This window comes from Planomonospora antibiotica, from assembly GCF_014647955.1.
In the GTDB taxonomy this organism is placed as follows: Bacteria; Actinomycetota; Actinomycetes; order Streptosporangiales; family Streptosporangiaceae; genus Planomonospora; species Planomonospora parontospora.
Genome location: NZ_BMQE01000051.1, coordinates 1 through 47,637, shown reverse-complemented (window position 1 = coordinate 47,637; position 47,637 = coordinate 1). Strand labels below are relative to the sequence as shown.

Annotated in this window: 38 protein-coding genes and 1 pseudogene; 22 read left to right on the top strand and 17 right to left on the bottom strand. The window is 73.8% G+C overall.

The window, feature by feature from the left end; translation table 11 throughout:
- Positions 1-146 precede the first annotated feature (146 nt).
- The 4 genes from IEZ06_RS30430 to IEZ06_RS30415 all read right to left on the bottom strand — a co-directional run bounded on the left by IEZ06_RS30430 (position 147) and on the right by IEZ06_RS30415 (position 2,799).
- Positions 147-1,103, bottom strand: coding sequence for an ABC-2 membrane transporter-related protein (locus tag IEZ06_RS30430; RefSeq protein WP_189240126.1), 957 nt, complete (start codon positions 1,101-1,103; stop codon positions 147-149).
- Positions 1,100-1,954 carry an ABC transporter ATP-binding protein gene (locus tag IEZ06_RS30425; protein ID WP_189240125.1) on the bottom strand — a complete coding sequence of 285 codons (855 nt, stop codon included), beginning with the start codon at positions 1,952-1,954 and terminating at the stop codon, positions 1,100-1,102. Before IEZ06_RS30425 ends, IEZ06_RS30430 begins: the two co-directional genes overlap by 4 nt.
- Positions 1,951-2,343 (bottom strand): GntR family transcriptional regulator, encoded by a 393-nt coding sequence (locus IEZ06_RS30420; protein ID WP_189240124.1) that lies wholly within the window; start codon positions 2,341-2,343, stop codon positions 1,951-1,953. The genes IEZ06_RS30425 and IEZ06_RS30420 overlap by 4 nt, the downstream gene beginning before the upstream one ends.
- A gap of 81 nt (positions 2,344-2,424) precedes the next feature.
- Positions 2,425-2,799, bottom strand: a complete 375-nt coding sequence (locus IEZ06_RS30415) for a DUF4406 domain-containing protein (protein WP_189240123.1) — start codon at positions 2,797-2,799, stop codon at positions 2,425-2,427.
- Positions 2,800-2,848: 49 nt separating this feature from the next.
- Here IEZ06_RS30415 and IEZ06_RS30410 point away from each other — a divergent pair, with 49 nt between their 5' ends.
- Positions 2,849-3,598: a DeoR/GlpR family DNA-binding transcription regulator gene (locus IEZ06_RS30410; RefSeq protein WP_189240122.1), complete on the top strand. Its 750-nt coding sequence runs from the start codon at positions 2,849-2,851 to the stop codon at positions 3,596-3,598.
- A 77-nt stretch (positions 3,599-3,675) separates the two neighbouring features.
- Here the strand turns inward: IEZ06_RS30410 and IEZ06_RS30405 are convergent, their stop codons facing one another.
- Positions 3,676-4,521 carry a helix-turn-helix domain-containing protein gene (locus IEZ06_RS30405; RefSeq protein ID WP_203872254.1) on the bottom strand — a complete coding sequence of 282 codons (846 nt, stop codon included), beginning with the start codon at positions 4,519-4,521 and terminating at the stop codon, positions 3,676-3,678.
- A gap of 102 nt (positions 4,522-4,623) precedes the next feature.
- On the opposite strand from IEZ06_RS30405, the gene IEZ06_RS30400 reads away from it, so the two are divergent.
- Positions 4,624-5,337 (top strand): SDR family oxidoreductase, encoded by a 714-nt coding sequence (locus IEZ06_RS30400; protein WP_203872255.1) that lies wholly within the window; start codon positions 4,624-4,626, stop codon positions 5,335-5,337.
- Here the strand turns inward: IEZ06_RS30400 and IEZ06_RS30395 are convergent.
- Positions 5,330-6,046: a uridine kinase family protein gene (locus tag IEZ06_RS30395; protein WP_229798923.1), complete on the bottom strand. Its 717-nt coding sequence runs from the start codon at positions 6,044-6,046 to the stop codon at positions 5,330-5,332. The genes IEZ06_RS30400 and IEZ06_RS30395 overlap by 8 nt on opposite strands.
- Before the next feature lie 275 nt (positions 6,047-6,321).
- Between IEZ06_RS30395 and IEZ06_RS30390 the strand changes: the two genes are divergently transcribed.
- Entirely contained in the window at positions 6,322-7,479 is a 1,158-nt protein-coding gene (locus IEZ06_RS30390) for a CaiB/BaiF CoA transferase family protein (protein ID WP_189240121.1), read from the top strand.
- On the top strand, positions 7,476-8,969 hold the full coding sequence (locus IEZ06_RS30385; RefSeq protein ID WP_229798921.1) for a carboxyl transferase domain-containing protein: 1,494 nt from the start codon (positions 7,476-7,478) through the stop codon (positions 8,967-8,969). Before IEZ06_RS30390 ends, IEZ06_RS30385 begins: the two co-directional genes overlap by 4 nt.
- Positions 8,970-8,993: 24 nt before the next feature.
- Here IEZ06_RS30385 and IEZ06_RS30380 read toward each other — a convergent pair whose 3' ends face one another.
- The 4 genes from IEZ06_RS30380 to IEZ06_RS30365 are packed head-to-tail and all read right to left on the bottom strand — an operon-like array spanning position 8,994 to position 11,701.
- Positions 8,994-9,425 carry a UCP033725 family protein gene (locus IEZ06_RS30380; protein ID WP_189240120.1) on the bottom strand — a complete coding sequence of 144 codons (432 nt, stop codon included), beginning with the start codon at positions 9,423-9,425 and terminating at the stop codon, positions 8,994-8,996.
- A complete protein-coding gene (locus IEZ06_RS30375) occupies positions 9,422-9,886 on the bottom strand; it encodes a hypothetical protein (RefSeq protein ID WP_229798919.1) in 465 nt (154 codons plus the stop codon). Before IEZ06_RS30375 ends, IEZ06_RS30380 begins: the two co-directional genes overlap by 4 nt.
- A gap of 10 nt (positions 9,887-9,896) precedes the next feature.
- Positions 9,897-10,751, bottom strand: coding sequence for a carbon-nitrogen hydrolase family protein (locus IEZ06_RS30370; protein WP_189240119.1), 855 nt, complete (start codon positions 10,749-10,751; stop codon positions 9,897-9,899).
- A complete protein-coding gene (locus IEZ06_RS30365) occupies positions 10,748-11,701 on the bottom strand; it encodes a DUF418 domain-containing protein (RefSeq protein ID WP_229798917.1) in 954 nt (317 codons plus the stop codon). Before IEZ06_RS30365 ends, IEZ06_RS30370 begins: the two co-directional genes overlap by 4 nt.
- 96 nt (positions 11,702-11,797) lie before the next feature.
- On the opposite strand from IEZ06_RS30365, the gene IEZ06_RS30360 reads away from it, so the two are divergent.
- From IEZ06_RS30360 to IEZ06_RS30350, 4 genes and pseudogenes are all read left to right on the top strand, one after another.
- On the top strand, positions 11,798-12,166 hold the full coding sequence (locus IEZ06_RS30360; protein WP_189240118.1) for a type II toxin-antitoxin system RelE/ParE family toxin: 369 nt from the start codon (positions 11,798-11,800) through the stop codon (positions 12,164-12,166).
- Positions 12,163-12,498: a helix-turn-helix domain-containing protein gene (locus IEZ06_RS30355; protein ID WP_229798915.1), complete on the top strand. Its 336-nt coding sequence runs from the start codon at positions 12,163-12,165 to the stop codon at positions 12,496-12,498. Before IEZ06_RS30360 ends, IEZ06_RS30355 begins: the two co-directional genes overlap by 4 nt.
- Before the next feature lie 188 nt (positions 12,499-12,686).
- Positions 12,687-12,941, top strand: coding sequence for a transposase (locus IEZ06_RS36830; protein ID WP_203872256.1), 255 nt, complete (start codon positions 12,687-12,689; stop codon positions 12,939-12,941).
- Between the two features lie 15 nt (positions 12,942-12,956).
- Positions 12,957-13,571: pseudogene (locus tag IEZ06_RS30350) on the top strand (IS5 family transposase); the annotation flags it as partial.
- A 50-nt stretch (positions 13,572-13,621) separates the two neighbouring features.
- On the opposite strand, the gene lepB reads toward IEZ06_RS30350, so the two are convergent.
- On the bottom strand, positions 13,622-14,224 hold the full coding sequence (gene lepB / locus IEZ06_RS30345) for a signal peptidase I (RefSeq protein ID WP_189240117.1): 603 nt from the start codon (positions 14,222-14,224) through the stop codon (positions 13,622-13,624).
- Positions 14,225-14,270: 46 nt separating this feature from the next.
- Positions 14,271-15,272, bottom strand: coding sequence for a LacI family DNA-binding transcriptional regulator (locus IEZ06_RS30340; protein ID WP_189240116.1), 1,002 nt, complete (start codon positions 15,270-15,272; stop codon positions 14,271-14,273).
- A 277-nt stretch (positions 15,273-15,549) separates the two neighbouring features.
- On the opposite strand from IEZ06_RS30340, the gene IEZ06_RS30335 reads away from it, so the two are divergent.
- The 4 genes from IEZ06_RS30335 (at position 15,550) to IEZ06_RS30320 (ending at position 20,178) form a co-directional block, all read left to right on the top strand.
- The gene (locus IEZ06_RS30335; RefSeq protein ID WP_229798913.1) at positions 15,550-16,833 is read left to right on the top strand and encodes an ABC transporter substrate-binding protein; all 1,284 of its coding nucleotides are present in this window, start codon (positions 15,550-15,552) and stop codon (positions 16,831-16,833) included.
- A 148-nt stretch (positions 16,834-16,981) separates the two neighbouring features.
- Positions 16,982-17,908, top strand: coding sequence for a carbohydrate ABC transporter permease (locus IEZ06_RS30330; protein ID WP_189240115.1), 927 nt, complete (start codon positions 16,982-16,984; stop codon positions 17,906-17,908).
- A 3-nt stretch (positions 17,909-17,911) separates the two neighbouring features.
- Positions 17,912-18,805 carry a carbohydrate ABC transporter permease gene (locus tag IEZ06_RS30325; RefSeq protein WP_189240114.1) on the top strand — a complete coding sequence of 298 codons (894 nt, stop codon included), beginning with the start codon at positions 17,912-17,914 and terminating at the stop codon, positions 18,803-18,805.
- Complete coding sequence (locus tag IEZ06_RS30320; protein WP_189240113.1) at positions 18,802-20,178, top strand: GH1 family beta-glucosidase; 1,377 nt, start codon at positions 18,802-18,804, stop codon at positions 20,176-20,178. Before IEZ06_RS30325 ends, IEZ06_RS30320 begins: the two co-directional genes overlap by 4 nt.
- A gap of 62 nt (positions 20,179-20,240) precedes the next feature.
- Here IEZ06_RS30320 and IEZ06_RS30315 read toward each other — a convergent pair whose 3' ends face one another.
- Positions 20,241-21,074: an SWIM zinc finger family protein gene (locus tag IEZ06_RS30315; RefSeq protein WP_189240112.1), complete on the bottom strand. Its 834-nt coding sequence runs from the start codon at positions 21,072-21,074 to the stop codon at positions 20,241-20,243.
- Entirely contained in the window at positions 21,071-24,262 is a 3,192-nt protein-coding gene (locus IEZ06_RS30310; RefSeq protein ID WP_203872257.1) for a DEAD/DEAH box helicase, read from the bottom strand. The genes IEZ06_RS30315 and IEZ06_RS30310 overlap by 4 nt, the downstream gene beginning before the upstream one ends.
- 213 nt (positions 24,263-24,475) lie before the next feature.
- Here IEZ06_RS30310 and IEZ06_RS30305 point away from each other — a divergent pair, with 213 nt between their 5' ends.
- The 3 genes from IEZ06_RS30305 (at position 24,476) to IEZ06_RS30295 (ending at position 29,730) form a co-directional block, all read left to right on the top strand.
- The gene (locus IEZ06_RS30305) at positions 24,476-25,639 is read left to right on the top strand and encodes a pyridoxal phosphate-dependent aminotransferase (protein ID WP_189240111.1); all 1,164 of its coding nucleotides are present in this window, start codon (positions 24,476-24,478) and stop codon (positions 25,637-25,639) included.
- 302 nt (positions 25,640-25,941) lie between these two features.
- Positions 25,942-28,614: a helix-turn-helix transcriptional regulator gene (locus tag IEZ06_RS30300; RefSeq protein WP_203872258.1), complete on the top strand. Its 2,673-nt coding sequence runs from the start codon at positions 25,942-25,944 to the stop codon at positions 28,612-28,614.
- 216 nt (positions 28,615-28,830) lie between these two features.
- A complete protein-coding gene (locus IEZ06_RS30295) occupies positions 28,831-29,730 on the top strand; it encodes an AfsR/SARP family transcriptional regulator (protein ID WP_189240110.1) in 900 nt (299 codons plus the stop codon).
- Between the two features lie 58 nt (positions 29,731-29,788).
- On the opposite strand, the gene IEZ06_RS30290 is transcribed toward IEZ06_RS30295, so the two are convergent.
- Positions 29,789-30,319 (bottom strand): MauE/DoxX family redox-associated membrane protein, encoded by a 531-nt coding sequence (locus tag IEZ06_RS30290; RefSeq protein WP_189240109.1) that lies wholly within the window; start codon positions 30,317-30,319, stop codon positions 29,789-29,791.
- Positions 30,320-30,506: 187 nt separating this feature from the next.
- On the opposite strand from IEZ06_RS30290, the gene IEZ06_RS30285 reads away from it, so the two are divergent.
- Both IEZ06_RS30285 and IEZ06_RS30280 read left to right on the top strand, forming a co-directional pair.
- On the top strand, positions 30,507-31,640 hold the full coding sequence (locus IEZ06_RS30285; protein ID WP_189240108.1) for a GRAS family protein: 1,134 nt from the start codon (positions 30,507-30,509) through the stop codon (positions 31,638-31,640).
- 177 nt (positions 31,641-31,817) lie between these two features.
- Positions 31,818-32,072, top strand: coding sequence for a WGxxGxxG family protein (locus IEZ06_RS30280; RefSeq protein ID WP_189240107.1), 255 nt, complete (start codon positions 31,818-31,820; stop codon positions 32,070-32,072).
- Positions 32,073-32,237: 165 nt separating this feature from the next.
- Here the strand turns inward: IEZ06_RS30280 and IEZ06_RS30275 are convergent, their stop codons facing one another.
- Complete coding sequence (locus tag IEZ06_RS30275) at positions 32,238-33,803, bottom strand: MDR family MFS transporter (protein WP_189240106.1); 1,566 nt, start codon at positions 33,801-33,803, stop codon at positions 32,238-32,240.
- A gap of 82 nt (positions 33,804-33,885) precedes the next feature.
- Here IEZ06_RS30275 and IEZ06_RS30270 point away from each other — a divergent pair, with 82 nt between their 5' ends.
- Positions 33,886-34,446 carry a TetR/AcrR family transcriptional regulator gene (locus IEZ06_RS30270; RefSeq protein WP_189240105.1) on the top strand — a complete coding sequence of 187 codons (561 nt, stop codon included), beginning with the start codon at positions 33,886-33,888 and terminating at the stop codon, positions 34,444-34,446.
- A gap of 61 nt (positions 34,447-34,507) precedes the next feature.
- On the opposite strand, the gene IEZ06_RS30265 is transcribed toward IEZ06_RS30270, so the two are convergent.
- Positions 34,508-34,828, bottom strand: coding sequence for a cation transporter dimerization domain-containing protein (locus tag IEZ06_RS30265; RefSeq protein ID WP_189240104.1), 321 nt, complete (start codon positions 34,826-34,828; stop codon positions 34,508-34,510).
- 150 nt (positions 34,829-34,978) lie between these two features.
- On the opposite strand from IEZ06_RS30265, the gene IEZ06_RS30260 reads away from it, so the two are divergent.
- The 4 genes from IEZ06_RS30260 to IEZ06_RS30245 form a co-directional block, all read left to right on the top strand.
- On the top strand, positions 34,979-36,931 hold the full coding sequence (locus tag IEZ06_RS30260) for a fatty acyl-AMP ligase (RefSeq protein WP_189240103.1): 1,953 nt from the start codon (positions 34,979-34,981) through the stop codon (positions 36,929-36,931).
- A 2-nt stretch (positions 36,932-36,933) separates the two neighbouring features.
- A complete protein-coding gene (locus IEZ06_RS30255; RefSeq protein WP_189240102.1) occupies positions 36,934-37,203 on the top strand; it encodes an acyl carrier protein in 270 nt (89 codons plus the stop codon).
- A complete protein-coding gene (locus tag IEZ06_RS30250) occupies positions 37,203-39,731 on the top strand; it encodes an MMPL family transporter (protein WP_189240101.1) in 2,529 nt (842 codons plus the stop codon). Before IEZ06_RS30255 ends, IEZ06_RS30250 begins: the two co-directional genes overlap by 1 nt.
- Positions 39,732-39,912: 181 nt before the next feature.
- On the top strand, positions 39,913-47,637 hold a 7,725-nt coding region (locus IEZ06_RS30245), incomplete at its 3' end, for a non-ribosomal peptide synthetase (protein WP_189240100.1).

Here is a 47,637-nt window from a genome sequence, read left to right as displayed (position 1 = left end):
CTCCTCATCGCGTAGGGGAACGGATTGGAATCCCCCTCCTTCAGGAGGGGGAGGACGTCAATTCCACTCCCCCGTAGGGGGCGGCAACGTCACCGTACCCGTGCGGGTGCGTCCGACGGCATCGATTTCCGGCGGAGCTTGACGGCCTACACCCTGCGCCGGAGCGTGCGGTGGACGGTCAGGCCGGCGAACGCCAGGGAGGCGGCGGTCAGGAGGGCGGCCTCGGTCCACTGGAAGCGCCAGAACCGCGACGGCGGGTGGAAGTAGACCGCGTAGCGGTAGCCCTCGCCGAACAGGCACCGCTCGTACGCCTCCTGGTTCCGGCTGCTCCGCCCGGCGTCCGGCCGGCGGGGGCAGACCCCGGCGGGTGGTTCCGCGAGCTCCCTCCCCGCCGGGTCGATCCAGGCCCCGCTCACCAGCCGGGCGTCGGGATCGGCGAGGAAGGTGGCGTCCGACAGCACGGTCCGCGCCGGTTCGGCGTAGTGATCGCTCAGGCCGAACAGGGTGAACATGGTCACCGTGATCCCCGCGACGACCAGCGCCATCGCCGGGAGGGTGCGCCGCAGCAGCGCCCCGGCCGCGGTGCCCAGCATGAAGGCGTACAGCCACCACGCGGCCGGGGCCACCCCGACCATGTTGAAGACGCCGATGTTGCCGAACAGGTCGTTCCGTTGGAAGACCGGCCGCCAGAGACTGACCATCACCGACAGCGCCAGCCCCGCGGCGGCCGCCAGGGCGCCGAGCACGGCGAGCTTGACGGCCAGCCAGCGGCGGACGGAGACCGACTGGGTCCAGACCAGCCTGTGCGTGCCGCGCTCGTACTCGCGGCCCAGCAGCGGCGCGCCCCAGAACGCGCCGATCAGCGCGGGGGCGATGATCGGCATCCAGCCGAAGACGGTGTAGACGGCGTCGTAGCGGTCGGCGAGCGCCGTCGCCAGGTCCCAGCAGGCGGGGGCGGAACCCGGGCAGCCGGGCGGCGCGTGGCCGGAGATGTGGAGCTCCGCTTCCACCGCCGAGCCGAGCAGGAGCAGGCCGAGCGCGGCCAGCAGGGCGGCGGTGACGAGGATCTGCGCCCGGTGCTGGCGCCAGGTCAGCCAGATCACGCTCTCACCGCCGCGGGGGCGGGCAGCGCGGCAGCCTCCGGGCTGCGCAGGTAGGCCATCACCAGCTCCTCCAGGTCGGCCGGGCGGGCGCTCCAGCGCGGGTCGGGCACCGGCGCGCCCCGTACCAGCAGCCGGACCTGCCTGCCGGTGCGGCTCGCCTCCACCACCCGCGCCCGGCCGGCCGGGCCGTCGGCGAGACCGGCCGGGCCGGTCAGCACCACGTGCTCGGTGAGCAGGTCGTCGATGTCACCGCTGACCTGCACCCGGCCGCCGTTGAGCACGACCAGCCAGTCGCAGCCCTCCCGCAGGTCGGCGATGACGTGCGAGGAGATCAGGACCGTCAGCGGGCGGTCGGCGACCTCGACCATGAGCGCCCGCATGACGTCATGCCGGGCCAGCGGGTCGAGGTTGGCGAGCGGTTCGTCCAGCACCAGCAGGTCGGGGCGCCTGGCCAGTGCGACGGTGAGTGCGACCTGTGCCTGCTGCCCGCCGGAGAGCCCGGAGACCCTGCGGTTCAGCGGGATGCCGAGCCCGGCCAGCCGGGCGGCGGCGTAGGAGTCGTCCCAGCCGGGGTTCAGCCGCCGCCCGAAGGCGAGCGTCTCGGCGACCGTGAAGGAGTCGTACAGCGGTTTGTCCTGGGCCATGAAGGCGACCTCGCCCGCGATGTCGACCGTCCCGGTGGTCGGGGTGAGCAGTCCGACGGCCGTGTGCATCAGCGTGGTCTTGCCCGCGCCGTTGGGGCCCACCAGGGCGGCGACCCGGCCGGGCGGTACGGCCAGCGAGCAGTCGCGCAGCACCCAGCCGCGCCGGCGGCGCACGCCCAGGCCGGTCGCCTGAAGTGCGGGGGTCATGCCGTCTCCTCCCTCGGGGATCCGGCGAGTGCCAAGGCGAAGAGCGTCTCCATGTCGTCCCGGTCGAGACCGGCCGCGCGGGCCTGCCGTACCCACTCGTCCAGGCTCCGGCGCAGGGCGGTGTGCCCGGCCAGCCGGGCGCCGCCGATCGAGCGGCGGACGAAGGTGCCCAGTCCGGGCCTGCCTTCCACGAGACCCTCGCGCTCCAGCTCGCGGTAGGCCTTGAGCACCGTGTTCGGATTGATGGCGAGGGCGTCGACCACCTCCCGGGCGGTGGGCAGCCGGTCGCCCGGCCGCAGCGTGCCCAGTCGGAGGGCCTGTCTGACCTGCTGTGCGAGCTGGAGGTAGGTCGCCATCCCCGACCCCCGGTCGAGGTGGAACTCGATCACCGTAATCCACCCTTTCACTAATCGATTAGTGAAAGGGTGGATTACGGTGATCGAGGAAGTCAAGTCATGGCCGGAGAGCGGTCAGTCGCACTCCTCGATGGACCGGTAGCCGGGGACGTCCTCGAGCCGGTGGTAGACGGGCAGGCCGCGCTCCCGGGCGATCCGGACGTCCTGGTCGGCGCCGGTGGACTCGCCGGGCAGCCGCAGCACCGCGTCGCAGTGCCGCAGTAGGCGTTCCGCGGTGGGGTACATGATCTGCTCGGCCACCGGGTCGGCCGGTCCGGTGCCGCCGGCGCCGCGCAGCACGGGGAGCGCGACCCACTCGCCGATCATGGGGACGTGACCGCTGCGGAAGATCGGCCACGCCGCCTCCTCCAGCCGGGCCAGGTTGCTGGCCATCAGGTCCGGGTCGTCGTCGGTGCCCGAGCGGTACGGGCCTGCGATCAGAATGAGCATGGCGTCGACCATATCGTGCAATAATCGGAAAAAACAAGGAGAAACGTGCATGCTTGCCGCTCAACGTCGTGACCTGCTGCTCGAACGCCTGCACAGGGACGGCCGCATCGTCGCCAAGGACCTCGCCGCCGAACTCGGCATGTCCGAGGACAGCATCCGCCGCGACCTGCGCGACCTCGCCGCGGCGGGCCTGTGCCAGCGCGTGTACGGCGGCGCGCTGCCCGCGTCGCCCGCGACGGCCGACTACGCCGCACGCCAGGACGTCCAGGTGTCCGGCAAGCGGCGGGTGGCGGCCGCCGCGGCCGCGCTGGTCGAGCCGGGCAGCACGGTGATCATCGACGGCGGCACGACCGCCCTGGCCGTCGTGCACGCGCTCCCCCCCGACCTGCGGGCCACCGTCGTGACGCACAGCCCGACCGTGGCGAGCGCGCTGGCCGGCCACCGGGACGTGGAGGTCTACCTGATCGGCGGGCGGCTGTTCAAGCACTCGATGGTCGCCTGCGGCGCCGCCGCGATGGAGGCCGCGCGGGGACTGAACGCCGACCTCTTCCTGCTCGGCGTGACCGGAGTCCATCCCGAGGCGGGGCTGACCACCGGTGACGCCGACGAGGCCGCGATGAAACGCGCCCTGGCGCGCCGGGCCGCCGACACCTACGTGCTGGCGAGCTCGGAGAAGATCGGCGCGGCCTCCCGGTTCGCCGTGCTGCCCCTGGCCGAGATCGCCGGAGTGGTCACCGACGCGAGCGCGGACGATCCGACGGTGCGGGCGCTGGACGCGCCGGTCCTCCACGCCCTGTAGCGGCTCACCCGGGGGCGTCCGTCGAGCCGTCGCCGTCGTACTCGCGGAGAGCTTCGACCAGACGGTCGTCCCGGCGGTCAGCGGCGCCCGTGGGCGCCCGTGTCTCCGGCGGCCATGGCCAGCAGCACCAGGGCGTCATGCTCGGCGGTGCCGGGTGCCGCCTGGTAGACCAGCATCCGCTGGTCGCCGCCGGCGGTGACCAGCACCTCGTTGGACAAGGTGAGCGAGCCGATCACCGGGTGCCGGAACGCGGTCTCGCCGCCGCGCTTGACCGCGACCTCGTGCCGGCGCCACAGCTCGGCGAACTCACCGCTGGCCGAGGAGAGCTCGGCGACCAGCGCGGCGGCCGGCTCCGGGGCGGTCAGCTCGGCCGTGTGCAGATGCGCGACGCCGTTGCGGGCCACCCGGTCCCAGTCGGCGAAGACCGTCTTCGCGGCCGGGTGCAGGAAGGTGTACCGGATCGCGTTGCGCCGTCCGGGCGGCCAGTCGCCGAGCCCGGACATCAGCGCCAAGCCCTCCGGGTTGGCGGCCAGCACGTCGTTGACCTCGCTGAGCACGTACGCCGGGCTGGGCCGGACCGACTCCAGCAGCAGCCGCAGGCCGGAGCGGACCGGCTGCGGGTCGGCGGCGCGGCGGCGCGGCGTCCGTCCGGCGGCGCGGTCGGCGAGGGCGAGCAGGTGGGCGTGCTCATCGTCGGTGAGCCGCAGGACCCTGGCCAGTGCGTCCAGCACCGAGTCGCTGGGCGCGGTCTCGCGGCCCTGCTCGATCCGGGTGTAGTAGTCCACGCTCACCCCGGCCAACGCGGCCAGTTCCTCCCGGCGCAGTCCGGGGGTGCGGCGGGCGCGCGGCCCCGCGGGCAGCCCGACGTCGGCCGGGCCGATCCGCCCGCGCCGGATCCGGAGGAACTCCGCCATCGCGTTCATGCCTCCGAGTGTGCCACCGGGCGGTCCGCTCCTGGGTGGCCGTGCCGCACCCAGGTACCGCGCGGCCTTCCCGGCTCCCGGGGAGCGGCGGAGACTCGGGGCATGACCAACGTAATGATCATCGGTGGCGGATCCGGGATGGGTCTGGCCCTGGCCCGGACCGTGCTCGCCGACGGGATGGACGTGACGATCGTCGGCCGGTCCGCGGACCGGCTCGCGGCGGCCCGGACGGAGCTGGAGCGGACCGGGCGGGGGCGGGTGGACACGGTGCCGGCGGACATCGGCCGGGAGGAGGACGTGGCCGGGCTGTTCGCCCGGGGGAAGCGGGTGGACCATGTGGTGGTCACCGCGGTGGACGCGACCGGGGCGTACGGCCGGACCGCCGACCTGGCCACGGCGACCGCCAGGAGCGTCGTGGACACCAAGCTGCTCGGTGCCTGGCTGGTCGGCAAGCACGGCGCCGGGCGGGTCACCGGGTCGATCACGTACACCTCGGGCATCAACGCCTACCGGCCGAACGGGTCGAACACGATCGTGGCCGCGGTCAACGGGGCGCTCGCCTCACTGGCGTACGGGCTGGCGGTCGAGCTGGCGCCCGTGCGGGTGAACGTGGTCTCCCCCGGGTGGGTGGACACCCCCGTCTGGGACCAGCTCGGCATGGACAAGCAGGCGGCGTTCGCCGAGCTGGCCGGGCGGCTCCCCGCGCGGCGCATCGGCACTCCCGATGACATCGCCCAGGCATTCGTGTCGGTGATGCGCAACGGGTTCATCACCGGGACGGTGCTGCACGTCGACGGCGGCCACCGCCTCACCTGAACGGGCGAGGCCGCCGCCCGGGCGTCCGTCGATGTCCCCGGCCTTCCGGGCGCCGCTGCGCGCCTCGCGGGCCGCGACCGGACGCGGGATCATCCGGGTCCCCGGGGGGCCTCTCCGCAGGGGCTTCGGCGGGTGCGGCGACCGCGGCGAACTCCCCCGGGACCGCCGCGCCGTCGACCAGCAGGTCGGCGCGTTCGCGGGTCCGGTCGGCGGCGAACCACTCGTCCTCGGCGCGCATCCAGGCCCGCCACTGCGGCTCCAGGTGCGCGCCGTCCCGGGCCAGGGCGCGGGCCAGCCGCAGCTCGCGCGGCGCCTCCACCCACACCGCGTAGGCGACCGGGGCCGTACGGCGGGCCGTGCTCACGCCCTCCAGCACCAGGACGGGCGCGACCGGCACGTCCACCCGCTCGGCGAACACGCCCCGCGCCCAGTCGTAGCGGCGGTAGCCGCCGGCCCGGCCCGCCGCCAGCGGGCCGAGCACCTGGTCCTCGACGTGCCCGAACCAGGCGTCCGGCGGCTCGTCCCACGGCACCGGGAAGTCGTCGCTGTGCACCACCTGGGCGTCCAGAGCGCGGGCGAGCCGCCCGGCGAAGGTGGTCTTCCCCGAGCCGCCGGGCCCGTCCACCGCGACGATCCGCACCGGCCCGCACGACGGCGGCAGCGCCCCGACCATCGCGGCCAGGTCCGGGAAGGAGATCGTCGCCGCCATCCCCCCATCGTGCCACCCGGCCGCGCGGGACCCGTCGGCCGGGAGCGGCGGGGACCATGCGGCCCGGCCGGGTAAGGACGGCGGGGCGGGGAGACGGCGGGGAGCGTGCCGCCCGGCCGGGCGAGGACGGCGGGGCCGGGGGCGGCGGGGGAGGAGACACGGAGGTTACTCACGGGTATCGTTCCGCACGGGGAGCTCGCACGCCCGCCGTGCGCCCCCGTGCCTTTCCGGGCCCTGTTCGGCTAGGATCGGCGACTCTCACCCGGAGGTCGATCTTGCAGGGAGCCTTTGGCGACATCGTCGTCCTGGACCTGTCCCGCGCGCTGGCCGGGCCGCACGCCGCGCAGATGCTCGGCGACCTGGGCGCCAGAGTGATCAAGGTGGAGCACCCCGGCGGGGGCGACGAGTCACGGGGCTGGGGCCCGCCCTTCGTCGGCCCCGAGGGCGACATCTCCACCTACTTCCTGGCCGCCAACCGCAACAAGCTCTCGATCGCGCTCGACCTCAAGTCCGCCGAGGGCCGGGACCTGGTCGAGCGCCTGGTACGGCAGAGCGACGTGCTGGTCGAGAACTTCCGGACCGGCGTCCTGGACCGGCTGGGCTTCTCCGTCGAGCGACTGCACGAGCTCAACCCCCGCCTGGTCGTCCTGTCGATCACCGGGTTCGGCCACGACGGCCCCGAGGGCGGCCGGCCCGGTTACGACCAGATCGCCCAGGGCGAGGCCGGGCTGATGAGCCTCACCGGCCCGTCGTCCGCCGAGCCGTACCGGGTGGGCGCCTCCATCGCCGATCTGCTCGCCGGCATCCACGGCGCCTACGGCGTGGCCGCCGCCCTGTACGAGCGGGAGCGCACCGGCCGGGGGAAGGTCGTGCGGACCTCGCTGCTGGCCGCGGTGACCGGCGTGCACTCCTACCACGGCACCGCCTGGACGGTCGGCGGCCAGGTGCCCGGGGCGGGCGGCAACCACCACGCCTCGATCGCCCCCTACGGCGCGTTCCGCTGCGCCGACGGCATGGTCCAGATCGCGGCGGCCAACGAGGGGCAGTGGCGGAAGGTCGCCGCCCTGCTGGGCATCGATCCGGAGGACCCGCGGTACGCCACGAACCGGGAGCGGTTCACGCACCGCGACGAGCTGATCGCCGACATGGAGAAGGCGCTCGCCGCCCGCGACCGCGCCCACTGGCTGGCCGCGCTCGGCGGGGCCGGCGTGCCCGCCGGGGCGATCCGCTCCATCGACGAGGTCTACGCCTGGGAGCAGACGCGCTCCCAGGGGCTCGTCGTGACGGTGGACCACCCGGTGCTCGGCCCGGTCGAGCTGCCCGGCCCCCCGCTCCGCTTCGACGGCGAGCCGCCCCGCGAGCACACCGCCCCGCCCGCCCTCGGCCAGCACGGTGAAGAGGTGCTCGCCTGGCTCGAGGAGCGGGAGAGGTGAGGCCGGACCGGCCGGACGTGCGGGCCCTGATCGCGGCCGTCCTCGACCCCGGCACGTGGCGGTCGTGGGACTCCCCGCCCGCCGACCCCGCGGAGCCGGGGTCCGACTACGCGGCGGAGCTGGCGGCGGCGCGGGCCCGCTCAGGGTACGACGAGTCGGTCGTCACCGGGGAGGGCCTGCTCGACGGGCGCAGGGTCGCGGTCGTCGCGTGCGAGTTCTCCTTCCTGGCCGGGTCGATCGGGCTGGCCGCGGCCGAGCGGCTCACCGCCGCGGTCGAGCGCGCCACCGCCGAGCGGCTCCCGCTGCTGGCCGCCCCGGCCTCCGGGGGAACCCGGATGCAGGAGGGCGCGCTCGCCTTCACCCAGATGGTGAAGATCACCGCCGCGGTGGCCGCGCACCGCGCCGCGGGCCTGCCGTACGTCGTCTACCTGCGCCACCCCACCACCGGTGGGGTGTTCGCCTCCTGGGGCTCCCTCGGGCACGTCACCGCGGCCGAGCCGGGCGCGCTGATCGGCTTCCTGGGACCCCGGGTCTTCGAGTCGCTGCACGGCTACCCCTTCCCCGAGGGGGTCCAGGTCGCCGAGAACCTCTTCGCGCACGGCCTGGTCGACGCCGTCGTCTCCGCCGAGGACGCCCGCCAGATCGCGGTCCGGGCGCTGGCCGTGCTCTGCGCCCCGCGCGATGGCCTGGACCCCGGGCCCGAACCGGACGGGGGCGTCCCGGCGGTCGGGGCGTGGGAGGCCATCACCCGCTCCCGGCGGGACGACCGGCCCGGCGTGCGGGAGCTGCTGCGGTCCGGCGCCCGCGACGTCACCCCGCTCAACGGCACCGGCACCGGCGAGAACGACCCCGGCCTGCTGCTGGCCCTGGCCCGGTTCGGCGCGGCTCCCGCGGTCGTGCTCGGCCAGGACCGGTACCGCCAGCGGTCCGTGGCGCCGCTCGGCCCGGCCGGGCTCCGGGTGGCGCGGCGCGGCATGCGCCTGGCCTCGGAGCTGGGCCTGCCGCTGGTCACCGTGATCGACACGGCCGGCGCCGCACTGTCGAAAGCGGCCGAGGAGGGCGGCCTGGCCGCCGAGATCGCCCGCTGCCTGGCCGACCTGGTGATGCTCGACGCCCCGACGGTCTGCCTGCTGCTCGGCGAGGGCGCGGGCGGCGCGGCCCTCGCGCTGCTGCCGGCGGACCGGGTGCTGGCCGCCCAGCACGCCTGGCTCTCCCCGCTCCCCCCGGAGGGGGCCTCGGCGATCCTCTACCGGAGCGTGGACTTCGCCCCGGAGATCGCCGCCGCCCAGGGCGTGAAATCCACCGACCTGCGCCGGGACGGCATCGTGGACCGGATCGTCCCGGAGTCGCCCGACGCCGCCTACGAGCCGGAGGAGTTCTGCCGCCGGGTGGGCGCCGCGCTGGAGTACGAGATCGCCCGCCTGCTGGCCGGGGACCCGGCCGACCGGCTCGCGGCCCGGCTCGCCCGCTACCGCCGGCTCGGGCTGTAGCGGGCCGGGCGGGCGGGACGGGGGCTACGGTTCGGACTTCGCCGGGGTGAGCGGGACCGGGACGCGCTCGATCCGGACCGAGACGACCTCGTCGCGGGGGACCACCACCTCGTAGGCGCCGTGGTCGACCATCCAGTAGCCCAGCGCCTCGGCCTTCAGCCCGCTGTGCCCGGTGTAGGCGATGTGCAGGCTCTCCTCGCCGTTCTCCTCCGTGGCGTCCAGGACCAGGCACGGCTCGCCGCCGAACGCGCCGACCGTGCGGACCAGCACCAGCCACTCGAGGTCCTCGCGGGCGACCGCGGCCCGCCAGTAGCCCCGGGCGGGCTCGAAGCCGTCGGCGGCCTCCTCGCTGAACAGCACGACCTCGCCCGCGTCCGGGCCCAGGGCCGCCGCGTAGGTGCGCTCCCGGTAACAGGCGACGAAGCCCGACGCCACCGGCTCGATCTCCGCGCTCATGGGGCGGGCCGCCAGGTGAGGCCGTCGTAGCGGGCGAAGGGCCGCTCCTCCCGGTCGATGGTCACGTGGATGATCTCTGCCCCCGGGGGGATCGGCATCGGCATGGTGTGGAACTGCGGCACGACGTGCTCGCGCGAGGTGGTGAAGCCGTTCCCGGCGAACGGCGGTGAATCGTTCCAGTCGCCGCCCATGTGCGGGCCGTACGGCACGACGTAGGTGTCCACGTCCCGGGCGAACCACCGCAGGAGGTAGAGCTCGGGCACGGTGACGGCCAGCTCCGAGCCGTCGAAGCCCAGGTCGAGGCCCATGAAGAGCTGCGCGGGGGTGGTCAGCCGGACGCAGTCCTGCACCCGGTAGACGTACCCCGAGATCACGGTCCGCTGACCGGCCAGGTAGGGCACGAGCAACCGGGGCGGGATGACCTTCTGCATCTGTGTTCTGCGTCCAGGGGGCTCACTCACGGATGGCATTTTACGATCTCTTGAACGGCGGCCGCCGGTGTTCGAGGCACGGGAGGGCATTGCGGGTGACAATCGTGACCTGAGGGTCCAGAACGCACGTCTGCACGGCGGGGGTCGGGCCCAGGTCGGCGCGGACCACGCCCATCGGGTCGACCAGCAGGCTCCGGCCGATGCCGAAGCCGTCGGCGGCCTCCGGGTTCGGCGCCTGGCCCACGGCCGCGGTCCAGGTGGTGTTCTCGATCGCGCGGGCCCGCACCAGGGTCGTCCAGTGCTCCTCCTTCATCGGCCCCGACCCCCACGCGGCGATCACCGCGAACAGGTCGGCCCCGAGGTCCGCCAGCGCCCGGGTCAGCTCGGGGAAACGCAGGTCGTAGCAGGTGACCAGGCCGACCCGGAGCCCGGCCAGCTCCACGACCACCGGCTCGTCGCCCGGCTCGACCAGCTCGGACTCGCGCGCTCCGAAGGAGTCGAACAGGTGGATCTTGCGGTAGGCGGCCTTCAGCTCCCCGTCGGGGCCGATGGCCACCGCGGTGTTGCGCACCCGGGGCGCGCGGCCGCCACCGGCGGGCCCTGTGTTCGACGCGGTGTCCGTCGCGGTGTCCGGCGCGGAACCCGGTTCGAACACCCCGGCGATCACGGACAGGCCGAAGGCGCGGGCGGACTCGGCCAGTCCGGTGACGAACGGCCCGTCCAGCGGCTCGGCCAGCTCCGTGATGCGCCGGCCGTACCGGGTGAGCGAGGCCTCGGGGAGGATCGCCAGCTCCGCGCCGTCGGCGGCGGCCCGCTCGACGGAGCGGCGGACCTGGTCGAGGTTGGCGGAGGGGTCGGTGGAGACCGGGATCTGGCACAGGGCGATGCGGGTCACGGCTCCGACCCTATCCGGCGGTTCGGGACCCGTTCCATCCACGTCAGGCACCGCCACACCCACTCCAGCGGGCCGTACCGGAACCGGGCCAGCCACCAGCGGCTGAAGGCGGTCTGGACGGCCAGCACGGCCGCCGCCAGCGCCACTCCCGCCCACCGGGTCGGGTCGGCGGTCAGCAGCGGCAGCGCCAGCAGGATGACCGGGGTGCTCATCAGGTAGTTCGTCAGCGCCATCCGGCCGAGCGGGTTGAGGACGGCGGTGAGGGGGCCGCGCAGCCGGGTGCGCAGGAGCAGCAGCAGCCCGGTGCAGTAGGCCGCCGCGCAGGCCAGCCCGGCGGCGGTGTAGAGGCCCGTCGCGTACGTGCCGTTCCACAGCCAGACGAGCCACCCGCCCGCGGCCGCGCTCGCCAGGAAGGCGGGGAGCAGCAGGCGCTCGGGCGGGCGGTACTCCATCAGGGCCGCCCCGATCAGGAACAGCCCCGGGACGAGCACCACCACGAACACCCCGCCGGCGACGAACCCGCCGCCGAGGGAGGCCGCCCACGCCGTCACGGCGGCCCCGAGCAGCAGCACCGCCGAGCGCGGCAGGAACGAGGCGGGCAGCAGCACCAGCATCCCGAAGAGCGCGTACGGCAGCAGCACCTCGCCGGGGTTGACCGCCCAGTGCACGGCGCCGAAGCAGGCCAGTACGGCCAGGCGGCGCAGCAGCGCCAGGCGGGGGCGCGGGGTCCGCCCGGCGGCGGAGCGGAGGAACAGCACGAAGCTCAGGCCGAACAGGAACGAGAAGACCGGGTAGAACCGGCCCTGGAGCAGGTTCTCCACCGCCCAGTCGACGGGGGGCCGCCCCGGGTCCTCCAGGTGGCCGCGGGTGTGCTGCCAGGTGTTGACCACCATGATCCCGCAGATGGCGAAACCGCGGAGCGCGTCCAGCTCGTGAAGCCTGCGTGTCACCGGATCACCTTATTCGTCACCCCGGTCCCGCGAGTCCGACGAAAACCTTTGAACCATGCCGACTCCTCGATATGACCGATCGGTTATAGTAGGGCGATGAGCTGGGAAATCAGCCTGCATCCCGAGGTGGAAGAGTGGTACCTGGCGATCTGCGTGAGCGATCCCGAGACGGCCGATCTGATCCAGGACGCCATCGATCAACTCGCGGAGGAGGGGCCGACGGCGCGCCGACCGCTGGTCGACCGGTTGCAGGGAAGCCGTTTTCACAACATGAAGGAACTGCGGCCGCCCTCATCGGGCAGCAGTGAAATTCGGATCATCTTCGCGTTCGACCCGGCGCGCGAAGCCATCTTTCTGGTGGCCGGCGACAAGGCGGGCAATTGGGAAGGATGGTATCGCCAGGCGATCCCGCTGGCCGATGAGCGATTCGAAGAGCATCTGGTCGCGTTGAAGGAGGAGGAATGATGAGCGGCGGATACTCCAAGTGGACAGAGGTCAAGGCGAAGGCGCGGGCGCTCGACCCGCGTTCGGATGCCGAGCGGGCAGCCGGACGAGAGGTCGCCCGTCAGCGTCGGGAGGCATACGTGCGGGGCTACCAGCTCGCTGAGATGCGCAAGGCCGCCGGTGTCACCCAGGTGGAGCTCGCCGTCGCCCTCGGTGTGACACAGGCGCGGATCTCCAAGATCGAGAACGGCGAGGTGTCCGGAATCGACGTCGTACGCGCCTACGTCGCGGCGCTCGGAGGAACGGTCGATCTCGTCGCGACCCTGGGTGATCGCACGTGGAAGGTCGCCTGATGGGGACTGTCCTCATCAAGTAGCAGGGTGACGGTGACGCAGGGACGAAGCCGACGGAGGTGTGTTCCCCCGGGATGCGAGGGCAGCGGTAGCAGTCGTCTGAGAAAGTGTTGGGTAATTGATCAACCTCGGTCTGTAGCCGCCGGGTGGTGGCCCTTGCGGATCCCGGCTTCGCCAGGATCACCGGTATGTGTGTCTGTGCATGTAAGCCCGCCTATGACACGTCCCTGACCGACGCCCAGTGGGCGGTGATCGCGCCGTTGCCGCCCATACGGGACCCGCGCCGGGGCGGACGCCCGTTGAAGTTCCCGCGCCGGTTGATCATCGACACGGTGCTGTACGTGCTGGGCACCGGCTGCGCCTGGCGGCTGATCCCGCACGATCCGGCGCCGTGGGACGCGGCCTACCGGTGGTTTCGCGCCTGGACGGCCGACGGCACCTGAAATCGCGTCCATGACGCGCTGCGCGGGAAGGTCCGCACCGCCGAGGGCCGTGACCCGCAGCCGTCGGCGGCGGTGCTGGACTCGCAGTCCGTGCGGACCTGCCAGGGCGGTGAGGCGATCGGCTTTGATGCGGGCAAGCGGGTGCGGGGCCGCAAGCGCCACCTGCTGGTGGACACCTGCGGTCTGGTGCTGCGGGCGGTGGTGCATTCGGCCTCGGTGCAGGACCGGGCCGGCGCCAAGCTGGTCCTGTCCGGGATCCGGAGGGTGTTTCCGCAGGTGGGTCTGGTGTGGGTGGACGGCGGGTACGTCAACGCCGTCGATTCCGGGTTGGTGGGCTGGGCTGCGGGGGCGGAGAACGTCGAGATCGTCGCGGTGCCGCGCAACGCGGACGTGAAAGGCTTTCAGGTGCTGCCCCGCAGGTGGGTGGTGGAACGGACGTTCTCCTGGTTGGGACGGTGCAGAAGGTTGGCCCGCGATTACGAGCGCAAGACCGCGCACGCCGAAGCGATGATCAAGGTGGCCATGATCCGGCTCATGGCCGCCCGGCTGGCCGGGGAGGAGGTCGAGCCGCATGGTCCGATCGAGACCGAAGCGGCTCGACGCCTCGCCGAAGACCTTAATCCGGAGTAATCACCCGGTTACCCAACACTTTCTGAGGCCTGTCGGCTCTCATCGGTCCCCTATCCGTCTCCGGCGAACACCCTGGTGAACGCGTCCGGGGTCGAGAGGACGGTGATCCGGGAGAGGGGCCAGAAGACCGCCACGGCCCGGCCGGTCACCTCGTCCTCCGCGATCGTCCCCTCGCCTCCGTGCTCCTCGTGGTCACGGGAGTCCTGGGAGGCCGAGCGGTGGTCACCCATGACCCACAGGCGGCCCTGGGGGACGACCTTCTCGAACTCGTCCTTCGAGGGGAAGTCGTCGGGGTGGAGGTGGTCCTTCTCATCGAGGGGGATCCCGTTCACAGTGATCCGCTTCTGGGCGTCGCAGCACTTGACCGTGTCACCGCCGATCGCGATGACCCGTTTGATGGTGTCCGTGCCGTCCCATCCCTTGAAGACCACCACGTCGCCGCGCTCGGCCGCGCCATGCAGCTTGTTGACGACCACGCCGTCGCCCACGTGCAGGGTGTTCTCCATGGACTCCGACGGGATCCAGAACACCCGGAAGGTGAACGCCTGCAGCAGCACCGCCGCCACGACGCCGCATCCCAGCAGGAACAGGCTCTCACGCACGCCTCCCCTGCGGGAGGGCTTCTTCTGCTCGTTCTCGGACCCGGCGGTCATCGGTCGCCCCCATCGGCCTCGGGTTTTCGCGGTGAGTCCGCCGATGCTATGTCGTGCCGCGGACGATCAGCGCGGTGGGCAGGACGCTGGGCGGGGGCGGCACGGCGGCGGTGCCGTCGATCATGGCGACGAGGGCGGCGGCGGCGGCCGTGCCGAAGCCGGCCTTGTCCTGGGCGACGGTGGTCAGGCCCGGCTGCACCAGTGCGGCGAGCTCGATGTCGTCGAACCCGATCACCGCGATGTCCTCGGGGACCTTCAGGCCCGCCTCGGCGATCGCGCGGATCGCGCCGATCGCCATCTCGTCGCCGGCCGCGAAGACGGCGTCGGGGCGCTCGTCGGCCTCCAGCAGGCGCCGCATCGCGGTGTAGCCCCCGGACAGGTAGAAGTCGCCCTCGACCACGAGGTCGTCGCGCACGGGCAGGCCGAGGCCGGCGAGTGCGGCGCGGTAGCCGGCCAGCCGCTCGGCGCCCGGCACCGTACGGCCCGGCCCGGCGATCGTGGCGATCGCCCGCCTGCCCCGTTCGTACAGGTGGTCCACCGCGGTGCGGGCGCCGCCGGCGTTGTCGGAGATGACGTGGGTCGCCCGGGGCCCCGTGACCGGGCGGTCCAGTGAGACGCAGGGCACGCCGCTCTCCGCGAGCCGGAGCAGGGCGGGGTCCTGCGTGCCGTTGTCGATGAAGACCACGCCGTCGAGATTGTGTCTTCTCACGGCACGGTCGTGACTGCCTTCATTGTCGCTCGTGGCGAGCATGAGAAGGTGATATCCCCGTTCGCTCAGCGCCGTTTTCAGGCCGATGAGGATTTCCTGGAGAAAAGGGTGCCGCCATCCGGGGCGCCGGTGGTGCGTGTCCCAGACGAGGCCGATCATGTAGGACTTCTTTGTGGCAAGGGTCCGGGCGGACTCGTTCGGCAGGTAGCCGATGCGCGCCGCGACGCGGAGGACATTCTGGCGGGTGTCGGGGTTCACCACCTCGGGGTTGTTGAAGACTCGGGAGACTGTCGCCACCGACACGCCGCACTGACGTGCCAGCTCTCTGATCGTTGCCACGACCGCACACTATCGCATCTCTGCATGTAACCGGTTTCATGTAACCGGTTACACGGGACCGTAGCCCGCCGTCCCCGGCGCGTCAAGGCCCAATCTCCGCCGGTGCGGGAAAGCTCCGGATTCCCGCACCGCTGAACGGTCCGGACTTCACACCGTGAATTCGCCGCTTGACAGGACGGCGTTTTGTCGGTGAAATCTCGTCCACCGCGTGTTGCCCGCGGTCGCACATCCTCCGCATCTCTGGGACACATCTCTCCTGCCGTGAAAAAGGAGTCCCATGTCCTCGAGAATGCTGCGCGTGCTGGCCGGAACGGCCGTGCTGGGAGTGCTCGCCGCCGGCTGCGGATCGCAGGGAGGCGCCGCCGGAGCCGGCGCCTCCGGCGGCGAGAAGATCACCCTGAGCCTGAACCTCTTCGGCAACATGGGCTTCAAGGAGCTCTACGCCGAGTACGAGGCCGCGCACCCGAACATCAAGATCGTGGAGCGGACCTCCGCCTACAACGACCACCACCGCAACCTCGCCGCCCACCTGGCGACCAAGCAGGGCGCCGCCGACATCGAGGGGATCGACACCGGCTTCATCGCCCAGTTCCGCGGCCAGCCCCAGCACTTCACCGACCTCAACCAGCACGGGGCCGCGGCCCTGAAGGACCGCTGGCTGCCGTGGAAGTGGGAGGCGTCCCTGGCCAAGACAGGCGCCCAGATCGGCTACGGCACCGACGTCGGCGGCCTGGCCATGTGCTACCGCCGCGACCTGTTCGAGAAGGCGGGCCTGCCGACCGACCGCGACGAGGTCTCCAAACTCTGGCCCGACTGGACGTCGTACTTCGAGACCGGCAAGAAGTACACCGCCAACAAGCCCGAGGGCGCCGCCTTCTTCGACGGGGCCCCGCAGGTCTTCAACGCGATGGTCGGACAGCTGCCCGTCGGCTACTACGACACCTCCGACCAGGTCGTCGTCGCGACCAACCCGGAGATCCGCAAGGCCTACGACCAGGCGCTGGAAGCCGTCGCCGGCGGCCAGTCCGCCAAGCTCGTCGGCAGCTCGCCGGCGTGGAACACCGGCTTCGCCAAGAGCCAGTTCGCCACCATCGCCTGCCCCGCCTGGATGCTCGCCAAGATCCAGGACCAGGGCAAGGAGTTCGCCGGCCAGTGGGACGTGGCCGCCATCCCCGGCGGCGGCGGCAACTGGGGCGGGGCCTACCTGACCGTGCCCGCCCAGAGCAAGCACCCCAAGGAGGCCGTCGAGCTGATCGCCTGGCTGACCGCCCCCGAGCAGCAGATCAAGGTGTTCACCAAGCACGGCATCCTGCCGTCGACCGTGGCGACCTACGACAAGCCCGAGGTCAAGAAGCTGACCCACGAGTTCTTCAACGACGCCCCCATCGGCGAGATCTTCACCACCGCGGCGCTCAACCTCAAGCCGCAGTACCAGGGGCCGCGCGCCGGTGACATCCAGACCGCCATCCGCGACGGGATGAACCGGGTCGAGGAGGGCAAGCAGAACGGCGACGAGGCCTGGGCGCAGATCCTCAAGGACATCGACCGCATCCAGAAGTGAACCCGGGAGAAGAGCCGGGAGCCGGCGGGCGGTCAGGGCTCGCCGGCTCCCCTTCCCGCGAGGACCCGCCCGCCTCCACGGGACCCGGCCGCCTCCACGAGGCCTCCGCCAGCCCGTACGGGGGACCCGTACCAGGGATGAGACACCGATGACCTCCGTGACCACGCGGCCGCGCCGCCGCCTCGCCTACACGCTCGACGTGAAGGGCTCGCCGTACATCTACATCGCCCCCTTCTTCATGCTGTTCGGCGCGCTCGGCCTGTTCCCGCTGCTCTACACCGCCTACGTCTCCATGACGGACTGGAACCTGCTGGAGACGACCCGCCAGTGGGTGGGGTTCGAGAACTACGCCGAACTGCTCACCGACGACTACTTCTGGAACGCGCTGTTCAACACGGTCAGCATCTGGCTGCTGTCGACGATCCCGCAGCTGCTGGTCGCCCTGGTCGTGGCGCACATGCTCAACCGGAGCCTGCGCGCCCGGACGTTCTTCCGGATGGGCGTGCTGCTGCCCAACATCACCTCGATCGTCGCGGTCACGATCATCTTCGCCCAGCTCTTCGGCCGCGACTTCGGCATGGTCAACTGGGCGATCGGGCTGGTCGGCCTGGACCCGATCGACTGGCAGGCCGGCACGCTCAGCTCCCACATCGCGATCTCGGTGATCGTGATCTGGCGGTGGACCGGGTACAACGCGCTGATCTACCTGGCGGCCATGCAGGCCGTACCGGGCCACCTGTACGAGGCCGCCACCATCGACGGGGCCGGGCAGTGGACCCAGTTCTGGAAGATCACCATCCCGATGCTCCGGCCGACGATCATCTTCACCGCCGTCGTCTCCACCATCGGCGGCTTCCAGATCATCGCCGAGCCGCTGCTCTTCCAGTCCGGCACCGGCAACCCGACCGGCGGCTCCGACCGGCAGTTCCAGACCGTCGGGCTCTACCTCTACGAGCAGGGCTTCGGCCTGTACGAGTTCGGCTACGCCTCGGCGATCGCCTGGACCCTCTGCCTGATCATCGTGGTCATGGCGCTGGTCAACTTCTCCATCACCCGACGGATCAAGAGCGGCTGAACCATGGCGACCACACTCACCCCCGCACCTGCGAAGAAGCCCGACGCCCCGCGCGAGCCGAGGCGGCGCCGGGTCCGCGCGCCGCGTACGGCGGGCTTCTGGACCTACGCGGCGCTCATCGCGTTCCTGCTCGGCTCGCTGTTCCCGGTCTACTGGTCGCTCGTCGTCGCCTCGCACGACAACGACGCGATCGGCAAGGTGCCGCCGGTGCTGACCCCCGGCGGCCACCTGTTCGAGAACATCGCCCGCGTCTTCGACACCACCGCCTTCGGGCAGGCGCTGTTCAACTCGTTCCTGGTGTCGGGCACGGTCACCGTCTCGGTGGTGCTCTTCTCGACCCTGGCCGGGTTCGCCTTCGCCAAGCTCCGCTTCCGGGGGCGCAAGGGCCTGCTGGTGGCGGCGATCGCCACCACGACCGTCCCCCACCAGCTCGGCATCATCCCGCTGTACATCATGATGGGGGAGCTGGGCTGGACCGGGCGCATCGAAGCGGTGATCGTCCCCGGCCTGGTGACGGCGTTCGGCGTCTTCTTCATGACGCAGTACCTTTCCAGCGCCGTGCCCGACGAGCTGCTGGAGGCAGGGCGGATGGACGGCTGCACCACGATCCGGCTGTTCTGGCACGTGGTGCTGCCCGCGGCCCGGCCCGCCGCGGCCGTGCTCGGCCTGTTCACCTTCATGCAGGCCTGGAACGACTTCTTCTGGCCGCTGGTCGTGCTCACCCCGGAGAACCCGACCGTCCAGGTCGCGCTCTCCACCCTGGCCAGCGGCTACACGACGGACTTCGCACTCGTGCTGACCGGCACCGTGATCGCGACCATCCCCATGGTGGTCGTGTTCGCGCTGCTCGGCAGACAGATCATCGGAGGAATCATGTCTGGAGCGATCAAGGGATGACGGCCATCGAAGAGCGAGCCCGGCAGACGCGGCTCTTCCCCCCGGGGTTCGTCTGGGGGGTCGCCACCTCGTCGTACCAGATCGAGGGGGCGGTCGACGCCGACGGGCGCGGCCCGTCGATCTGGGACGCCTTCTCCCGGGTGCCGGGCGCGGTGGCGGCGGGGGAGTCGGGCGACCCCGCCTGCGACCACTACCACCGCTGGCCGGAGGACGTGGAGCTGATGGCCGGCCTCGGCGTCGGCGCCTACCGGCTCTCGGTGGCCTGGCCGCGCGTCTTCCCCGACGGGGGCGGCCGGGTCAACCGGCGGGGGCTGGACTTCTACCGCCGGCTGGTCGACGGGCTGAACGAGCGCGGCATCACCCCGTTCGTCACCCTCTACCACTGGGACCTGCCGCAGGCGCTGGAGGAGCGCGGCGGCTGGCGGGTCCGCGAGACCGCCGAGCGTTTCGCCGAGTACGCCGAGACCGTGCACGGGGCGCTGGAGGGCGTGCCGTACTGGATCACGCTGAACGAGCCCTACTGCTCCTCGATCACCGGGTACGCCGAGGGCCGCCACGCGCCCGGCGCCCGCGAGGGGCACGGCGCGCTGGCCGCCGCGCACCACCTGCTGGTCGGGCACGGCCTGGCGGTCGCCCGGATGCGGGGCAGCGCCCGTCCCGGCGAGCAGATCGGCGTGACCCTCAACATGTCCCCGGCCGTGCCCGCGAGCCCGTCGGCCGAGGACGCCGCCGCCGCGCGCCGGATGGACCTGATGGTCAACCGGCAGTTCACCGAGCCGCTGCTGGGCGCCGCCTACCCCGGCGACATGGCGAAGGTCTACGGGGAGATCAGCGACTTCTCGTTCCGCCGCGACGGCGACCTGGCGCTCATCTCGGCGCCGCTGGACTTCCTCGGGGTGAACTACTACTACCCGATCCACGCCGCCGACGCGCCGTACGAGCAGCCCGACCCGGCGCTGCGCTCGGCCTTCGACATCGGCGTGCGCACGGTGGCGCCCGACGGGCCGCCGGTCAGCGGGCTCGGCTGGCGCATCGAGCCGCGCGGCCTGCACGACACCCTCACCGGCCTGGCCGCCCGCTACCCCGGGCTGCCGCCGGTCTTCATCACCGAGAACGGCTACGGCGACGCCGGCGAGCTCGACGACACCGGCCGCGTCGACTACCTGCGCGACCACCTGGCCGCCACCGCGGCGGCCATCGGCGCGGGGGTGGACGTGCGCGGCTACTTCTGCTGGTCGCTGCTGGACAACTTCGAGTGGGCCCGCGGCTACGCCGCCCGCTTCGGCCTCGTCCACGTCGACTACGCCACCCAGGCGCGCACGCCCAAGGCCAGCTACCACTGGTACCGCGAGGCCATCGCCGAGCAGTTGTGACGTCCTCCTCGCAGCTGTGACGTCCTCCTCCCCGCACCCGGAGCGGCGCGGGGAGGAGGACCTCAGGTGTCGTCGTCTCCGGCGAGCCTGCGGTAGGCGGGTCGCAGGAGGTCCAGGATCGGGATGTGCCGCGCCTTGACCGGCGGCGCGTCGAGGATGCGCAGCAGCAGGTCGGGCGGGGTGTCGGGCAGCTGCGCGTGCTCGCGCAGGCGGGCCGGGGAGACGCCCGGCTGGTAGAAGTCCGCCAGCCGCTCGGCGAACGGCGCGTCGGCCACGTCGAACAGCCCCGGCCGGGCCGCGGGCCCGCCGCCGCCCGCCTCGCGGAGGGAGCGGAGCAGAGCCTCCCGGTCCATCCCCCGCCAGGCCAGCACCAGGAACGGGTCGTCGTCGAACGCCTCGGCCAGCACGTACAGCACCGCCGACAGGTGCTTGCAGGGGAAGCCCCAGTCGGGGCAGGTGCACTCCAGCTCCAGGTCGCGCTGGTCGGGGAAGAGCGGCAGGCCGTGCTCGTCGAAGACGTCCTCGATCTCCGGCGGCATCTCCCCGGCGAGCAGCTTCGCCCGGTAGAGCGCCTGTGCGGCGAGCGCCCCGGTGAGCCTGCGCCATTCGTCCGCGAGGTAGGCCGTGATCCCGATCCCGACCCGGTAGGGCGTGCGCCTGGAGCCCTGCACCCGGGCCGTGACCAGCCCGGGTGCGAGCTCCAGGTCGAGGACCTTACCGGACCGCGCGTACGTGCGGCCCCGGCTGAGCCTGCCGGAGTCGCAGATCCGCTCGAGGATGTCGACGAACCGGCGCGACCACCACTGCTCGCCGATCGATCCCCGGCGGTTGCGCGCCCGCAGGCCGCCCTCGATCCGGACCGGCCGGGCGGGCCCGGACGGCTTGCGCCCCCTCACGCGACGGCCTCGGGGCCGAGCCGGAACAGCTCGCGCAGCCGGTCGGTGGACAGGCCGGTGATCCAGTCCTCGCCGGTGCCGACGACGCTCTCGGCGAGGGACTTCTTCCGTTCGATCATCTCGTCGATCCGCTCCTCCAGGGTGCCCACGCAGATGAACTTCCTGACCTGGACGTTCCGGGTCTGGCCGATCCGGAAGGCCCGGTCGGTCGCCTGGTCCTCCACGGCGGGGTTCCACCACCGGTCCACGTGGACCACGTGGTTGGCGGCGGTCAGGTTGAGCCCGGTGCCCGCCGCCTTGAGCGAGAGCAGGAACAGCATCGGCTCGTCGTCGTCCTGGAACCGCTCGACCAGCGCGTCGCGCTGCTTCTTCGGCAGCCCGCCGTGCAGCCAGAGCACCGGCCGGTCCAGGTGCGCCGCGAGGTACGGCTGGAGCAGCGCGCCGAATTCGGTGTACTGGGTGAACACCAGCGCCTTGTCCCCCTCGCTGACGATCTCCTCGGCCAGTTCCTCCAGCCGGGCCAGCTTCCCCGACCGGCCGGGCAGCCGCGACCCGTCCTTGAGCAGGTGAGCCGGGTGGTTGCAGACCTGCTTGAGCTTCGTCATGGCGGCGAGCACGTTGCCGCGCCGCTCGATGCCCTCACTGCTGTCGATCCTGGACATCATGTCCTCGACCACGGCCTGGTACAGGGTCGCCTGCTCGGGAGTGAGGTTGCACCAGATCTTCATCTCCATCTTGTCCGGCAGGTCGGAGATGATCGTCTTGTCGGTCTTGAGGCGCCGCAGCACGAACGGCCCGGTGGCCCGTCTGAGCGCGGCCGCCGCCTGCTCGTCGCCGTGCCGCTCGATCGGCTCCTGGTAGCGCTCCCGGAACACCTTGGCCGAGCCGAGCAGCCCGGGGTTGCAGAACTCCATGATCGACCAGAGCTCCGCCAGGTGGTTCTCGACCGGGGTGCCGGTCAGCGCGAGCCTGCTCCCCGCCGGGAGGGACCGTACGGCCTGCGCCTGCCGGGCGGCGCTGTTCTTGATGGCCTGCGCCTCGTCGCAGACGACCCGTGCCCAGGAGAGAGCCGCCAGGGCCTCCCGGTCCCGCAGGGCGGTGCCGTACGTGGTGAGGACGAGATCGGCCCGCGCCGCCCGCTCGGCCAGCTCGTCGCCGCGCAGCCGGGCGGCGCCGTGGTGCAGGTAGACGTCGAGCGAGGGGGCGAACCTGGCCGCCTCCTTCTGCCAGTTGCTGAGCAGGGACATCGGGCACACCAGCAGGGTCGGGCCCGGCCGGGCGCCGCCGGCGCGCTCGTCCAGGAGCAGGGCCAGGGTCTGCGCGGTCTTGCCCAGGCCCATGTCGTCGGCGAGGACGCCGCCGAGCCCGAGGCCCGACATGAAGCCGAGCCAGGACAGCCCGCGCTCCTGGTACGGCCGGAGCACGCCGTGGAACGCCGCCGGGGTCGCGATCGGCTCCAGGCGGCGGTCCGCCTCGCCGGAGAGCAGGTCCCCCAGCAGGCCGTCGGCGTCCACCTCGACCAGCGGCACCCCGTCGTCGCCGCCCCGGACGACCTCCCGGACCACCTCGGCGACCGTCATCACGCCCGCCCGGCGGTTCTCGACGGCCTTCAGCGCGGCGTCGAGCTGCCGGTCGTCCAGCTCGACCCAGCGGCCCCGCACCCGGACCAGCGGCACCTTGAGCCTGGCCAGCTCGGCCAGCTCCTCCTCGTCGATCGCCTCGTCGCCGATGGCCAGGTCCATGCGGAAGTCCACCAGCTGGTCCAGCCCGAACCCCTGGCCGGAGGCCGCCCCCGGGCCGGTCTCCTGGGAGCGGGCCGTGAGCTTGAGCCCCAGCTTCGTCCGGCCCGCCCAGGCGGGCAGCTGCACGCCGAACCCGGCGGCCGCGAGGAGCGGAGCGGTCCGGCGGAGGAACAGGAACGCGCCCGCGGTGTCCAGGACGAGCTCCGAGGGCGCGGGGGTGCGCAGCGGCTCCTCCAGCGCGGGGTAGAGCCGCGCGGCCCGGCCCAGCCCGGCGAGCAGCGCCTCGTCGGGGCGGGCGGGAAGGCCGGGGGCGGTCTCGCCCGCCCAGACGAGCGGGGCCGGCAGGTAGAGGCTCGGATCCTGGGACGACTGGACGGCGAACTCCACCCGCCAGGACGCGCTGTCCGGCGGCTGTGCGGACCGGCCGCGGGACCTGCCGCGTCCACGGCGTTCACCGGACTCGCCGTGCCCGCCGTACTCCGCGACGAGATCGGCCCGGGGGGCGGGTCCGGACGCCGGTTCGAGCCGGGAACCGGGTTCGGGTTCGGGTTCGGTCAGGCGGAAGCAGACCCTGACCGCGGTGTCGAGCAGGTGCGCCGACCTGAACCACTCCTGGAGCGGCCGGGCCAGACCGTCCGCCTCGGCCCGGGTCAGCGCGCCGAGCACGGCGTCCTCCCCGGTGAGCGCCACCGTCCAGCGGTCCGCGATCGGGCTGCGGCGCCCCGGCCGGTGGCCGCCGAGCAACCGGTCGGGGAGGGCCCGCCGCACCGCCGCGTCGGTGAGGCCTGCCAGGGCCTCCACCAGCACGTGGGCCGAGGGCCGTTCCTCCTCGGCGGCCCGGCAGACGGGAGGCATCGCGGTGGCGAGCTCGCGGAAGCGGTCGGCGTAGGGGCCGGTCAGCACCGGCCGCCACCGCGCCGCGTGGCCCTCCTCCTCGGCGACGAGCTGGGGCAGCACCTGGCCGCGGCGGACCAGCTCGCGCGCGTACTCCGCGACGACGGTGAGATAACGCAGGGACGCTCCCGGAACCGGCACCGGCGGGCCGTCCGCCCCGTCCGGGGACCCGTCGGGCTCGCGCTCCTCCGCGGGGCGCCGGACCGCCTCGTCGAGGCGGTCGAGCAGGTCCAGCGCCGCGCCGGGCGCGACGACCAGGGTGGGAACCCGCCAGGAGGCGATTCTCGGCTGCCGGGCGGCGGCCTCCATCCCGGACTCGGGGGAGGGCAGCGGCCCCCGGGCCGAGCTCGGCAGGAGCAGGACGAGCTCGTCCGCGACGGCCTTGCCCGCGGCCTCCCCCCAGTGCCGCAGGCAGGCGGAGACGTCCGCCGCCGGAGCCGCGAACGGATGCGGGCGGACCTTCGCCCGGGAGACGCCCAGAGCGGGGCGGGACGGATCCTCCGCCCAGAGCGCCAGCCGATCGCCGACCCAGACCCCGTGGATCACCAACACCGTCGAATCCTCCCCGTGTCCCCGGAAACCGTACAGTTTCCGGGGACGCCGTGACACCGTCATCGCCTGGCGGCGGGGCATGCCATGGGGCGCGGACCCTCCCGGCTCCGCTCGGGCCCGTGCGGAGCCGCCGGGGTCTGCTCGGGCCCGTGCGGACCCGCCGGGGTCTGCTCGGCCGGGGCCACCCGTGGCGTGCCCGCTACGCTGGCGTCCGTGAGCGATCCCCTGGTGGCGCGGATGCGCGAGTTCGGTACGACGATCTTCGCCGAGATGACGGCGCTCGCCCTGCGGACGGGCTCGGTCAACCTGGGACAGGGCTTCCCCGACACCGACGGGCCGCCCGCGATGCTGGAGCGGGCGGTCGAGGCGATCCGCGACGGCCTCAACCAGTACCCTCCCGGCCCCGGCGTCCCGGAGCTGCGCCAGGCCGTCTCCGAGCACCGCGAGGACCACTACGACCTGGCCTACGACCCCGACGGGGAGGTCCTGGTCACCGTGGGGGCGACCGAGGCGATCGCGGCGGCGGTCCTGGCGCTCTGCGAGGCCGGTGACGAAGTGATCGTCTTCGAGCCCTACTACGACTCCTACGCCGCCTCCGTCGCGCTGGCCGGGGCCGTGCTCCGCCCGGTCACGCTCCGTCCCGCCGGGGGCCGCTTCACCTTCGACCCGGCCGAGCTGCGGGCGGCGGCCGGGCCCCGGACCCGGGCGATCCTGGTCAACTCCCCGCACAACCCGACCGGGACCGTGTTCACCCGGGCGGAGCTGGAGACCATCGCCGGGCTCTGCGCCGAACACGACCTGGTCGCGATCACCGACGAGGTCTACGAGCACCTGACCTTCGACGGCGTCCCGCACATCCCGCTCGCCACCCTGCCGGGCATGCGCGAGCGCACCGTGATGATCTCCTCGGCGGGTAAGACCTTCTCGGTGACGGGCTGGAAGACGGGCTGGATCTGCGCTCCGGCGCCGTTCGTCCGGGCGGTGCAGACGGTCAAGCAGTTCCTCACCTTCACCGCCTCCGCCCCCTGGCAGCTCGCCGTGGCCTACGCCCTGCGCCACGAGCTGGACTGGGTGGCCGACCTCCGCACCGACCTGCAGGCCAAGCGGGACCGCCTCACCGCGGGGCTGTCGGCCGCCGGTCTCGACGTCTACCGCCCCGACGGGACCTACTTCGTCCAGGCCGACATCCGCCCGCTGGGCTTCACCGACGGCCTGGCCCTGGCCCGTGAGCTCCCGTCCCTGGCCGGGGTGGTCGCCGTCCCCACCCAGGTCTTCTACGCCCACCCCGAGCGCGGCCGGCACTTCGTCCGCTTCGCCTTCTGCAAACGCGACGAGGTCATCGACGAGGCCGTGACCAGGCTCCGGAAGCTCTCCTAAAGCGGTCTGACCTGCACGAACGTCCTGAAGAGGTCTGATCGGCCCTGGGGGCGTCCGCCCGGCGGGCTCGGCCCTCGAACGCCCCGTTGGCTCCGCACCTCCTTCCGGAGAGAGGGCCGGGCTCTGCGGTCCGGGAGCGCGTCTCAGGGTCTCGCATCACGTAGAGACCCTCTGGCGTCCTTTTCTCACCTTTCCTTCCCTTGTCGTCGGATTCCGGCGGACAATCAAGGGGCGTCTCCGGCCGGCCTCGCCGACCGGCCCCCGCACGACACGCTCGATTCCGATGGAAGGAGAGGCCCGCGGTGGCGACGGCTGAGGTGGTGCCGAGACGGTGGTCCCTGGTGGGCCGCGACGCGGAGTTGAAGGCCTTCGAGGCGGCCCTCGATGAAACCGGTTACAGCGGGTTCCTGATCTTCGGTGAGCCCGGCGTCGGCAAGACACGGCTGGCGGAGGAGTGCCTCGCCGTCGCCGGCCTGCGGGGGCACGCCGTGGGCCGCGCCGCCGCGACCGGCGCGGCGGCCGAGATCCCGCTCGGGGCGATAGCCCATCTGCTGCCGGACGGGGTGGACCTGTCGCACCCCGTCGCGGGCTTCGCGACCGCGGTCCGGCTCATGTCGCGGGCCTACACCGCGGCCGCCCGCCTCGTCCTGCTCATCGACGATCTGCACCTGCTCGACTCCGCCTCGGCCCTGCTGCTGCGCCAGCTCATGGAGACCGGCGCCGTGTTCCTGCTGGGCACGGTGCACTCGGACGCCTCGTCCGCGGAGAGCGTCGTGACGCTCGGGCGGGGCGACGCCGTCCATCACGCGGACCTCGTGCCGCTGACGTGGCGGGAGGCGAACGGGCTCCTCCAGGCCGCCCTGGCCGGGCACGTCCACCGAGAGACCGTCGACCGGCTGCACGCCGCGAGCGGCGGCAACCCGCTCTACCTGGGCGAACTGGTGCGCGGTGCGCTGGCCGAAGGCAGGCTGGCGAACGACGGGGAGATCTGGCGGCTGGCCGCCGCCGAGCCCCTCCCGGTCACCCGCCGCCTCACGGACCTGATCCGCCACCGGCTCGCGGCGGTGGCCCCGCGCGCGCGCCGCGTCCTCGACGTCCTCGCGCTGTGCGGCCCGGTGTCCGTCGCCGACCTGGAGCGCGAGCCCGGCGCCGAGGTCCTGGACGAGCTGGAGCGGGCCGGACTCGTCACCACCGTACGGGAGGGACGCCGTGTGTACGCCCGGCTGGCGCACCCCCTCTACGCGGAGGTGCTGCCCGCGGACGTCACCGAGCCGCGCCGCCGGGAGATCCTGCGCGAGCAGGCGGACAGGCTGGAACGGACCGGCGCGCGCCGCCGGGAGGACGCCATGCGCCTGGCCTCCTACCGGCTCGCCGGCACCGGCACTGCCGACCCGGCCCTCCTCCTCCAGGCCGCCCGGCTCGCCTCGTACGGCGGCGACCACGCCGGCGCGCTCGTCTTCCTCCGGGCGATTCCCGGAGAGGACCTCACCTTCCCGGCGCTGCTCCTGCTCGGCCGTACGCTGTCGGAGGCGGGCCGGCCGCAGGAGGCCGAGGACACGCTGCGCAGGGCGGACGGGGCCGCCGCCACGGAGCGCCGCGCGCTCGCGGTGGCGCTGGCGCGCACGCACAACCTCATGTGGTGCCGCGGCGCGGCCCGGGAGGAGGCCGTCGCGGCGAACGACGCCGCGCGCGACCGTGTCACCAGCCCCGCGGGCCTGTGGGTGCTGCGGGTGAACGAGGCCAACATCCTCTCCAGCCTGGGGTACCACGCCGAGAGCCTCGGCCTGCTCGACGGCATGCCGGAGGAGGAACCGCCGGCGGGCGACCTCGCGGCCGCGGTGACGTGGACGGCCGCCGCGGCGACGAGGGCCAGCGGGCTGGCCTTCCTGGGGCACGGAGAGGAGGCGGTGCGCTGGGCCGAGCGGGCCGTGGCCCTGTGCGCGAAGGCGAAGGAGGAGGGCAGGGGCCACAGCCCGCAGGAGGCGGCCGCGCGGTCCGCCCTCGTCCTGGCCCTGACCGAGAGCGGACGCCTGGAGGAGGCCCGCGCCGCAGGCGAGCACGCCTGCACCGGCCCGGCCGGGGCGCCGACCGGATGGCAGCGCACCCTCCTGGCCTTCCCCCTCGCCCGCAACGCCTGGCTGGCCGGCCGGCCGGCCTCGGCGCGCCGCCGGTACGCGGAGATCGTGCACGACACCCGCCCCCAGGGGGTGATCATCCGTCCGCTCGCCCTCGCCGGCCTCGCGGCGGCCGCCGCGCTGCAGGGGGACGTGCGCGCGGCGGAGGCCGCCCTCGCCGAGCACGCCGGGCTCGCGGCGCCGGTGCACGTGCCCGAGGAGCGGCTCGGCGAGGCGTGGACGCACGTGGCGCGCGGGGAGCAGGGCGAGGCCAGGGCGGTGCTGCGGGCGGCGGCGGCCGAGGCCCGCGAGCGGGGCCAGTTCTCCTCCGAGGCCGTGCTCCTGACGGACCTCGCGCGACTCGGGGGCGCCGCCGAGGCGGCGGGCCGCCTCGCGGAGCTCGCGAGGGCCGGGGGTCCCTTCACGGACGCCCGGGCACGGCTGGCCGCCGCGCTGGCCTCGGGCGACCCGGACGGCCTGTCTGCGGTGGCCGGGGACTTCGACCGGATGGGGGCGAACCTGCTCGCGGCGGAGGCGGCGGGCGCGGCGGCGGAGCTGTGGCGCGGCTCCGGGCACCCCCGGCAGGCCTCCGCCGCCGCGGCGCGGTCGGCGGCGAACGCCGCCCGGTGCGAGGGCGCGCGGACGCCCGTGTTGCGGACGGCCGGCGCGGCCATGCCGCTCACGGCCAGGGAGAAGGAGGTCGCGATCCTGGCCGCCGAGGGGCTGGCCAGCAAGGACGTCGCGGCCAAACTGACGATCTCCGTCAGGACGGTGGACAACCACCTGCAGCGCGTCTATGTGAAGCTGGGCGTCTCGACCCGCGGGGAACTGGCCGAGCGCCTCGGCCGCACGAGCGTGTGAACCGGCGGCGGGCACGGCCGCCATCCCGGATGAGCACGGATCGTCTCGATTTGAGTAGTCATCACTCAGGATCGCCGCCGATCTCTCCTCCATCCTGGAGGAGCACGCGCGGAGGGGCCGACCGCCGACGCGTGCGGCGAGGCACCCGGGAGACATCCCCCCGCGACCGGTCGCTTCGAGAACCGTCCGATCGAATACCGAGGAGAGGTCTCGACGATGTTCTTCCGTCTGCTGGGACGTGTCCAGGTCGAGAACGCCGACACGTCTCTCGTCATCGCCTCAGCCCCGATCAGGGGGTTGCTCGCCGCGCTCCTCCTCGAGGAGGGGCGCTTCGTCACGGTGGAGCAGCTGATGGGCTCCCTGTGGGAGAGCCCGCCCGACTCCGCCCGCAAGAACCTGCGGCTGCACGTGGCCCGCCTGCGCGGTCAGCTGGCGGCGCTGGACCTGCGGGAGCGGCTGGGCACCCTGCGGGGAGGCGGGGGAGGCTACCGGTTGCTGGCCGCCCCCGAGGAGGTCGATGCGATCAGGTTCAAGCGGCTGACCGACCGGGGTTTCGCCGAGCTGCGTGCGCGGTCCGTGAGCACGGCTGAGACGACCCTCGCCGAAGCCCTCAAGCTGTGGCAGGGGTCCATCGGACAGGACTGCACCGCCTCCGAGCGGTTGAGAGCCCGGTTCGCCGCCTTCGACGAGCTGCACCTGACGGCGCGGGAACGACTGGTGGAGGCCCGCCTGTGCCGTGGCCGTACGATCGAGCTCGTCCCGGAGATCCTCGACATACTGAGCGCCGCGCCCTTCCGGGAGAACTCCTGGGCGCACCTGATGCGCGCCTACTACCTGGGCGGCGACGCGGCGGGGGCGATCTCGGCATGGGACCGTGCCACCGCGACACTCGGCGACCGGCTGGGGCTGGACCTCTCCGCCGAGCTGCGCGAGCTGCATCTCTCCGTGCTCCGCCGGGATGATCACGCGGTTCGCGGTTCGATGGCTCCGGGTCCGGACGGGCGCCCGGGTCCGGCGCATCCCGTGACCGTGCGCTCCCACCGGGCGGCCGGCCACCGGCCGGCGCCCCGGAGCCGCGTCGCGCTCAGCGGTCCGGGCGGGTGCACGCCGGTGTGAGAGGCCGGCGGCTCCCCGGCCGCAACGGCCGCACCGCCACCGGCACCCGCCGTGGCGGTCAGGCGAGCGGCCGGAACAGCTCGGCGATCTCCTCGGTGAGCAGGACCAGGCCGGCTCCGGTCAGGCCGGTGGCCACCGACACCGCGACCCCGGCCGGTTCCGGCTCTGGGGAGGCGGTGGTGAAGGCGAGCACCGTCCCGGCCAGCGAAGCGGTCAGGAGTATCCCGTTCCGGACGAGCTGGGCGGGCCCCACCGGTGCGGACGGGGAGCCGAAGCAGTTGCAGGAGACCCGCCGGCGGGAACGCACGGCCGCCGCGATCGCGATGGTGAACGCGCCCAGCAGCACCACCGCGATCGCGAACCCGGCGCCGGCCGCGGCGGGAACGGCGAGCAGTACGGCCGCGGCCAGCTCACCGGCGACGACCGCGGGGGGCACGAGGCGTCGCGGCAGCAGCGGCACCCGCGGCGCCAGCTCACCGACGGCGGCTCGGAAGGAGGCGTACGCGCCGCGGCCGCGTAGTTTGCCGGCCGCCGAGACCGCGAAGACCACGCCGACCAGAAGACGGCAGCAGACCAGTACGTACTCCATGGCAATCCCTGCTCCGGGAGGGGCGCCGCGACCGGGTGGCCGTCGCGGCCCTCTCGTGACGGCTCCCCTTCACGGGGCCGAACGCTGTGACCAGGGCCAACCTAGAGACCTTCCGCATGGAGACGACATACGGGCGGCATGGGCGTCACGGTGCCGCCGGAACCCGACCTACCGAGGAGCGACCGAGATGAGATCATCCGCCTTCACCCTGCTTCGCCTGGCGGCGGCCGCCGCCGAGCAGAACCGGGAGCACGACCTGAGAACGTTGCTCGCACGGGTGCGTTCCGTCCTCGATCCCGAGGCCGACGCCCGGGACCTGCTGCCCGCCTACTACCTGGCGGGACTGTCCGGCCGTGTCGAGGGGCACCGGAGGGAGAACATCTACCTGCGGGGGTACGACCAGCCGCAGATCGACCTGTTCCGCCTCCTCACCGAGCATCTGCCTTTCGTGCGTGTGGGCATGCTGGCCAACGCGCACCTGCTGGACCGGCTGCGGGGGCACGCCACCGCGACCGTGCTGTCGATCGGCATCGGCCAGGGGCACCAGGAGAGCGCCCTGCTGGCCCAGGCCGCCACCGGAGGCCTGCCTCTGCGCCGGCTGGTCGTCATCGGCGTCGATCCCGCCGTCGACAGCCTGGCCGCCGCCGAGATCAACCTGAAGCGCGCCGGCGCCGAACACGGGATCGAGGTGACCTTCCACTCCGTGCCCGCCGCCACCGAGGAACTGGACGAGGACGCCTGGACGCTGATCGGCCGGTCGCCGCGCCCGCTGCTGGCGACGGCCTCGTTCGCCCTGCACCACATGATCGACCCGCACCCGGGGCAGGACGCGCGCGACGTCTTCCTGCACCGCCTGCGCGCCCTGGAGCCGGCCGCCGTCGCGCTGTGCGAACCGGACTCCGACCACCACCGGGCGAGCCTGCCGGAGCGGTTCGCCAACTCGTGGCAGATGTTCGGCACGCTCTTCGAGGCCATCGACGCCGCCCCCCTCACCCGCGCCGAGCACGACGCCATGAAGAGCTTCTTCGGCCGGGAGATCATCGACATCGTCGGCGCCGTCGACGAGCGCAGCCGGTACGAACGGCATGAGCCCACCGCCGCCTGGCTCCGGCGGCTCCGCCGCTGCGGGTTCCGGACCACCGTCCCGGTGATCACTCCGGAGCTGGAGCGGACGTTGGCGCCCTCCCCCGACTTCACCCTCTCCGTCCAGCCCGACCACGTGCGGCTCGGCTACCGGCAGGACCCTCTCGTGTCGATGATGGCGGCGGTCCCCGCCGCCACTCTCGGGGACCGCGTGGTGCGGGGTGATTCCCGGGACTGATGGAGACCCGTGGTGAAATATGGATGATCCGCATGTTTTGGTGCGATAAGCGGCGGTAACTACACGGAGACGGAAATTCCGTAGTCCGTCCTGTGCGGGGGGGTGCAACCGGCCTCCGCGGGATGGGCGAAAGCGGCTCGGCGACGTCGCGGAGCCGTTCCAGATCGGGGGATCACCATGAGAAAGGCCATCGCAGGAACAGGACTCGCCGTGCTCCTCGCGTTCGCCCCGGCGAGCGCGTCCGCCGACGCGTTCGCGACGGCGGCCACCCCGCAGCCCCAGCAGCAGCAGGACGACGGCGGAAACGCCGGCCTGTGGGGTCTGCTCGGACTGGCGGGTCTGCTCGGGCTGGCGGGCATGCGCAAGCAGCAGCACCACCGTACGGACACCCACGCGCGGAGCGGGGGATCGACCCGGGGCGACGTCATCTGAGGCTCGCCCGCACCGCGCAGGAGCCGTACGCGGGAAGGGCCCGGACCTGACGAGAGGTCCGGGCCCTTCAGCCGCGGAGACGCCGGCCGGAGCCGCGGGCGGGTGGGACACGGGCCGGCGGGAGCGGAGACGCCGGACCGGCCGGCGGGAGAGGGGCGGCCGGGGTCAGCCGGCCGGAGCGGAGGCGGGGGCGGGCTTGGGAGCCTGCGCGGAGCGCAGCGGGATCTCCTTCAGCAGCAGCGCGGCCACCGCGCCCAGGACCGCGATCGGGACGCCGACCAGGAAGACGGTCTGCAGGGCCCGGGTGAAGGCCTCCAGGATGACCTCCAGGACCGGGGCCGGCAGGTGCCGGATGGCCTCCGGGGAGCCCAGGGTGGAGGACGCGCCGCTGTCCAGCGGCAGGTGCGCGGCCTTGGCCAGGGAGGCCAGCTCCGAGCCGAGCCGGTTGGACAGGATCGCGCCGAAGGCCGCCACCCCGACCGCGCCGCCCAGGGAGCGGAAGAAGCCCACGCCCGAGGTGGCGACGGCCAGGTCGCCGCGGGGCACCGCGTTCTGCGCGGCCAGGATCAGGATCTGCATGGAGGCGCCGAGGCCGATGCCGATCACCGCGTTGTCCACGCCGACGACCAGCAGCGAGCTGTCGACGTGCAGCCGGGAGAGCAGGAACAGCCCGAGCGCGACGAGCAGCATGCCGCCGATCGGGTAGGCCTTCCAGCGGCCGGTCCGGCTGACGAGCCGGCCGATCACGATCGAGGCGGCGAGCAGGCCGAAGACCATGGGCAGGGTCATCAGGCCGGAGCCGGTCGGGCTCATGCCCTTGACGATCTGCAGATACTGCGGCAGGAACATCATGGCGCCGAACATCGAGGCGCCGACGAGCAGGGAGGCGAGGCTGGAGAGCACGAAGGTGCGGTCGCCGAACAGGCGCGGGGGCAGGATCGGGTCGGCGGCCCTGCGCTCGGCGAGGACGGCCAGGCCGAACATCGCGGCGCTGAGGGCGCCCAGGCCGTAGGTCCAGCCGGAGTTCCAGTCGAACTCCTGGCCGCCCAGGGAGAGCAGCAGCATCAGCGCGGTGGTCCCGCCGGTGATGAAGGTCGCCCCCCACCAGTCGACCCTGGCGTCGCGGCGGACGAACGGCAGCTTGAGGACCTTCTGGATGACGACGAACGCGACCACGGCCAGCGGCACGCAGATCCAGAACGTCCAGCGCCAGGACATGCTGTCGACGATGAAGCCGCCGAGCAGCGGCCCGGCGACGGTGGAGACGCCGAAGACCGCGCCGATGTAGCCGGAGTAGCGGCCGCGCTCGCGGGGCTCGACCACGTCGCCGAGGATGATCTGGGGGAGCGCGGCGAGACCGCCGGCGCCGATGCCCTGTACGGCCCGCGCGACGATGAGCTGCGCCATGTCCTGGGAGAAGCCCGCCGCGACCGAGGAGACCGCGAAGATCACCAGTGAGGTCTGGAACATCAGCTTGCGGCCGTAGAGGTCGGAGAGCTTGCCCCAGAGCGGGGTGGAGGCGGTCATGGTGAGCAGCGTGGCGCTGGCGACCCAGGCGAGCTGGTCCTGACCGCCGAGGGTGCCGACGATCGTCGGCAGCGCGGTGCCCACCACGGACGTCGAGATCATCGACGTCAGCATGGCGAGCATGAGCCCGGCCAGGATCTCCAGCACCTGCTTGTGCGTGAAGTGCGGTCTCTCCGCGGCCTGGACCTGTTGTTCGGTCAGCATGAACCGTCCCCCATTGCATGTACGATGCATATGAAGTTAGTAGACGCCTGTTTACTCCGTCAAATCTGGAAGGATCGGACGCGTGGACGAGGGACGGCGCCGCTGCCGGGAGGACACCCGGCGGCGCATTCTGGAGGCCGCTCGGCGCCTGTTCGCCGAGCACGGCTACGACCATGTGACGATGCGCCTGATCGCGGCCGAGGCGGACGCCAACATCGCCCTGATCAACCGCTACTTCGGCAGCAAGCGGGAGCTGTTCGCCGAGGTGCTCGCCCTGCAGGGGCGCTTCCCCGGCGTGCTGGACGGGCCCGAGGAGGAGCTGCCCCGGCGCCTGGCGGAGTACGTCGCCGAGCGGCTCCGCTCCGACCGGGGCAGCCCGGTGCTGGAGGCGCTCGCCCGCTCGTCGGCGAGCCCGGAGATCCACGGCATCCTGCGGGACCGGGTCAACTCGGCGATCATGGAGCCGCTCGCCGCGCGGTTGTCCGGTGCGGACGCCCGGTTGCGGGCCGCCGTCGCCACCGCCCTCGTCACCGGCTCCGGCACGTTCCGCCAGCTCTACGGCCCCGAGGCGATCGAGATGCCGGATCACGAGGTCGTGGTCGAGCGGCTGACGAGGATGTTCCGGGTCTGCCTGGAGGCCTGAGACCGCAAGGGCCGGGGCTCCCGGTGCCGGAGGCCGCCGGAGCCGCAGGGGCCGCCGGCGATCAGGCGGCGGTGATCCGGCAGGACCTGCCGGGGACGTGGTCGACCTGCAGGGTGCTGTGGTCGATGTGGAAGCGCTCGTGCAGCAGGTCGGCCAGCTCGCGGCGGATCCGGTGGCAGTCGCCGCCCGGCCGTACGGTCACGTGCGCCGACAGTGCGGGGAAGCCGCTGGTGACGGTCCACACGTGCAGGTCCTCGACGGCGGTGACGTCGGCGTGGGCGGTGAGCGCGGAGCCCACCTCGACCGGGTCCACCCCGGCGGGGGCCGCCTCGAGCAGCACGCGGCCGGCGTCGCGCAGCAGCAGGCGAGGACGGCCTAACATCGCGGGATGAAGATGATCAGCTCGGGACGGGAGGGGCGAAGCTACTAACTTTCGGCGTAAAACCGGCCCGCGGCTTGTGCGGGGCGAGCCTGTGACCGCCCGGCGGATCCTCCTAGGTTGGGGTGTCTCGCCGTCGCAGGAGATGACCAGATGTCCTTTGTGCAGCGGGTACGCGCGCAGGCCGCAAGACACGGGCACGAGCGGTCCTACACCTTCGTGGAGGACCGGGCCGGGGAGCTCTCCGAGAGCCGGCTGACCTTCGCCGGGCTCGACGCGCGGGCCAGGTCGCTGGGGGCGTGGCTGGCCCGGCGGCGGATGGAGGACCGGACGGTGCTGCTGCTCCACCCCGCGGGGCTGGAGTTCCTGGCCGTCTTCCTCGGCTGCCTGTACTCCAGGGTGGTCGCGGTGCCCTCGCCGCTCCCGCAGACCGATCCCCGCGCGCTGGAACGGGCCGCGGGGATCATCAAGGACGCCGACGTCCGGCTGGTGCTGACCGGCGCGGCCGACCACGGCCCGCTGACCGCCTGGCTGCGCGAGGCCGGCCTCGACGGCACGGTGGAGTGCGTCGCCACCGACACCCTCGACCTGCCCGAGCCGGACGAGTGGACCGAACCGGAGATCGGCCCGGACACCCTGGCCTACCTGCAGTACACCTCCGGATCCACCAGCGAGCCGCGCGGCGTCATGATCACCCACGCCAACCTGCTGCACAACGGGAACGAGATCTGGCGGGCCATCGGCTCGCCCACCGAGGGCGTCGGGGTCGGCTGGCTGCCGCACTACCACGACATGGGGCTCATCGGCATGCTGCTCCAGCCGGTCTACGCCGGCGGCGACCTGTACTTCGCCTCCCCGGTCGCGTTCGTCATGCGACCCGCCCTCTGGCTGGAGATGATCAGCCGCTACCGGGCGGAGTACACCGTCGCGCCGAACTTCGCCTACGAGTGGTGCGCCGCCCGGGTCACGGACGCCCAGGCGGCCGGCCTGGACCTGTCCAGCCTGAAGTTCGCGCTCAACGGCGCCGAACCGGTCCGTGCCGGCACGCTGCGCACCATGGTCCGCCGCTTCGGCCCGATCGGCTTCGGCGAGCGGGTCTGGGCCCCGGCGTACGGCATGGCGGAGGCGACCCTGGTGATCACCGCCACCCCGGTGGGACGGGGGCCGACGATCCGCCGGTTCGACGCGGCGGCGCTGGAGCGGCACGAGGCGGTCCCCGCGGAGACGGGCGTCGAGCTGGTCGGCTGCGGGCGGCCGGTCACCATGACCGTGGACGTCGTCGACCCCGAGACCCGCGAGCGGCTGGGGGAGGGGCGGGTCGGCGAGATCTGGGTGCGGGGCGGGAGCGTCGCCCGGGGGTACTGGCAGCGGGACGAGGCCACCGGCGCCGCCTTCGCGGGCCGTACGGCCTCCGGGGAGGGGCCGTTCCTGCGGACCGGGGACCTCGGCTTCCTGCTGGACGGCGAGCTCTACGTCACCGGCCGGATCAAGGACGTGATCATCGTCAAGGGGCGCAACCTCTACCCGCAGGACCTGGAGGAGGCGGCCCGCGGGGTGCATCCGGCGCTGGGCGCGGCGGCGGCCTTCGGGATCGGGCCGGAGGACGGTCCCGCGGAAGAGCACGTGGTGGTGGTGCAGGAGGTCAGGCGGGAACGCCTCGCCGGGAGCGCCGGGCACGCGGGCGGTTCCGGGCACGCGGGTGGTTCCGGGCAGGTCGGCGGTTCCGGGCACGCGGGCGGTTCCGGGCACGGCGGCGAGGACGGGGACGCCGGGGACGCCGGGGACGCCGGGGACGCGGTGGCCGGGATGGCCCGCCGGGTCCAGGGCGAGCTGGCCCGCGCGTTCGGAGTCGGCTCGCTGAGCGTGGTGCTGGTCGAGCGCGGCGGAGTGGGCCGGACCACCAGCGGCAAGATCCAGCGCTCCCGGACCCGTGAGCTGCTGCTGACCGGGCTGCTCCCCGTCGTGCACGCCGAGCTCGCCGGGACCGCGCGCGACGCCCTGGCCGCCGGGACCGCCGGGATCGCCGGGACCGCGGCGGCGGGGGACGCCACGGGGGGAACGGGGCGGGCCGCACCGGGGACCGCGCAGGATGGGGAGGGAGAGTGAGCATGTCCGCTGACGCCGGGGTCGCCGTCGATCTGGAGGGCATCCGGGACTGGTTGCGGGCCCGGGTGGCGGCCTACGTCGTACGGCCGCCGGAGGAGATCGACCCGCTGGTCCCGATCGCCCAGTACGGCATGGACTCGGTCTACTCGCTGGGACTGTGCGGCGACATCGAGGCGGAGTACGGGCTCGCGGTCGAGCCGACCCTCGCCTGGGAGCACCCGACGGTCGCGGCCATGGCCGACCACCTGCGGAGCAGGCTGAGCGCCCGCTGATGACCACTCGGACGGCCGCCGGGACGGACGGGCGGCCGTCCGGCCGTCCGGGCACCCGGCCGTCCGCGCGGTCGGTCGCGCGGTCGGCGGCACGGCTGCCCGGCGCGCTGCTCGGCCTGCTGTGCGGCCGGCGGGCCAAGTGGGTGGTGCTGGCCGTCTGGCTGGGCGTCGTCGCCGTGGCCGGGTCCTCCGCGGCGGGGCTGGAGTCGGTGCAGAAGGACGACCTCGCCGCCTACCTGCCCGGCAGCGCCGACTCCGCGCGGGCGGTCGAGCGCATCCTCGGCATGCAGGGGGAGAGCCTCGCCCCGGCCACGGTCGTCTACGAGCGGCGCGGCGGCGTGACCGAGGCCGACGAGGCCGCGATCGCCCGCGACCTGGAGGAACTCGCCCGGACCGAGGGGGTCGTCGCCGAGCTGCCCGCGCCGACCGGCGGCAGGAGTTTCGACCGCCGCGACCTGGACCGGGAGCTGGAACCGTACCGGGACGCGAAGGGGCGGCTGCCGGAGGGGCTGCGCGCGGTCGAGGAGAAGCTCCGGATCCCGGAGGTGAAGAAGACGATCGACCTGCTCGCCGCGGAACGCTCCCGGGACGGCGAGGCGGTCCAGGTCGCGGTCGTGGTGCGCGACCACGGCGGGCGGGAGACGGCGCAGATCGTCGAGCGGGTGCGACGGGTCGTCGACGCCGGGCGGCCCGCCGGGCTGGCCGCGCACATCACCGGGCTGGTCGGCTTCCAGGCCGACGCGCTGGCGGTCTTCTCCACCGTGGACACCGACCTGCTGCTGGCCGCCCTGGGCGTGGCGGTGGTCGTGCTGCTGGTCACCTACCGCAGCGCCGTGCTCTGGCTGCTGCCGCTCGGCGCCGTGCTGGTCGGCCTGGTCGTCGCCATGGGCGTGAACCGGGCCCTGGCCGCGGCGGAGGTCGTCACGGTCAGCAGCGTCGCGGTCTCGCTGCTGATGGTCCTGGTCATCGGGGCGGGCACCGACTACGCGCTGCTGATCGTCGCCCGCTACCGGGAGGAGCTGCGCAGGCACGCCGACCGGCACGAGGCGATGGCGGTCGCACTGCGCCGCGCGGGGCCCGCCGTCGTGGCCAGCGCCGCGACCGTGGTGGCGGGCCTGCTCTGCCTGACGGCCGCCGAGCTCAACTCCACCAAGGGCCTGGGGCCGGTGTCGGCGGTCGGCGTGACCGGCGCGATGCTCGCGATGATGACGCTGCTCCCCGCCGTCATGGTGATCTGCGGCCGCTGGGTGTTCTGGCCGGTGATCCCGCGTTATGACCCGCACGGCGGCGACCGGCCGGCCGGGGGCGCGTTCTGGGGGAGGCTCGGGCGCGGGATCGCGCGGAACCCCCGGCGGGTGTGGCTGGCCACCCTCGCGGTGCTGGCGGTCTGCTCGGCCGGGCTGACCGCCTACCGGGAGGGCGGGCTGGGCAACGCCGACGTGTTCCTCGGCAGGCCGGACTCCGTCGTCGGGCAGGAGGTCGCGGCCCGGCACTTCCCGGCGGGGGGAGCCGACCCGGTCCAGGTGGTCACCGGGGAGCGGTACGTCAGGGACGTGATCCTGGACACCGCGCAGCGGCCCGAGGTCACCGCGATCACGCTGGGCGCGGCCGGCAACGGCGACGTCCTGCTCAATGTGACCGTGCGCCCGTCCGGCGACCGGGACGCCGAGCGGCGCGAGGTGCTCGCCCTACGCGACCGGCTGCGCGCCGTGGCCGCGCCCGACGTGAACGTGGGCGGGAACGCGGCGCTCATGGCCGACCTGGAGCGGGGCGCGGAGCGCGACCGCGCAGTGATCATCCCGCTGGTGCTGCTGGTGGTCTTCGCGGTGCTGGCGCTGCTGCTGCGCTCGCTCGTCGCGCCGCTGCTGCTGCTCGCCACCGTCGTGGTGTCGTTCCTGGCCACGCTGGGGATCAGCGCGCTGGCCTTCACCCACCTGTTCGGCTTCGCCGGGGTGGACCAGGGGTTCGTGCTGCTGGTCTTCGTGTTCCTGGTCGCGCTCGGCGTCGACTACAACATCTTCCTGATGCACCGGGTGCGCGAGGAGGCGCACCGGCACGGTACGGCGCGCGGCGCGATCCTCGGCCTGGAGGCGACCGGCGGAGTGATCACCTCCGCCGGGGTGGTGCTCGCGGGCACCTTCGCCGTGCTCGTCGTGCTGCCGCTCTCCCAGACCGTGCAGCTCGCCTTCGCGGTGGCGGTGGGCGTGCTGCTGGACACGATGGTCGTCCGCTCGGTGCTGGTCACCGCGCTCACCCTGGACATCGGCGACGCCGTCTGGTGGCCGGGGCGCCTGTCGCGCGGCCCGGCCCGTCCGCCGCGCGGCCCGGCCCGGCGGAGCGGCGCCCGGCCGCCGGCGGGCCCCGGCGGGCCGGCGGTCCCCGGTGACCCGGCGGCGCGCACCCCGCGGATCCGGCCCCAGGTCGTGCTCAGGACCCGGCGGCCGGTACGGCCGCGCGTCATCCTCAGATCCGCCCCCGCGGTCGTCGGGAAACGCGAAAAAAGGGAAGGCGGTTTTAGCGGCATGTGACAATTCGAATTGTTGCTCGACGGATCGGGCGTGTGATTCACTGCCAGGTAACAAATGCGGGCAGGTGGTCGGGGAAAATGCGTTCCCACCTTTCCGAGGTGCTCTTACGCGCCTGAAAAACATTGTCCCGGTAAAGATGGAAAGCGTGGCGACGGTGCTCGACTCGGATTCCCTCCTGCCATTGTCCGCGGCCCAGGACGGGATTTGGCGCGCCCAGATGATCTCCCCGGGCGACCCGATCCGCATAGCCCAGTACATCGAGATCGCCGGACCGGTGGACCCCGTGCTCTTCGCCGCGGCGGTCCGGCTGGCGGCGCGCGGCGTCGAGGCCGTGCACCTGCGTGTCACCGGCGCGGGGCAGACGGTGCGGATCCGGGAGCTGGACTGCCCGTTCCTGGACCCGGGGGACGAGCGCGCCGCGCTGGAGTGGATGCGGGCGGACCTGGAGTCGCCCTTCCCCGGGGACGCGCTCGTGGCCACCGCGCTGCTCCGGGTGGCCGACGACCGCTACTTCTGGTATCTGCGCTGCCACCACGTGGTCATGGACGGCTACAGCGGGCCGATGGTCGCCAGGAGGCTGGCCGAGGTGTACACCGCGCTGGCCGAGGGCCGCGATCCCGGGCCGGGCGAGGCGGGGTCCATGGCCGAGCTGCTGGCCGAGGACGCCGCCTACCGCGCCTCCGCGCGGCACGAGGCCGACCGCCGCCACTGGCTGGACCGGCTGGCCGGGCTGCCCGCCGTACCGTCGCTCTCGGCGGTGACGCCCGCGACGGCGGCGGATCCGGGGGCGGGTGCGGCTTCCGGGGCGGCCGCTACGGCGGCTTTCGCGGCGGCTTCCGGGACGGCCCCGCCCACCTGCCGGTTCCGGCGGCGGAGCGCGACGCTGGAGCGCCGGGAGGCCGACGCGCTGGAGCGGGCGGCGGCCGGATTCGGCACCTCCGTCTCCGGGCTCGTGATCGCGGCCGTCGCCGCCTACGTCGCCCGCATGACCGGGGCCCGGGAGGCCGTGCTCGGCCTGGCCGTGACCGCCCGGACCACCCCGCTCGCCCGCCGCACCCCCGGCATGCTCTCCAACGTGCTCCCGCTGCGCCTGGCCGCGGGCCCGGAGACGACCCTCGGCGAGCTGGCCGGGCAGGTCAACCGGGAGGTCGGGCGGCTCCTGGTGCACCAGCGGCACCGGTACGAGGATCTGCGGCGCGAGCTGGGCGGGCGGCTGTTCGGGCCGGTGGTCAACATCATGCGCTTCGACTACGACCTGAGCTTCGCCGGGCACCCCGCCACCGCCCACCCGCTGGCCACCGGCCCGGTCGAGGACCTGTCGGTCAACCTCTACGACGGCTCCGACGGCCGCGGCGTCCGCGTCGACTTCGACGGCCACCCGGACCTGTACGGCGAGGCCGAGCTGGCCGGGCACCACGGGCGGTTCCTCCGCCTGCTGTCCCGGATCGCCCAGGCCGGTCCCGGCCGCCGTCTCGGTGAGCTCGACCTGCTCGGCGGGCGGGAGCGGGAACTGCTGGCCGGCTGGGGCTCCGTACCGGGAGAGGTCCCGGGCGGCACCGCCGTGGACCTGTTCACCGAGCACGTACGGCGCACTCCCGGGGCCGTCGCGCTGGTCGCGGGGGAGACCGAGCTCACCTACGCCGAGCTGGACGCCCGCGCCAACCGGCTGGCGCACCACCTGATCGCCCTCGGCGCGGGCCCGGAGCGCCACGTCGGGCTGTCGGTCCCGCGCTCGGCCGACATGGTCGTCGCGTTCCTGGCCATCCTGAAGTCCGGGGCCGCGTACCTGCCGCTCGACCCCGGCCACCCGGCCGAGCGGCTGGCGGCCATGCTCGCCGACGCGGCCCCGCCGATCGTGGTCACCGGAGGCGGGACCACCGGACCGCTCACCGCCGGGCTGCTCGCCGCCGCGCCGGTCACCGCCGGGCGGGATGCGGCCAGGGCGGACATCGCCGGGCCGGATGCGGGTGAGGAGGGTGCGGCGGGAACCGGGAGCGCGTCCGGCAGGCCCGCTCCCGCGATCGTCGACCTGGACGTCTGGGACGGTGCGGGCCTGCCCGCGACCGACCCCGGGAGGCCGGTCCTGCCCGGCCACCCCGCCTACGTCGTCTACACCTCCGGTTCCACCGGCCGCCCGAAGGGGGTCGTCGTCACCCACGCCGGCCTGCCCGCCTACGCGCGGACCGGGACCGACCGGTACGCCGTCACCCCCGGCGGCCGCGTGCTGCAGTTCGCCTCGATCGGCTTCGATGGGGCGGTGCTGGAGTGGCTGATGGCCTTCTCCGCGGGCGCGGCCCTCGTCCTGGCGCCCCCGGACGTGTACGGCGGTGAGCCGCTGGGCCGGTTCATCACCGAGGCGCGGATCACGCACGCGTTCGTCACGCCCGCGGCGCTGGCGACGGTTCCCGAGGCGCCGCTGCCGGACCTGCGCACCCTGCTGGTCGGCGGCGAGGCCTGCCGTCCGGAACTGGTCCGCCGCTGGGCCTCCGGCCGCCGCATGGTCAACGTCTACGGGCCGACGGAGACCACCGTCGTGGTCGCCACCAGCGATCCGCTGACCTCCCCGGACGACACCCCGATCGGCCGCCCCGTCCTCGGCGCCCGGCTGCACGTCCTCGACGCCGCCCTGCGCCCGGTCCCGCCCGGCACGGCCGGGGAGCTCCACGTCTCCGGCCCCGCGGTGGCCCGCGGCTACCTCGGCCGGCCCGGCCTGACCGCCGAACGGTTCGTCGCGGACCCGTTCACGCCGGGCGGGCGCATGTACCGCACCGGTGACCTGGTCCGGTGGCGCGCCGACGGCAGCCTGGAGTACCTGGGCCGGGCCGACCAGCAGGTCAAGATCCGGGGGTTCCGCATCGAGCCCGGCGAGATCGAGGCGGTGCTCGCGGCGCACCCCCTGGTCCGGCAGGCGGTGGTGCTGGCCCGCGCCGACGGGCCGGGGGACCGGCGGCTGGTCGCCTACGTCGCCGGTTCGGCGGATGCGGCGGATGCGGCGGATGAGGTCAGGACGGAAGTCACGGAAGTCGTCGAGGGCCCGGCGGATGCCGTGGGCGCGCCGGGTGCGGTGAGGATGGAGGGGGCAGCGGGCCCGGCGGGCGCGGCGGGTCCGCTGGATCCGGACGCGCTGCGCGAGTTCGCCCGGCGGTCGCTGCCCGACTACATGGTGCCCCGCGCCGTCGTCGTCCTCGACGAACTGCCGCGCAACGCCAACGGCAAGCTGGACCTGGCCGCGCTGCCCGCCCCGGCCTGGGAACTCGGCGGCAGGGAACCGTCGGATGACCGCGAGCGGCTGCTGTGCGGGCTGTTCGCCGAGGTGCTCGGACTGTCCCGGGTCTGCGCCGACGACGGCTTCTTCGACCTGGGCGGGGACAGCATCCTGGCGATCGGGCTCGTCGCCCGGGCCCGCGAGGCGGGCCTGGTGATCACGCCGGGGCAGGTGTTCCGCCACCGGAGCCCCGAGGCCCTGGCGCTCGTCGCGGAGGAGACCGGGCCGGAGGCGGCCGAGGACACCGACGGGGTGGGGCCGCTGCCCGCGACTCCGATCATGCGGTGGCTGGCGGAGGCCGACGGGCCGATCGGCGGGTTCAGTCAGACGGTGGTGCTGCGGGTGCCGCCGGGTCTGGGGTCGGAGGCGTTGACGGCCGGGTTGCAGGCCGTACTGGACCGGCATGATGCGTTGCGGCTGGTCTGCTCGGGGGTGGAGGCGCTGCGCGGGGGCGGCGGGGTGCTGGAGGTGGCTCCGCGGGGGGCGGTGCGGGCGGCCGGGTGCGTGCGGCGGGTGGCGGTCGACGTGTCGGCGGGCGGGTCCGGCGGCGGTCCGGCGGGTGGGTCCGGTGGTGATCCGGCGGGTGGGTCCGGTGGTGATCCGGCGGACGGGTCCGGTGGTGATCCGGCGGGCGGGCCCGGTGGGCGGGGCGTGTGGGCGGGGGTGGTGGCCGAGGCGGTGGCGCGGTCGCGGGCGGAGCTGGATCCGGCGGCGGGCCGGATGGTGCGGGTGGTGTGGCTGGATGCGGGTCCGGGGGTGTCGGGCCGGTTGGTGGTGACGGTGCATCACCTGTCGGTGGACGGGGTGTCGTGGCGGGTCCTGTTGCCGGATCTGTTCGCGGCCTGGGACGCGGCCGGGCGGGGCGAGACCCCCGTGCCGGCGCCGGTGCCGGTCTCGTTCCGCACCTGGGCGCGGATGCTCCAGGCCGAAGCCCGGCGCAGGGCCGGCGAACTGGACGACTGGGTGCGCGTGCTCGGCGTCCCGGCCGCGGCCCGGGACTCCACGCCCATGCCGTACGGCGACGCGGACGGTTCAGGCGATGGCGCGGGTGCTGCGGGCGGAGATGCGGGTGCTGCGGGCGGAGATGCGGCTGGTCCGGGCGGAGATGCGGCTGGTCCGGGCGGTCCGGAGGGTGGTGCGGGCGGCCCGGGGGGTGGCCCGGATGGTCTGGGCGGTCCGGGCGGCCGGTACGGCGGTCCGGGCGGCCCCGCTCCGGGATGGGGGACGTGGGACTCGCGGCGCGAACTGGTCGTGGAGCTCTCCCGCGACGTCACCGAGCCGTTGCTGGGCAGGCTCCCGGCGGCGTTCCACGGACGGGCCGACGACGTGCTGCTCGCCGGGCTCGCCGCGGCGGTCGCGCGGTGGCGCGGGGAACGCTCCCTCCTGGTCGACCTCGAAGGACACGGCCGCCACGACCTGACCGCAGGCCCTCCCGGCGGCCCTCCCGGCCGCACGGACCTGTCCAGGACCGTCGGCTGGTTCACCTGCCTGCACCCGGCCAGGATCGACGCGGGCGAGGCGGGCACGACCGGCTGGGCCGAGCTCACCGCGGGTGGGCCCGCCGCCGGAGAGGCCGTCAAGCGGGTCAAGGAGCAGCTGCGGGCGCTGCCCGACCCGCTGGGCTACGGCCTGCTCCGTCACCTCGACCCCGACGCCGCCCCGGTCCTCGCAGCCCTGCCGCAGGCGGAGATCGCCTTCAACTACCTCGGCCGGATCACGGCCTCCGGGCAGGACTGGGAACCGGCCGGCGACGGCCTGATCGGGGGCCGGGACGCCGGGGCCCCGCTCCGGCACGGGATCCAGATCGACGCCGTCGCCCTGGGCGGCACCCTCCGCCTCACCTGGACCTGGGCCGGGGCGCACTACGCCGAGGAGGAGATCGCCGCCCTGGCCGAGGCGTACTCCCAGGCCCTCACCGGCCTGTCCCGGCACACCGGCGGCGGCCTCACCCCGTCGGACGTGCGGGTGCCGCTGACCCAGCGGGACCTCGACGAGCTCGGCCCCGGCCTCCAGGACGCCTGGCCGCTCGCGCCCCTCCAGCACGGCCTGTTCTTCCACTCGCTGCTCGACACTGACGTCTACACCGCCCAGCTCACCCTCGACCTGGAAGGCCCGCTCGACGCGGCGAGGCTGCGGCGGGCCGCCGACCGGCTGGTCGCCAGGCACCCCGTGCTGCGCGCCTCCTTCGAGCTCCGCGCCGGCGAACCGGTCCAGCTGGTGCACCGGCGGGTCGAGGTGCCGTGGCGTCTGGTGGAGGGCTCAGATCCGGAGCGGGTGGCGGCCCGGGAGCGGGAGCGCCGTTTCGAGCTGGTGCGGCCGCCGCTGGTGCGGTTCGCGCTGGTGCGGCTCGGGCCGGAGCGGCACCGGTTGGTGTTCACCAACCACCACATCGTGCTGGACGGCTGGTCGACGCCGTTGCTGGCGGCCGAGCTGCTGGCGCTGTACACCGGGGAGGAGCCCGCGCCCGCGCCGCCGTACAAGGAGCATCTGGCCTGGCTGGCCCGGCAGGACCGGGCGGCGGCGCGGCAGGCGTGGGACCGGGCGCTCGACGGGGTGGACGGGCCCACGCTGGTCGCGCCCGCCCTCGCGGCCTCCGCCGTGCCCGTCCCGCCCGAGCGCGTCACCGCCGAACTCGGCGCCGGGCCGAGCCGGGGACTGACCGCGCTGGCCCGGGCCTGTTCCACGACCCTGAACACGGTCGTGCAGGCCGCCTTCGGACTGCTGCTCGCCCAGCTCACCGGCCGCGACGACGTCGTCTTCGGCGGCACGGTCTCCGGCCGCCCACCCGAGCTGCCCGGCGTCGAGCGCATGGTCGGCCTGTTCGTCAACACGCTCCCGGTCCGGGTACGGCTCCGCCCGGACGAGCCGCTCGGCGACCTGCTGCGCAGGCTCCGCGACGAGCAGGCCGAACTGCTGCCCCACCACCACCTCGGCCTGGCGGAGATCCGGCGCGGCCCCCTGTTCGACGCGCTGCTGGTGATGGAGAACTACCCCGTCGACCCGCGCACCGAGATCGGCGACCTGCGGCTGGCCTCCGCGGACGTGGCGGACGCGACCCACTACCCGGTCACGCTGCTGGTCATCCCGGGGGAGCGGATCCGCTTCCGCCTGCAGTACCGGCCGGACGCGTTCACCGAGGCGGAGGCCGTACGCCTGCTGGACCGGTTCCGGCACCTGCTCGGCACGCTGGCCGCCGAGGCGGAGGCGGGGGAGACCGGGTCCGGGCGGGACACGGAGCGGGAAGCGCCGGAGGTGCCGGGCGTGCAGCGGGAAGCTCCGGGGGCGCCGGGCGCGGGACGGGGAACGGGACCGCGGACGCCCGTCTCCCGGCTCGCCGTGCTCCCGGCGGCCGAGCGGGACCTGGTCCTGCGGGAGTGGAACGCCACCATGCCGGACGCCCCGGACGGAACCTTCGGGAGGGCTTCGGACGGGACCATCAGGAGGGCTTCGGGCGGGCCGCCGCCCGGCACGCTGGCCGAGCTGTTCGAGGCGCAGGCGGCCCGCACCCCGGACGCGCCGGCGTTGGTCTCCGAGGACGAAGAGCTGAGCTACGCCGAACTGGACGCCCGCGCGGACCGGCTGGCCCGGCTGCTGGCCGCGCACGGCGTCGGGCCCGAGCGGGTGGTGGGGCTGCGGCTGCCCCGCTCCCTGGACCTGGTCGTCGCGATGTACGCGGTGGTCAAGGCGGGCGGCGCCTACCTGCCGATCGATCCCGGCCTGCCGGAGGAGCGGGTCGCCGCGATGCTGGAGGACGCGCGTCCGGTCCTGGTGATCGACGAGAGCTGGCCGGCCGAGGCCGCGGCCGGCCCGTCCGGCCGTCCGGAGGGGGTCCCGCACGCGCGGGCCGTCCCGGAGAACCCGGCCTACGTGATCTACACCTCGGGCTCGACCGGCCGGCCCAAGGGCGTCGTCGTGACCCACGGCGCGATCGTCAACCGCCTGCGCTGGGCTCAGGCGCGGTACGGCCTGCGCCCCGGCGACCGGGTGCTGCAGAAGACCCCGGCGGGCTTCGACGTGTCGGTCTGGGAGTTCTTCTGGCCGCTCCAGGCAGGCGCGACCCTGGTCGTCGCCCGCCCCGACGGCCACCGGGACCCGGCCTACCTCGCCCGGGTCATCCGTGAGGAGCGGATCACGACCGTGCACTTCGTCCCGTCGATGCTCGCCGCGTTCCTCGACGCCGTCCTCGGGCCGGCCGGCGAGGGCTCCGGGGCGGGGACGGGATCCCCCGGCGCAGTCCCGTGGCCGCTGCGCCGGGTCCTCTGCAGCGGTGAGGTGCTCCCGCCGGACCTCGCCGACCGCGCCGCCGAGCGGCTGGGCGCACCGGTGCACAACCTCTACGGCCCGACCGAGGCCGCGGTGGACGTCACCGCGTGGGAGCACCGCCCCGAGCCGGGCGCGGCCACCGTGCCGATCGGCCGTCCGGTGTGGAACACCCGCGCCTACGTGCTGGACGGGTGGCTGCGGCCGGTCCCGGCGGGAGTGCCCGGGGAGCTGTACCTCGCCGGGGTCCAGCTGGCCCGGGGGTACGCGAACCGCGGCGCGTTGACGGCGGAGCGGTTCGTGGCGTGTCCGTTCGGTGCGGCGTGTCCGTTCGGTTCGCCGGGTTCGTCGGGTCCGGTGGGGGAGCGGATGTACCGGACG

Bases quoted from the DNA above. Each gene is read 5' to 3' on its own strand.
- IEZ06_RS30425 (WP_189240125.1), bottom strand. From the start codon at position 1,954: ATGACCCCCGCACTTCAGGCGACCGGCCTGGGCGTGCGCCGCCGGCGC.
- IEZ06_RS30415 (WP_189240123.1), bottom strand. From the start codon at position 2,799: ATGCTCATTCTGATCGCAGGCCCGTACCGCTCGGGCACCGACGACGAC.
- IEZ06_RS30410 (WP_189240122.1), top strand. From the start codon at position 2,849: ATGCTTGCCGCTCAACGTCGTGACCTGCTGCTCGAACGCCTGCACAGG.
- IEZ06_RS30405 (WP_203872254.1), bottom strand. From the start codon at position 4,521: ATGAACGCGATGGCGGAGTTCCTCCGGATCCGGCGCGGGCGGATCGGC.
- IEZ06_RS30400 (WP_203872255.1), top strand. From the start codon at position 4,624: ATGACCAACGTAATGATCATCGGTGGCGGATCCGGGATGGGTCTGGCC.
- IEZ06_RS30395 (WP_229798923.1), bottom strand. From the start codon at position 6,046: ATGGCGGCGACGATCTCCTTCCCGGACCTGGCCGCGATGGTCGGGGCG.
- IEZ06_RS30380 (WP_189240120.1), bottom strand. From the start codon at position 9,425: ATGAGCGCGGAGATCGAGCCGGTGGCGTCGGGCTTCGTCGCCTGTTAC.
- IEZ06_RS30360 (WP_189240118.1), top strand. From the start codon at position 11,798: ATGAGCTGGGAAATCAGCCTGCATCCCGAGGTGGAAGAGTGGTACCTG.
- IEZ06_RS30355 (WP_229798915.1), top strand. From the start codon at position 12,163: ATGATGAGCGGCGGATACTCCAAGTGGACAGAGGTCAAGGCGAAGGCG.
- IEZ06_RS36830 (WP_203872256.1), top strand. From the start codon at position 12,687: ATGTGTGTCTGTGCATGTAAGCCCGCCTATGACACGTCCCTGACCGAC.
- lepB (WP_189240117.1), bottom strand. From the start codon at position 14,224: ATGACCGCCGGGTCCGAGAACGAGCAGAAGAAGCCCTCCCGCAGGGGA.
- IEZ06_RS30335 (WP_229798913.1), top strand. From the start codon at position 15,550: ATGTCCTCGAGAATGCTGCGCGTGCTGGCCGGAACGGCCGTGCTGGGA.
- IEZ06_RS30330 (WP_189240115.1), top strand. From the start codon at position 16,982: ATGACCTCCGTGACCACGCGGCCGCGCCGCCGCCTCGCCTACACGCTC.
- IEZ06_RS30325 (WP_189240114.1), top strand. From the start codon at position 17,912: ATGGCGACCACACTCACCCCCGCACCTGCGAAGAAGCCCGACGCCCCG.
- IEZ06_RS30320 (WP_189240113.1), top strand. From the start codon at position 18,802: ATGACGGCCATCGAAGAGCGAGCCCGGCAGACGCGGCTCTTCCCCCCG.
- IEZ06_RS30295 (WP_189240110.1), top strand. From the start codon at position 28,831: ATGTTCTTCCGTCTGCTGGGACGTGTCCAGGTCGAGAACGCCGACACG.
- IEZ06_RS30290 (WP_189240109.1), bottom strand. From the start codon at position 30,319: ATGGAGTACGTACTGGTCTGCTGCCGTCTTCTGGTCGGCGTGGTCTTC.
- IEZ06_RS30285 (WP_189240108.1), top strand. From the start codon at position 30,507: ATGAGATCATCCGCCTTCACCCTGCTTCGCCTGGCGGCGGCCGCCGCC.
- IEZ06_RS30280 (WP_189240107.1), top strand. From the start codon at position 31,818: ATGAGAAAGGCCATCGCAGGAACAGGACTCGCCGTGCTCCTCGCGTTC.
- IEZ06_RS30275 (WP_189240106.1), bottom strand. From the start codon at position 33,803: ATGCTGACCGAACAACAGGTCCAGGCCGCGGAGAGACCGCACTTCACG.
- IEZ06_RS30265 (WP_189240104.1), bottom strand. From the start codon at position 34,828: ATGTTAGGCCGTCCTCGCCTGCTGCTGCGCGACGCCGGCCGCGTGCTG.
- IEZ06_RS30260 (WP_189240103.1), top strand. From the start codon at position 34,979: ATGTCCTTTGTGCAGCGGGTACGCGCGCAGGCCGCAAGACACGGGCAC.
- IEZ06_RS30255 (WP_189240102.1), top strand. From the start codon at position 36,934: ATGTCCGCTGACGCCGGGGTCGCCGTCGATCTGGAGGGCATCCGGGAC.
- IEZ06_RS30250 (WP_189240101.1), top strand. From the start codon at position 37,203: ATGACCACTCGGACGGCCGCCGGGACGGACGGGCGGCCGTCCGGCCGT.